The organism is Stenotrophomonas sp. a6 (assembly GCF_030913325.1).
In the GTDB taxonomy this organism is placed as follows: domain Bacteria; phylum Pseudomonadota; class Gammaproteobacteria; order Xanthomonadales; family Xanthomonadaceae; genus Stenotrophomonas; species Stenotrophomonas maltophilia.
Genome location: NZ_CP133161.1, coordinates 1372422 through 1429431, shown reverse-complemented (window position 1 = coordinate 1429431; position 57010 = coordinate 1372422). Strand labels below are relative to the sequence as shown.

Annotated in this window: 48 protein-coding genes and 1 pseudogene (2 of these 49 only partly in view); 21 read left to right on the top strand and 28 right to left on the bottom strand. The window is 67.4% G+C overall.

Annotated elements, in window-relative coordinates; translation table 11 throughout:
- Positions 1-884: the 3' portion of a polyhydroxyalkanoate depolymerase gene (phaZ, locus tag Q9Q79_RS06585; RefSeq protein ID WP_005408728.1), read on the top strand. The gene continues 424 nt to the left of window position 1, outside the view; only the last 884 of its 1308 coding nucleotides appear in the window; its start codon lies beyond the left edge, outside the window; the stop codon is at positions 882-884.
- A 109-nt stretch (positions 885-993) separates the two neighbouring features.
- Here the strand turns inward: phaZ and Q9Q79_RS06580 are convergent, their stop codons facing one another.
- Together Q9Q79_RS06580 and Q9Q79_RS06575 are read right to left on the bottom strand one after the other, a co-directional pair.
- Entirely contained in the window at positions 994-1983 is a 990-nt protein-coding gene (locus tag Q9Q79_RS06580) for a sensor domain-containing protein (protein ID WP_024956309.1), read from the bottom strand.
- Positions 1980-2345 carry a PadR family transcriptional regulator gene (locus tag Q9Q79_RS06575; RefSeq protein ID WP_111197962.1) on the bottom strand — a complete coding sequence of 122 codons (366 nt, stop codon included), beginning with the start codon at positions 2343-2345 and terminating at the stop codon, positions 1980-1982. Before Q9Q79_RS06575 ends, Q9Q79_RS06580 begins: the two co-directional genes overlap by 4 nt.
- A 136-nt stretch (positions 2346-2481) precedes the next feature.
- Between Q9Q79_RS06575 and Q9Q79_RS06570 the strand changes: the two genes are divergently transcribed.
- A complete protein-coding gene (locus Q9Q79_RS06570; RefSeq protein ID WP_099481223.1) occupies positions 2482-3384 on the top strand; it encodes a peptidylprolyl isomerase in 903 nt (300 codons plus the stop codon).
- Between the two features lie 576 nt (positions 3385-3960).
- Here Q9Q79_RS06570 and Q9Q79_RS06565 read toward each other — a convergent pair.
- Positions 3961-4833 carry a DMT family transporter gene (locus Q9Q79_RS06565; RefSeq protein WP_049454681.1) on the bottom strand — a complete coding sequence of 291 codons (873 nt, stop codon included), beginning with the start codon at positions 4831-4833 and terminating at the stop codon, positions 3961-3963.
- Positions 4834-4948: 115 nt separating this feature from the next.
- On the opposite strand from Q9Q79_RS06565, the gene Q9Q79_RS06560 reads away from it, so the two are divergent.
- Complete coding sequence (locus tag Q9Q79_RS06560; protein ID WP_005408722.1) at positions 4949-5893, top strand: LysR substrate-binding domain-containing protein; 945 nt, start codon at positions 4949-4951, stop codon at positions 5891-5893.
- Positions 5894-5961: 68 nt separating this feature from the next.
- The gene (locus Q9Q79_RS06555) at positions 5962-6255 is read left to right on the top strand and encodes a hypothetical protein (RefSeq protein WP_005408721.1); all 294 of its coding nucleotides are present in this window, start codon (positions 5962-5964) and stop codon (positions 6253-6255) included.
- 31 nt (positions 6256-6286) lie between these two features.
- Here Q9Q79_RS06555 and Q9Q79_RS06550 read toward each other — a convergent pair whose 3' ends face one another.
- Positions 6287-7075 (bottom strand): DUF4349 domain-containing protein, encoded by a 789-nt coding sequence (locus tag Q9Q79_RS06550; RefSeq protein WP_076739137.1) that lies wholly within the window; start codon positions 7073-7075, stop codon positions 6287-6289.
- Between the two features lie 23 nt (positions 7076-7098).
- Entirely contained in the window at positions 7099-7455 is a 357-nt protein-coding gene (locus tag Q9Q79_RS06545) for a GFA family protein (RefSeq protein ID WP_049418436.1), read from the bottom strand.
- Between the two features lie 112 nt (positions 7456-7567).
- Between Q9Q79_RS06545 and Q9Q79_RS06540 the strand changes: the two genes are divergently transcribed.
- Positions 7568-9376, top strand: a complete 1809-nt coding sequence (locus tag Q9Q79_RS06540) for a DUF885 domain-containing protein (RefSeq protein ID WP_201863808.1) — start codon at positions 7568-7570, stop codon at positions 9374-9376.
- Between the two features lie 146 nt (positions 9377-9522).
- Positions 9523-10518, top strand: a complete 996-nt coding sequence (locus tag Q9Q79_RS06535) for a polysaccharide lyase (protein WP_201863810.1) — start codon at positions 9523-9525, stop codon at positions 10516-10518.
- A 9-nt stretch (positions 10519-10527) separates the two neighbouring features.
- Here the strand turns inward: Q9Q79_RS06535 and agp are convergent, their stop codons facing one another.
- The 3 genes from agp to Q9Q79_RS06520 form a co-directional block, all read right to left on the bottom strand.
- Entirely contained in the window at positions 10528-11760 is a 1233-nt protein-coding gene (agp, locus tag Q9Q79_RS06530) for a bifunctional glucose-1-phosphatase/inositol phosphatase (RefSeq protein ID WP_201863812.1), read from the bottom strand.
- Between the two features lie 67 nt (positions 11761-11827).
- Positions 11828-13660, bottom strand: coding sequence for a multidrug efflux ABC transporter SmrA (gene smrA, locus Q9Q79_RS06525; RefSeq protein WP_012479597.1), 1833 nt, complete (start codon positions 13658-13660; stop codon positions 11828-11830).
- A 199-nt stretch (positions 13661-13859) separates the two neighbouring features.
- The gene (locus tag Q9Q79_RS06520; RefSeq protein ID WP_065183064.1) at positions 13860-15419 is read right to left on the bottom strand and encodes a serine hydrolase; all 1560 of its coding nucleotides are present in this window, start codon (positions 15417-15419) and stop codon (positions 13860-13862) included.
- Between the two features lie 110 nt (positions 15420-15529).
- Between Q9Q79_RS06520 and Q9Q79_RS06515 the strand changes: the two genes are divergently transcribed.
- Genes Q9Q79_RS06515 through Q9Q79_RS06505 form a run of 3 tightly spaced genes read left to right on the top strand, consistent with a single transcriptional unit; the run spans position 15530 to position 17770 of the window.
- Entirely contained in the window at positions 15530-15973 is a 444-nt protein-coding gene (locus Q9Q79_RS06515; protein ID WP_005408713.1) for a VOC family protein, read from the top strand.
- On the top strand, positions 15970-16788 hold the full coding sequence (locus Q9Q79_RS06510) for a DUF72 domain-containing protein (RefSeq protein WP_049454693.1): 819 nt from the start codon (positions 15970-15972) through the stop codon (positions 16786-16788). The genes Q9Q79_RS06515 and Q9Q79_RS06510 overlap by 4 nt, the downstream gene beginning before the upstream one ends.
- Positions 16789-16822: 34 nt before the next feature.
- The gene (locus Q9Q79_RS06505; protein WP_012479593.1) at positions 16823-17770 is read left to right on the top strand and encodes a DMT family transporter; all 948 of its coding nucleotides are present in this window, start codon (positions 16823-16825) and stop codon (positions 17768-17770) included.
- A 45-nt stretch (positions 17771-17815) separates the two neighbouring features.
- On the opposite strand, the gene Q9Q79_RS06500 is transcribed toward Q9Q79_RS06505, so the two are convergent.
- From Q9Q79_RS06500 to Q9Q79_RS06475, 6 genes are all read right to left on the bottom strand, one after another.
- A complete protein-coding gene (locus Q9Q79_RS06500; RefSeq protein ID WP_201863814.1) occupies positions 17816-18976 on the bottom strand; it encodes an AAA family ATPase in 1161 nt (386 codons plus the stop codon).
- Between the two features lie 163 nt (positions 18977-19139).
- A complete protein-coding gene (locus Q9Q79_RS06495) occupies positions 19140-20210 on the bottom strand; it encodes a sensor domain-containing diguanylate cyclase (RefSeq protein ID WP_012479591.1) in 1071 nt (356 codons plus the stop codon).
- 144 nt (positions 20211-20354) lie between these two features.
- Positions 20355-21077 carry a pseudouridine synthase gene (locus Q9Q79_RS06490; RefSeq protein WP_005408708.1) on the bottom strand — a complete coding sequence of 241 codons (723 nt, stop codon included), beginning with the start codon at positions 21075-21077 and terminating at the stop codon, positions 20355-20357.
- 34 nt (positions 21078-21111) lie between these two features.
- Positions 21112-22776, bottom strand: a complete 1665-nt coding sequence (locus Q9Q79_RS06485) for a diguanylate cyclase (RefSeq protein WP_201863816.1) — start codon at positions 22774-22776, stop codon at positions 21112-21114.
- Between the two features lie 109 nt (positions 22777-22885).
- Positions 22886-25309 carry an EAL domain-containing protein gene (locus Q9Q79_RS06480; RefSeq protein WP_005412713.1) on the bottom strand — a complete coding sequence of 808 codons (2424 nt, stop codon included), beginning with the start codon at positions 25307-25309 and terminating at the stop codon, positions 22886-22888.
- Between the two features lie 217 nt (positions 25310-25526).
- Positions 25527-27473: a DEAD/DEAH box helicase gene (locus Q9Q79_RS06475; protein WP_099527832.1), complete on the bottom strand. Its 1947-nt coding sequence runs from the start codon at positions 27471-27473 to the stop codon at positions 25527-25529.
- Positions 27474-27740: 267 nt separating this feature from the next.
- Between Q9Q79_RS06475 and Q9Q79_RS06470 the strand changes: the two genes are divergently transcribed.
- A complete protein-coding gene (locus tag Q9Q79_RS06470; protein WP_012479588.1) occupies positions 27741-27962 on the top strand; it encodes an RNA-binding S4 domain-containing protein in 222 nt (73 codons plus the stop codon).
- Positions 27963-27973: 11 nt separating this feature from the next.
- Here Q9Q79_RS06470 and ubiM read toward each other — a convergent pair whose 3' ends face one another.
- From ubiM to Q9Q79_RS06450, 4 genes are all read right to left on the bottom strand, one after another.
- Positions 27974-29152 (bottom strand): 5-demethoxyubiquinol-8 5-hydroxylase UbiM, encoded by a 1179-nt coding sequence (gene ubiM, locus Q9Q79_RS06465; protein ID WP_201863818.1) that lies wholly within the window; start codon positions 29150-29152, stop codon positions 27974-27976.
- A 79-nt stretch (positions 29153-29231) separates the two neighbouring features.
- Positions 29232-29621, bottom strand: coding sequence for an MAPEG family protein (locus tag Q9Q79_RS06460; RefSeq protein ID WP_076739145.1), 390 nt, complete (start codon positions 29619-29621; stop codon positions 29232-29234).
- Between the two features lie 11 nt (positions 29622-29632).
- The gene (locus Q9Q79_RS06455; protein WP_005408699.1) at positions 29633-30178 is read right to left on the bottom strand and encodes a DUF4019 domain-containing protein; all 546 of its coding nucleotides are present in this window, start codon (positions 30176-30178) and stop codon (positions 29633-29635) included.
- Between the two features lie 58 nt (positions 30179-30236).
- Entirely contained in the window at positions 30237-31400 is a 1164-nt protein-coding gene (locus Q9Q79_RS06450) for a hypothetical protein (RefSeq protein ID WP_049454703.1), read from the bottom strand.
- A gap of 452 nt (positions 31401-31852) precedes the next feature.
- On the opposite strand from Q9Q79_RS06450, the pseudogene Q9Q79_RS06445 reads away from it, so the two are divergent.
- The 3 genes and pseudogenes from Q9Q79_RS06445 to Q9Q79_RS06435 all read left to right on the top strand — a co-directional run bounded on the left by Q9Q79_RS06445 (position 31853) and on the right by Q9Q79_RS06435 (position 35538).
- Positions 31853-33380 (top strand): annotated as a pseudogene (locus Q9Q79_RS06445) (AlkA N-terminal domain-containing protein).
- Positions 33377-33868 (top strand): methylated-DNA--[protein]-cysteine S-methyltransferase, encoded by a 492-nt coding sequence (locus Q9Q79_RS06440; RefSeq protein WP_005408696.1) that lies wholly within the window; start codon positions 33377-33379, stop codon positions 33866-33868. Before Q9Q79_RS06445 ends, Q9Q79_RS06440 begins: the two are co-directional and overlap by 4 nt.
- A gap of 419 nt (positions 33869-34287) precedes the next feature.
- Entirely contained in the window at positions 34288-35538 is a 1251-nt protein-coding gene (locus tag Q9Q79_RS06435; RefSeq protein ID WP_201863820.1) for an ectonucleotide pyrophosphatase/phosphodiesterase, read from the top strand.
- Between the two features lie 103 nt (positions 35539-35641).
- Here the strand turns inward: Q9Q79_RS06435 and Q9Q79_RS06430 are convergent, their stop codons facing one another.
- Both Q9Q79_RS06430 and Q9Q79_RS06425 read right to left on the bottom strand, forming a co-directional pair.
- Positions 35642-35821, bottom strand: coding sequence for a 30S ribosomal protein THX (locus Q9Q79_RS06430; protein ID WP_004150462.1), 180 nt, complete (start codon positions 35819-35821; stop codon positions 35642-35644).
- A gap of 110 nt (positions 35822-35931) precedes the next feature.
- A complete protein-coding gene (locus Q9Q79_RS06425) occupies positions 35932-36345 on the bottom strand; it encodes a MerC domain-containing protein (RefSeq protein ID WP_008264835.1) in 414 nt (137 codons plus the stop codon).
- A 135-nt stretch (positions 36346-36480) separates the two neighbouring features.
- Between Q9Q79_RS06425 and Q9Q79_RS06420 the strand changes: the two genes are divergently transcribed.
- From Q9Q79_RS06420 to Q9Q79_RS06405, 4 genes are all read left to right on the top strand, one after another.
- On the top strand, positions 36481-38688 hold the full coding sequence (locus tag Q9Q79_RS06420) for a TonB-dependent receptor (RefSeq protein ID WP_201863822.1): 2208 nt from the start codon (positions 36481-36483) through the stop codon (positions 38686-38688).
- 200 nt (positions 38689-38888) lie between these two features.
- Positions 38889-39455: a TetR/AcrR family transcriptional regulator gene (locus Q9Q79_RS06415; RefSeq protein WP_019659167.1), complete on the top strand. Its 567-nt coding sequence runs from the start codon at positions 38889-38891 to the stop codon at positions 39453-39455.
- Entirely contained in the window at positions 39455-41128 is a 1674-nt protein-coding gene (locus tag Q9Q79_RS06410) for an MFS transporter (protein WP_201863824.1), read from the top strand. Before Q9Q79_RS06415 ends, Q9Q79_RS06410 begins: the two co-directional genes overlap by 1 nt.
- Positions 41129-41138: 10 nt before the next feature.
- A complete protein-coding gene (locus Q9Q79_RS06405; protein WP_201863825.1) occupies positions 41139-42293 on the top strand; it encodes an HlyD family secretion protein in 1155 nt (384 codons plus the stop codon).
- Positions 42294-42353: 60 nt separating this feature from the next.
- On the opposite strand, the gene Q9Q79_RS06400 is transcribed toward Q9Q79_RS06405, so the two are convergent.
- The 7 genes from Q9Q79_RS06400 to creB all read right to left on the bottom strand — a co-directional run bounded on the left by Q9Q79_RS06400 (position 42354) and on the right by creB (position 50195).
- Positions 42354-42845, bottom strand: coding sequence for a Fur family transcriptional regulator (locus tag Q9Q79_RS06400; RefSeq protein WP_004150412.1), 492 nt, complete (start codon positions 42843-42845; stop codon positions 42354-42356).
- 34 nt (positions 42846-42879) lie between these two features.
- Positions 42880-44283: a glutamate--tRNA ligase gene (gltX, locus tag Q9Q79_RS06395; RefSeq protein ID WP_065183071.1), complete on the bottom strand. Its 1404-nt coding sequence runs from the start codon at positions 44281-44283 to the stop codon at positions 42880-42882.
- Positions 44284-44436: 153 nt separating this feature from the next.
- Complete coding sequence (locus Q9Q79_RS06390; RefSeq protein ID WP_049397508.1) at positions 44437-46014, bottom strand: M20/M25/M40 family metallo-hydrolase; 1578 nt, start codon at positions 46012-46014, stop codon at positions 44437-44439.
- A 169-nt stretch (positions 46015-46183) separates the two neighbouring features.
- A complete protein-coding gene (locus Q9Q79_RS06385) occupies positions 46184-46594 on the bottom strand; it encodes a hypothetical protein (protein WP_012479575.1) in 411 nt (136 codons plus the stop codon).
- 10 nt (positions 46595-46604) lie between these two features.
- Positions 46605-47924 carry a cell envelope integrity protein CreD gene (creD, locus tag Q9Q79_RS06380; protein WP_059036003.1) on the bottom strand — a complete coding sequence of 440 codons (1320 nt, stop codon included), beginning with the start codon at positions 47922-47924 and terminating at the stop codon, positions 46605-46607.
- A gap of 81 nt (positions 47925-48005) precedes the next feature.
- Complete coding sequence (gene creC / locus Q9Q79_RS06375; protein WP_005408685.1) at positions 48006-49466, bottom strand: two-component system sensor histidine kinase CreC; 1461 nt, start codon at positions 49464-49466, stop codon at positions 48006-48008.
- 3 nt (positions 49467-49469) lie between these two features.
- Positions 49470-50195: a two-component system response regulator CreB gene (gene creB / locus Q9Q79_RS06370; RefSeq protein ID WP_080047689.1), complete on the bottom strand. Its 726-nt coding sequence runs from the start codon at positions 50193-50195 to the stop codon at positions 49470-49472.
- Between the two features lie 35 nt (positions 50196-50230).
- On the opposite strand from creB, the gene rlmJ reads away from it, so the two are divergent.
- From rlmJ to Q9Q79_RS06350, 4 genes are all read left to right on the top strand, one after another.
- Positions 50231-51088 carry a 23S rRNA (adenine(2030)-N(6))-methyltransferase RlmJ gene (gene rlmJ, locus Q9Q79_RS06365; RefSeq protein WP_005408683.1) on the top strand — a complete coding sequence of 286 codons (858 nt, stop codon included), beginning with the start codon at positions 50231-50233 and terminating at the stop codon, positions 51086-51088.
- Between the two features lie 95 nt (positions 51089-51183).
- Positions 51184-51729, top strand: coding sequence for a GNAT family N-acetyltransferase (locus Q9Q79_RS06360; RefSeq protein ID WP_004150340.1), 546 nt, complete (start codon positions 51184-51186; stop codon positions 51727-51729).
- Positions 51730-51878: 149 nt separating this feature from the next.
- Positions 51879-55343 (top strand): transcription-repair coupling factor, encoded by a 3465-nt coding sequence (gene mfd, locus Q9Q79_RS06355; RefSeq protein WP_005412695.1) that lies wholly within the window; start codon positions 51879-51881, stop codon positions 55341-55343.
- 44 nt (positions 55344-55387) lie between these two features.
- Positions 55388-56005 carry an HD domain-containing phosphohydrolase gene (locus Q9Q79_RS06350; protein ID WP_005412694.1) on the top strand — a complete coding sequence of 206 codons (618 nt, stop codon included), beginning with the start codon at positions 55388-55390 and terminating at the stop codon, positions 56003-56005.
- 619 nt (positions 56006-56624) lie between these two features.
- On the opposite strand, the gene Q9Q79_RS06345 is transcribed toward Q9Q79_RS06350, so the two are convergent.
- Positions 56625-57010: the 3' end of a M13 family metallopeptidase gene (locus Q9Q79_RS06345; protein ID WP_076739580.1), read on the bottom strand. The gene runs 1708 nt beyond the window's last position; the window shows 386 of its 2094 coding nt (coding positions 1709-2094); its start codon lies beyond the right edge, outside the window; the stop codon is at positions 56625-56627.

Sequence of the window (57010 nt, the reverse complement as noted above, 5' to 3'; positions counted from 1 at the left end):
ACTGGGTGGATGCGCGCATGGTGCCGGCCAGCGAAGGCGAATTCGGCCTGGACGACTACATCGCCTACATCCAGGAATTCATCCGCCACCTCGGCGTGGAGCGCCTGCACGTGGTGAGCGTGTGCCAGCCGACCGTACCGGTGCTGGCCGCGGTTTCGCTGATGGCCAGCCGTGGCGAACCGACGCCGCGCACGCTGGTGATGATGGGTGGCCCGATCGATGCGCGATGCAGCCCGACCGCAGTGAACAACCTGGCCACGCAGAACCCGCTGTCGTGGTTCGAGAACAACGTCATCCACACCGTGCCGGCCAGCTATCCCGGCGCCGGTCGCCGCGTGTACCCGGGCTTCCTGCAGCACGCCGGCTTCCTGTCGATGAACCCGAGCCGCCACTTCAGTTCGCACTGGGATTTCTATACCGACCTGGTCAAGGGCGACCTGGAAGACGCCGACGCGCACCGTCGTTTCTACGACGAGTACAACGCGGTGCTGGACATGCCGGCCAGGTACTACCTGGATACGATCCGCGTGGTGTTCCAGGACTTCCTGCTGCCGCGTGGTGAGTGGGTGGTCAACGGCGAGAAGGTCGATCCGTCGGCGATCCGCGATACCGCGCTGCTGAGCATCGAGGGCGAGCTGGACGATATCGCCGGCCTCGGCCAGACCGAAGCCGCACAGGCGCTGTGCACCGGCATCACTGCGGACCGCCGTGAGCATTTCATCGTCGAAGGTGCCGGCCACTACGGCATCTTCAGCGGCCGTCGCTGGCGCGAAGTGGTGTACCCGAAGGTGCGCGACTTCTTCGCCGCGCATGCCGAAGCACCGGCGGCGAAGGCCACGAAGAAGAAGAGCAACGTCACCCCGTTGCGGCGAAAGGCGGGCTGATTCCCGGCAGGGGTCGGATCCCTTTCCAACGGAAAGGGCTCTGACCCCAGCATGATGGGATCCGGGGTCAGAGCCCTGTTCTGCGAACAGGGATCCGACCCCTGGCCTGTTACAACCGCACCAGCAGGTTCTTGGCGATCAGCCCGTGCAGCTTGCCGATGCCGCGTGCCAGATGCATCGTCAGCAGCAGCAGCAGCGCGCCCGCCGCAGCAACCGTGATCGCCACCAGCGGCGATGCAGCCATCGGCAGTACGTTCACGCCATCGACGTACACGCCCGGAATGTCGCCACTGAAGATCGCCGCGACCGGCGCCCAGATCAGGCTCAGCGACAGCGACAGCAGCGTCACCGCGAGGGTGAAGTAGATGACGCCCAGCGGCAGCATCAGCACGAAGTACAGCAGGGTCAGCCAGGTGCGGCCATCGGTGAACATGTCGCCGATGCGCTGCAGCCAGGTGCGGCTGCGATCGGTGTAACGCGGACGGCGCGGCATGCGCTCGCCCAGCAGCGCTTCCACCAGCCGCCCTTCCAGCAGCGCCAGCCCGCGCACCGAGCCGAAGAACAGCACGGTCAGCGGAATGCCCACGATCAGGATCAGCAGGCCCAGCGACAGCGACAGGCCGGTCACCACCCAGGTGAAGAAGAAGATGCCGGTGGCCAGCGACAGCAGCATGTAGAACAGCGCACCGTAGGTGTGCGGATCGGTCACCACACCGAAGAAGCGCGCCAGCAGCGAGCGCTGCACCGGCGCCGGCGGCGGTGCGGCCGGCTCGACGCCACTGGCTTCGGCCGCTGCGCGCAGCACCGGTGCGGTATCCGCACGCGGCGTGCGCAGCGCGCGGTTCACCGTCACTTCGGTCTCGCGGTAGATCTCGGCCACTTCGTCCGGGGCGCCATAGCTGCCAGCGACGTCGGCGATCACCTCGGCCTCGCTGCGGCCGGGCTGCGCGGACAGTTCCGAGCGCAGGTATTCCTCGGCGTCGTACAGGGCGTCCTGCACCATCGCCGGGTCGGCGCCTTCCAGCGCCGCGCGCAGCTGCGCCAGGTACTGCGGGATGGTCGTGGGCAGGGCTCGGCCTGCCAGGCTCGGGTCGTTCATTGCGGTACCCCCTCCAACACGGAATCGACGGAATCGCGGGTGGCCTGCCAGGCCTGGCGCCACTGCGCCAGCACCTCGCGGCCACGTTCATTGATGCGGTAGTAGCGCCGCGGCGGACCGCTGCTGGACGGCTCCACGTGGCTTTCCAGCAGACCGGCAGCCTCCAGGTTGCGCAGCACCGGGTACAGAGCGCTCTGCTTGCCGCTCAGCACGCCCTCGCCCACCCGCTCCAGCTCCTTGGCAATGAGGTAGCCGTACAGCGGCTCCCCGGCCCGGGCCAGCACCGCCAGCAGGGCCAGCGACACCGTTCCGGCGCTGAGCTCCTTCTGGAACTTCTTCAGCTGGACATCGTCATCGGACATGACCGGCCCTCCACTACGTTGAAGTCCACAGTAGTGCGAAGTTCGGTATAGCGAATGTGTCGTTAGTCATCGTGCCGGTTGGCGTGGCCGGGCCGCTCGCGCAGAATCGAAGCCTCGTTCATGTTCCGGGGATCCCATGCCGCACCTTCGTCGCCTTGCCCTGACCGCCCTCGCCCTGTCCTGCCTGCTGCCCGCCATGGCCAGTTCGGCCACGCCCTACCGCAGCCCGCAGCAGATCCTCGACGCATCGGCGGCCAGCGACTGGCGCACCCCGGACCCGGCCAACCTGCTGTACATGGACCTGCCGGCGGGGCGGGTGATCATCGAGCTGGCGCCGCAGTTCGCCCCGCGCCATGTCGCCAACATCCAGACCTTCGCCCATGAGCACTTCTGGGACGGCACCAGCATCTACCGCTCGCAGGACAATTTCGTGGTGCAGTTCGGCGATGCCGACGCCGATGACGCAGCCAAGGCCAGGCCGTTCGGCAGTGCCGCACGCAAGCTGCCGGCCGAGTTCGAGCGCGCCAGCGCCGGCCTGAAGGTCAGCGTGCTGCCGGATCGCGATGGGTGGGCCGCGCAGACCGGTTTCGTCGACGGCTTCCCGGTCGGCCATGACCCGCAGGCCGGCAAGGCCTGGCTGGCGCACTGCTACGGCATGCTCGGCGCCGGCCGCAGCAACGAGGAAGACAGCAGCATCGGTGCCGAACTGTACGTGGTGACCGGCCAGTCGCCGCGTCAGCTGGACCGCAACATCACCCTCGTCGGCCGCGTACTGAAGGGCATGGAACTGCTCAGCGCGACGCCGCGCGGACCGGCACCGATGGGCTTCTACACCGACCCGAAGCTGCGTACGCCAATCGTGTCGATCCGCCGCGCCAGCGACGTACCGGCGGCAGAGCGCACGCCGATCCAGGTACTGCGTACCGACTCGAAGACCTTTGCCGATACGGTGGAGGCACGGCGTAATCGCGTGGATGATTTCTACAAGCGCCCGGCGGGGCATATCGATCTCTGCAATATTCCGGTGCCGGTGCGCTGATGGTTTCCTGCGCGTGACGCGTGCTGAAGGTGCTTCACTGTTCATGGGCGTCACTTTTCTTTTCGCGCGAAAAGAAAAGTAACCAAAAGAAACGCGCCGCCAGGTCGCGAGCCGCCGTGCTTCGCACGTCGGTCCCCTGCGCTTCTCGGTGAATCAGGGGACGGTGCCGAACTCGCTGCGCTCAGACATCGGCACCTCTTCGCCCCTGATTCCCCTGCGATGCTCGGCTCACTCAAGGCGGACCCAAGGTCAAGAGCCACAGCTGCACGACGATGCATGGTAGTGCCGGGCCGGGCCCGGCGAGCGAAGCGACCGCTTCTGCCTTTGATCTTGGATCCGCCTTGAGCGAGCCGAGCACCGCAGGTCCGGCGAGGGCGAAGAGGCGCGGGTGTCTGAGCGCAGCGAGTTCCCGCGCCGTCCCTCGACGGGCCGAGGAGCGCAGGGCACCGGTGCGCAGCACCGGCTCGCGGCCGGCGGAACGTTTCTTTTGGTTACTTTTCTTTGCGTACAAAGAAAAGTAACGCCCATGAACAGTGAAGCACCTTCAGCACGCGCAACGCGCAAAACGCCAATTCCTCAGCCCTTCTGGCTCACCGCCACGCTACCCAGAATCAACACACCCGCAATCAACATCTGCACCGTCACCGCCTCCCCCAGGAACAACCACGCAAACGCCGCGCCGAACAGCGGAATCAGGTAGGTCACCGTCGACGCCCGTGACGGGCCGATACGGCCGATCAGGCGGTAGAACATCAGGAACGCCAGCCCGGTGCAGGCTACGCCCAAGGCGATCGCCGCGCCCCAGGCCTTCAGCGGAATCGCCGCCTGCGGCCAGTGGCTCACCGCCATCGGCAGCATCCACAGCGAGGCACACGACAGCGTTGCCGCCGCCGCTGCCGCCGACGGCAGGCCGGTCATGTGCCGCTTCACCAGGTTCACGCCCAGGCCGTACAGCAGCGAAGCCGCCGCACCGGCCAGCACCGCGGTGCCGATACTCAGGCCGGAAACCTTGGCGGTGGCCAGCACCACCACGCCAGCGAAGCCAACCAGCAAGGCACCGGCGCGGCGCATGCCGATCTTCTCGCCGAAGAACAGGAAGGCGATCAGCGCGGCGAACAGCACGGTCATCGCATTGCAGATCGCGCCGATCGCCGCCGGCGCCTGTTCCGCTGCATAGGCGAACAGCACGAACGGCAACGCCGAGTTGATCAGGCCGATCGGCGCCAGCCACAGCCAGCGCCGCGGCGGGAACTGCGCGCGGGCGCGCCACAGGAACGGCAGCAGCACCAGCGCACCCAGCACCAGCCGCACTTCGACCAGCGCGAACGGGCCGAACGACGGCACCGCCACCCGCATGAACAGGAACGAGCAGCCCCAGATGGCGCCCAGCAGGGTCAATTCCAGCGGCGTGCGCCAATCGCGCTCGGCCGCCTGTGGGACCGCATTCATGCCTTGCCTCCGTACATCGTCAATTCCTCGCCAAGGCGGACAGGATCAGGCGCAGACGCCCGCCGCACAAGCGCGTAGTATCGCTGCCAGCCACAAATATGGCTTGAGGCTCGACATGCTGCTACGCCCTTCCCTGCTACCCGCACTGGCCGTGTTCGCGGTCGCCGCGCGCCACCAGAACTTCGCCCAGGCCGCGCAGGAGCTGCACCTGACCGCCAGCGCGGTCAGCCACCACGTCCGCCGCCTGGAAGAAGTGCTGGAAGTACGGCTGTTCCTGCGCCACGCCCGCGGCGTGCGCCTGACCGCCGAGGGCCGGCAACTGGCCGACGCCGCCAGCGCCGCCTTCACCGATGTCGCGGCCGTCGCCCATCACCTGCAGCCGGATGCCGACAGCGTGCCGCTGCGGATCACCACGCTGCGCTCGCTGTCCTACTGCTGGCTGCTGCCACGGCTGCCGCGCTTCACCCAGGCCTACCCGCACATCCGCATCGAACTGCATACCGGCAGCGGGCTGGATCGCTATGACGACAACGGCCCGGAAGTGGGCATCCGCTACGGCCTGGGCCAATGGCCCGGCCTGCGTGCGCAGCACCTGATGGATGACTACCTGTTCCCGGTCGCCTCACCGGCACTGGCCGGGGTCGAAACGCTGGTCGATCCGGCGCGCATCGCCGACCTGCCGCTGCTCACCGACCTGTCGCCGCAGGGCTGGCGCGACTGGTTCCGCCACGCCGGCGTGCGCACGCCGTCGCCGCTGCCACCCATGCACACCTTCGCCGACAGCACCGATGCGATGCGTGCAGCGGTGTATGGCATGGGCGCGGTGCTGGCGCGCACCCACATCGCCCAGCCCTATCTGCAGCGCTACGAGGTGGTGCGCCTGCCCGGCCCGGCGCTGAAGGCGCGCTATGCGTATCACGTAGTGCATGCCGAAGGACAACCGCCCAGCCCGGCCGCACGCCTGTTCATCGACTGGCTGCTGGAGCAGGCGCAGGACGAACGCACACCGATTCCCGCATTGCCGGACAGCCTGCTCGGGCGTCCGGCCACACGCGCCTGACTGCACCCTCACCCGTTCTTTGCCCGGCGCTGGCTAGGCTGCAGGCAACTCCACAACGTACCTACGCCATGGCCATGCTGCGACTGCGCATCACCGGAACTGAAGACGACGCCCGTGCCATCAGCGACCTGCTGCTCGGCCTGGAGGGCATCGAGCATGTCGAGGAAACCGACGATCTGATGCCGCACATGGACGACGACGATTCCAGCTCGGCCGGGCTGTCCGACGACATCGGCCCGGGCATCCATGAGCTGGAAGTGGAAGTCGGCAATGAAAGCACCGCGCAGAAGGTGCGCGACGCAGTGCAGGAACTGGCGCTGGAGCTGGATGTGTTCGTCGAGTACGAGACCGACGAGGGCTGATGCCGGCGGGCTGCCGGCATCAGCCTCCACCTCAGAGGTTGGGCGGCAGCTTGCGACGGCGGCGGCGCCACCATGCCCGCACACCCCAGGCCGCGATCAAGGCCAGCACCGCCACCGGCAGCAGCGCGGCGACGGCGCGGATCAGGAACGCAACGCTGGTGCTGAGGATGCTGCCCGACTCGCTCAGCGCCTCGCCGATCTCGCTGCGGCTGCGCTGGCCGGACGTGGTATCGAAATGGATCGTCACCAGCTGGGTATCGATGCGCCGGCGCTGCTGCGCGGCATCCTTGCTGGCCTGCTCGACACCCGCCTCGATCTCGGACAGCCGCGTGGTGATCGCCATCAGGTCCTCGATCTTCAGGTCCTTGCGGTCCTGGTAGGCCAGCAGCCGCGCGTGTTCCTTCTCCAGCCGCGCCTTGGTCAGCGCGGTGTCGGCCACGGCCTGCGCGAGGTCCTCGGCACGCGTGTCGCGCGACTGCAGCGTGCCGCCCTCACCGGCCAACGCGATCAACGGCTCGGTGCCCTTCGGTGCAATCCGCACCTTGACCTCGCCGCTGGGCTGCTCGCCGCTGCGCTGGTCTACCTGCAGCACCGCGCAGTCACCGAACTTCGCGCTCTGGCAGGCCTGTGCCACCTGCTGGATGCGCGGTGCGATCTGCGCCGCTTCCAGTTGCACCTGCACGTCGTGTTCGTAGGCGAGGAATGCGCCTTCCGGTGAAGCGATGGCAGCCTCGGCCGCCGTGGCGCCCGCATCCGCCGCCATGTCGCCCTGCTTGGCGCAGGCGCCCAGCGCCAGCAGCAGCACCGGCATTGCTGCCATGCACGTCCACGCGCGCACCGGCCTCACAGTGCGGCCCCGTCGTAGGAGGTCACCGCCAGCGTGGCCAGATCCACTGCAGGCACGCAGCGCACGTTCACCGCCACCATCGGCATACCGCTGCGCGGATCCACCGCCTCGCTGTAGGGGGCAATGCCGCATTCGCGGCAATGGTGATGGTCGATGTGGGCCTTGTTGAAGCGGTAGGTGGCCACGTCCGCCGGATCGGTGCTCAGCTGGAACGCTTCGCGCGGGGCGAACCACAGCAGGCTGCCACGGCGGCGGCACATCGAGCAGTTGCAGTCGATGACGTCGCTGATCGGCGCCCCGGCCTGTACGGTGAATGCGATCCTGCCGCAATGGCAGCTTCCCTGGTATTCCATGTTCTGCGCTCCTTTGGAGGGTCCTTGTCTGCGCCCATGGTAATCCTATGGCACGGGGACAAAGCAGCCACGCGGCCCTATGCTCAGGGTTTGACCCCGTACAGGAACGCCGATGCGCCCGCATCTTCTTGCCCTCGCCCTGGTCGCCGCGCTGGCCGGTTGCCAGCCGGCCGACGCCCCGACCAACGCTTCCACCCCGGCCACCAGCCAGCAGGCCGGTGACGCGGCGGTCGATGCCGCCTTCGCCGACCTGTCCAAGCGCGCCCTGGACACCTGGATGCAGCTGTCGCCGGTCAGCGCTACCCAGATCGGTGACCACCGCTACGACAGCGAGCTTGACGACCTCAGTGCCGCCGGCCAGCAGAAGACCCTGGCAGCCTACAAGGCGCTGCTGGGCGAGCTGGACAAGATCGAGGTGGCCAAGCTGGGCCGCGAGAACCAGGTAGACGCGGCGATCCTGCGCAACCAGCTGCAGTCGGAAATATGGAACGCCGAAGTGCTGCAGTCCGGCAAGTGGGACCCGCAGCTGTACAACGGCATCGCCGGCAGCGCGATCTACGGCCTGATGGCGCGCGAGTTCGCGCCGCTGCCGGAGCGCCTGAAGTCGGCCACCGCGCGCATGGAAAAGCTGCCGGCGATCTTCGCCCAGGCCCGCGAGAACCTGGATCCGGCGCGCGTGCCGAAGATCCATGCCGAGACGGTGGCCAAGCAGAACAAGGGCATCCTCAGCATCGTCGATACCTTCATCACCCCGCACATCGGTGAACTGCCGCAGGCCGACCAGCAGCGCCTGCAGGCCGCCATCGACGGCCTGAAGAAGGCGGTGGACGAGCAGCAGACCTGGCTGGACAAGACCCTGGTGCCGAATGCCAAGGGCGACTTCCGCATCGGTGCGGAAAAGTACGACCAGAAGCTGAAGTTCGCGCTGAGCTCCTCGCTGTCGCGCCAGGAGATCGGTGAGCGTGCACGCGCTGAACTCAAGCGCGTGCGCGAAGACATGTACGGCATCGCGCAGACCGTGCTGAAGGACAAGCCGGGTGCGCCGGAGATGCCGGCCCAGCCGACCGACGAGCAGCAGCAGAAGGCCATTGAAGCTGCACTGGAGCTGGCCTACGCCGACAAGCCGGCACGCGACAAGGTCGTCGACGATGCCAAGGCCGCACTGGAGCAGTCCACCGCGTTCGTGCGCGAGCACGATCTGATGACGCTGCCCGACGCGCCGGTGGACATCATCCTGATGCCGGAATTCCAGCGTGGCGTGGCCGTGGCCTACTGTGATTCACCGGGTCCGCTGGACAAGAACCTGAAGACCTTCTACGCCGTGTCGCCGATTCCGGACGACTGGAACGACAAGCAGGTCGACTCGTTCCTGCGTGAGTACAACTCGCGCATGATCCACCTGCTGAGCATCCACGAAGGCACCCCGGGCCACTACCTGGAAGGCTGGCATTCGGCCAAGTTCCCCTCCACCCTGCGTGCGGTGCTGCGTTCGGGCCTGTTCGCCGAAGGCTGGGCGGTCTACACCGAGCGCATGATGCAGGAGCAGGGCTACCTCAACAACGACCCGCTGTTCCACCTGGTGCAGCTGAAGTTCTACCTGCGCACGATCTCCAACGCGATCCTCGACCAGGGCGTGCACGTGGACAACTGGGATCGCGAGAAGGCGATGCACCTGATGACCCACGACGCGTTCCAGCAGGAAAGCGAAGCGGCGGGCAAGTGGGTGCGTGCACAGCTGACCTCGGCACAGCTACCGACCTACTTCGTCGGTGCGCAGGAACACTTCGACACCCGCAAGGCGGTGCAGGACAAGCTGGGCGACAAGTTCAACCTGAAGGCGTACCACGACCAGATGCTGTCCTACGGCGCCCCGCCGGTGCGTTTCGCACGCCAGCTGATGCTGGACCAGCCGATCGAGTGATCGGGGTGGTGTAAGTTAGAAACGGAACGGCCCGGGCAAACCCGGGCCGATCTGTTTGTGGGGGATCGCCAGGCCATCTCCGCATCACATGTCGGCAACATGGCCAGGCGCATCGTTCGCCGGATTCCCCCTTCCGCCGGTTTCCAATGTCTCTCCCCTTGCGCCTCGCCCTGCTGCCCACGCTGCTGGCCAGTGCGGGTGCCTTCGCCACCTGCCCCGCGCCGCCGCCCGGCCAGCCGGACATCCGCGCGCTTGGCTACTACACCGACAAGGTCGGCTCGGTGATCGACCCGGCACTGCACCAGCAGAACGAGGATGCCACTGCGCCGCTGGACCGCTATGCCGCCGACGTGGCGCGCATGAGCGATGACTACCTGCGGACCAGTGACCCGGCAACGGCGCAGTGCACGCTGAGCTGGTTGGGTGCTTGGGCCGACGACGGCGCCATGCTCGGGCAGATGATCCGGGTCAATAACGATCAGTCGTTCTACATGCGGCAGTGGATGCTCGATGCGGTAGCCATGGCCTACCTGAAAGTGCATGACCAGGCCAACCCGCAGCAGCGTGCGCGTATCGATCCGTGGCTGCAGAAGCTGGCACGGGCCAATCTGGCGTACTGGGACAATCCGAAACGGCGCCGCAACAACCACTACTACTGGGGCGGGCTGGGCGTGCTGGCCACCGGACTGGCCACCGACGACGACGCCCTGTGGCAGGCCGGCCACGCCGCGTTCCAGAAGGGCATCGATGACATCCAGGACGATGGCAGCCTGCCGCTGGAGATGGCCCGCGAGCAACGGGCCCTGCACTATCACGACTACGCATTGGCGCCACTGGTGATGATGGCCGAGCTGGCGCGGCTGCGCGGCCAGGACTGGTATGCCAGCAAGGACCATGCAATTGACCGCCTTGCCCGCCGCGTCATCGAAGGCAGCAAGGACCCTGCATGGTTCAACCAGCACACCGGCGTTGCCCAGTTGCCCCTGCAGGCCAGCGGCTGGGTCGAGTTCTACCGCCTGCGCTCACCTGACGGCGGCGTGTTCGACGCCGCGCATGCACGCGGCCCGTTCCACTCGCCACGGCTGGGCGGCGACCTTACGCTGATGGCCACGCAGGGCATCGTGCGCACGCCGCTGCGTTAGCAGCGCGCCTCAGCGGGCTTTCGGATGCAGCAGGCGCTGGAACTCGGCGACGGTGCACCCCTGAGCCGCGCACCCCGGCACACGCAGCACGACGCGGCCCGGCGGCTGCGCGTTGGCCAGCGGCAGCGCATCGCGCAGCTGCGCGGTGGTCGGGTAGACGTAGGCCAGGCGGATCCGTTCCACCCCGCTGTGGCGATCACGCCAGCGTTCGAACTGCAGCAGGCCACCGATCGGTGTCTTCTCGTACTGCCCCGGCAGGCTGTAGTCGCTGATTCCCAACGCCGCCAGCACGGAACCGATATTGGAATCGTGACCGACCAGCAGGGTCACCTTCGGCGACGCCGGGTCGTCGAACAACGCATTCACTCTTGTCAGCAGCGGAGCGGCCACATCCCGCGCCACCTCGGGCGTTCCGAACAGGATGTCCTGGTAGCGGTTGCGGATCTGCGCCAGCGCCTGCCATTGCGCCTCGGTGGTCAACCGGCCCCAGCCTTCGCGGGGGATGCCACTGCCCTGGTAGTGCTCCATCAACAAGGCATCGACCAGCCCGCTGGCCAGCGCCAGTGATCCGGACGCGCGAGGCTCCTTGCCCGGTTCCGTACTGAAGGTGGTATCGGCCAGCGCCAGATGGCAGTCGCTGTGCCCCTTGCATGCCGCCGACTGCGGATAGCGGGTGATCTCTTCCACCACGGACAGAGCCGGTGCCAGGTCCGCTGCGGCCAGCGCTCGCTGCATTGATTCCAGCGCGCGCGTGCGGAAGGTCGTGTCACCGTTGTGGATCACCGGATCGAACAACGGATCCATCGAGCCCAGCGGCATGCGCTGTTCGACCGCAACATGGCAGCCCGGGAAAGCACCGGCAACGAAGAACTGCGCGGTGGCCTGGGTGCGCTGCAGGCTGTTGGCGTACGCGTGGAAGTCATCCTCCTGCGGGCAACCCGTCACCGGCAACAGCTGCGCCTGGCGCAGCCACTGGGCGATGTAGCGGCCCATGTAGACCTCCAGCACGCCTCCCTTGGTGGTCAGCTCGCCCGGTGCCACCTCCCAGCGCGGCCAGGTCTCGGGCGTCGCATTGGCCAGCGCGCCGGAGGCCACCACCGGCGCGCGCAGGTTGTGACGGCTGAGCAGGACGACCTGCTTGAGCTGGTCGCCGTCCATGGGTGCCGGCGCAGCCGTGGCAACCGTGGCAACCGTGGCAACCAGGCTGAGTGCCAGCAACAGGGAGCGCAGGGGGCGGATCATGCAGGTCTCCGGAAACACGCTGGGGTCAGAGCCCTTTCCTGCAGAAAGGGATCCGACCCCGAAGCGATCATTGATCGGCAGCAACAAATCCACCGGTCTGCCGCGCCCACAACCGTGCGTACAGGCCACCGGCCGCAATCAGCTCGGCATGGGTGCCGGTCTCCACGATGCGTCCCTGGTCCATCACCACCAACCGGTCCATGCGCGCGATGGTCGACAGCCGGTGCGCGATCGCGATCACCGTCTTGCCGCCCATCAGCTCATCCAGGCTGTCCTGGATCGCCGCTTCCACTTCCGAGTCCAGTGCCGAGGTTGCTTCGTCCAGCACCAGGATCGGGGCGTCCTTCAGCAGCACGCGGGCAATGGCGATGCGTTGGCGCTGGCCGCCGGACAGCTTCACGCCGCGCTCGCCGACATGTGCGTCGTAGCCACGACGCCCCTGCCCGTCCACCAGCGTATCGATGAAGGCTTCGGCACGTGCCTTGGCCACCGCAGCGCGCAGCTGCTCATCGGTCGCGTCTGGACGGCCGTACAGCAGGTTGTCGCGGATCGAGCGGTGCAGCAGCGAGGTGTCCTGGGTGACCACACCGATCTGCTGGCGCAGGCTTTCCTGGGTGACGTAGGCAATGTCCTGGCCGTCGATCAGGATGCGGCCGCTTTCCAGGTCGTACAGGCGCAGCAGCACATTGACCAGGGTCGACTTGCCGGCCCCCGAAGGACCGACCAGGCCGATCTTCTCGCCCGGCTTCACCACCAGGTCCAGGCCTGCGATCACGCCACCCTTCTTGCCGTAGTGGAAGTGGATGTCCTGGAAATGCACGCCGCCACGGGTCACCTGCAACGGCACTGCATCCTCGCGGTCCTGCACGGTCAGCGGCTGGGCGATGGTGGTGATGCCATCCTGCACCGTGCCGATGTCCTCGAAGATGCCGTTGATGGTCCACATGATCCAGCCGGACATGTTGTGGATGCGGATCACCAGGCCGGTCGCCAGCGTGATCGCACCGACGGTGATGTGGCCGCCATTCCAAAGCCACAGCGCCAGCCCACAGGTACCGGCGATCAGGAAACCGTTGACGATGGCGATGGTCAGGTCCATGCCGGTGGTCACCCGGGTCTGCGCGCGGTGCTTGACCGCCAGTTCCTGGATCGACTCGGCCACGTAGGCCTGCTCGCGCCCGCCATGGGCGAACAGCTTCAGCGTGGGAATGTTGGTGTAGCCATCGACGATGCGGCCCATCGCCTTGGAACGCGCTTCGGACGCAATCCAGGCCCGTTCCTTCGCGCGCGGCACGAAGTAGACCATGATCACCGCATAGGCCAGCAGCCACAGGATCAGCGGCACCATCAGCCGCCAGTCGGCCTGCGCGAACAGGTACAGCGCGGTGCCGGTATAGACCACGATGTACCAGAGCGAATCGACCATCTGCACCGCCGACTCGCGCAGCGAGGTACCGGTCTGCATCACCCGGTTGGCGACGCTGCCGGCGAAGTCGTTCTGGAAGAAGCTCAGGCTCTGCCGCACCACATAGTTGTGCATCAACCAGCGCGAGCGGTTGCTCAGGCCGGGCACGATGGCCTGGTTGACCAGCAGGTTGTGCAGGCCGACCAGGATCGGACGCGCGATGACCGTGATGAACAGCATCCAGCCCAGGTCGTTGGCATGGCGCTTGAAGAAGTCGGCACCGGGCTGCTCGGCGACCATGTCGACGATGCGGCCCAGGTAATCGAACATCGCCACTTCCACCAGCGCCAGCAGCAGGCCGGCGATGAGCGTGGCCAGCAGCACCGGCCACACCGGGCGCAGGTAGTGCAGGTAGAACGGCAGCACCTTGCGCGGAGGCATCCGCCCGTCCACGGGTGGGAACACCGGAATCAGGGATTCAAACCAACGGAACATCGCATTCCCTCGCCATCTTTAGCTGGCGGAGTATCCCATGCCGCATGTGTACGCCGGCCGACGATCGCTGCGGCTGCGGTCGTGCCGGCCGCTGGCCGGCACCCTTGCGACGCATCCGGGGATCATGAGGTTGCCGGCCAGCGGCCGGCACTACCCATCGGATTCGTCGAACGTCAGCGCCGGGCCACGCCCGGCGGCGTCATTTCACTGGGGTGAACAGCAGGTCCTGGAAATCGAAACTGAAATCGGTCAGGTCGGAAATCGGCTGCATACGCACCTCGCGCACCTTGCCATCCGGGTCCAGGCTGAAGTTCACGAACGCGTCGGCGTTGAGCGAACGGTCGTCCCAGCGCACGATGAAGGTGTCGTGCTGCCAGTGCTCCAGGCGTCCGCTCAGCTGCGCGGTCTTGGCAAAGCGCAGGCGCAGTCCCTTGCCCTCGGCACTGACCTGCATGTCGCCATACCAGCGGTCGCGGAACGTGCCTGTGTAGCCGGCCAGCGCCAGCGACGGCCTGCTGCCCTTGTCGCGCGCGCTCCGGTGCTTGGCCCACGCCTCGTCGGCCTTGTCCTGTCCCTTGGCCACGGCCTTGGCATAGGCGTCCACCCAGTCATGCTTTTCACCGCCCAGGTAGGCATCGAGCACACTCAGGGTGATCGCATTGAACGCCGCGCCCACTTCCTGATTGGTCAGCACCACCACGCCCAGTTTCTCGCCCGGTACCAGGGTCAGCCGCGAAACCATGCCCGGCCAGCCACCGGTGTGCCAGACCAGCTTCTGCCCGCGGTAGTCGCTCAGGCTCCAGCCTTCGCCATAGCCGGCGAAGTTGGCCCGCGCCGGTGCCAGCTCCGGCACGCTCGGCGCCGGGATCGACTGCGGCGTGATCATCCGCCACATCTGCTGCTGGCTCTTCTCGGTGAACAACGGCGTGCCGTCGGCCAGTTTGCCTTCGGCCAGCTGCACCTGCATCCAGCGCGCCATGTCGTGCGCGCTGGAATAGATGCCGCCGGCGCCGGCATTGTTCGACCAGGTCAGCGGCGCGACGGTGCGCAGGTCCTTGAAATCGTACTTGGCGTGGCCGACCGCGGCCTTGTCGCCTGGCTTCAGGTGATCGGCGTTGTAGCGCGTGCCGGCCATGCCCACCTTGTCGAAGATGCGGGTCTGCAGGAACTGCTGGTAACTCATGCCGGAAACATGCTCGATCACCTGCTGGGCGACCGCGTACAGGATGTTGTCGTACGCATAGCCCTCGCGGAATCCACCCTTCAGCGGCACCTTCCCGAGCCGTTCCACCACTTCGGCATTGCTGTAGGAGGTGGTCGGCCAGAACAGCAGGTCACCGGCACCCAGGCTCAGTCCGCTGCGATGCGACAGCAGGTCGCGGATCGTCATCTGGCCGGTCACGAACGGATCGGACATGCGGAACGACGGCAGGTGGTCGATCACCTTGTCGTCCATCTTCAGCTTGCCGTCCTCGGCCAGCAGGTTCAGCGAGGTGGCGGTGAACGCCTTGGTGTTGGACGCAATGGCAAACAGCGTATCGGCCTGCACCGGTTCCGGCTTGCCCTGCTCGCGCACGCCCCAGCCGCGCTCCAGCACCACCTCGCCATCCTTGACCACCGCCACCGCAATACCGGGCACGTCGAACTGCGCGCGCACGCGCTCGACGGTTGCATCCAGCTCCTGCAGCTGCGCCGGGGTGGCAGCGCTCGCCATGGTCGTGCACGCCAGCAGCACGGCTCCTCCAATCCAGGGTTTCATCCAGCACGATCTCCGAACAGGGGTGGCGGCCATGTGCAGGCCGTCACCGGGGTTTCGCGGGATGGTAACGTTCTGCGTTGCACCCTGCCCTGTGCCATAGGAGGGGTGTCATGGGCGAGAACGGCCAACCGAGCAGCGGCTCCACCATCATTCCGTGCCTGCGCTACCGCGATGCGCAGGCTGCCATCGACTGGCTGCAGCGCGCCTTCGGCTTCCATGCCCAGGCCGTCTACGCCGATGGCGATACGGTGTTCCATGCGCAGCTGACCTTCGGCACCGGCATGATCATGCTGGGCTCGGCCAGCAACCAGAGCGCGTGGAGCGAGCATGCGGCGATGCCTGATGAGGTCGGCGGCCGCCAGACGCAGAGTGCCTGCGTGATCGTCACCGATGCCGACGCGCACTACGCCCGGGCCAAGGCCGCCGGTGCCCGAATCGTCATCGACATCGCCGACCAGGACTACGGCGGCCGTGGCTATGCCTGCGCCGACCCGGAAGGCTACCTGTGGTGGTTCGGCAGCTACGACCCGTGGCGCGCGGACCACGGCCAGTGACCGCCGGAGCGATCCGCTGCGGCATCGGTGGCTGGGTGTTTCCCGAATGGCGCGGCGGCGTTTTCTACCCCGTAGGCCTGCCGCAGCGTGAAGAACTGGCCCACGCCAGCCGTGCCCTGCGTTGCATCGAAATCAACGGCACCTTCTACCGCACGCCCACCGCCGCGCAGTGCGCGCAGTGGGCCGCACAAACGCCGGAAGGCTTCCGGTTTTCGATGAAGGCGCCACGCTACCTGGTGCAGCGCCGCGACCTGTCCAGCACGGTCGAGGCGGCCGCGCCCTTCCTGCAGGCGGCGACCGCGCTCGGTGACCGGCTGGGCCCGCTGCTGTGGCAGTTCGATCCACGGCATCCGGCCGACGCCGAAGCACTGGAACGGCTGATGGCACAGCTGCCGAAGCATCTGGACGGGGTGCCGCTGCAGCATGCGCTGGAGGTCCGCAACGCCGAGGCACATGGCCCGGCACTGGTCGACGCCGCCCGCCGCCACGGCGTGGCGCTGGTGATCGAGGACAGCGACGAGGCGCCATTGCACGGCGATGTCAGTGCCGGCTTCGTCTATGCGCGGATCAAGCGCAGCCAGGCCCGCTTGAACGAGGGCCTGCCGGCGCCCGTGCAGCAGCGCTGGGCCGAACGCGCACGCCGCTGGTCATGCGGTGAACCAGTGGATGACCTGCCCTGCCTGGCCGCGCCAGCTCCGGAAACCCCGCGCGAGGTCTACCTGCTGTGCATCGGCGCGGGCAAGGCACGCAACCCGGCGGCGGCGATGGCCCTGCAGCGGCGGGTTGGCCAGGGCAGCGATCCCGCACGCGGGTAGCGCTGCGACGTTCGCCTTGCCTCACAATAGGCGGATGAGCACACCCGACACCCGCAAAGCGCTGTGGCAGATCCACTTCTGTGTCCTGCTGTGGGGCGTCACCGCCATCCTCGGCAAGCTGATCACCCTGCCCGCATTGCCGCTGGTGTGGTGGCGCATGCTGCTGGTGACGGCGATGCTGGCCCTGCTGCCGCGGGTCTGGCGCGGGCTGCGCACCCTGCCCCTGCGGCTGGTGGCCGGTTACGCCGGTATCGGTGCGCTGGTCGCCCTGCACTGGCTGACCTTCTACGGCGCGGTGAAACTGGCCAATGCCTCGGTGGCCGCCACCTGCATTGCACTGGCCCCGGTGTTCACCTCGATCATCGAACCCTGGGTCGCCAAGCGGCCGTTCCAGCTACGTGAACTGGCGTTCGGCCTGGCGGTGCTGCCGGGTGTTGCGCTGGTGGTCGGTGGCGTGCCCGATGGCATGCGCCTGGGTGTCTTGATCGGCGCGATATCGGCGCTGCTGGTGGCGGTGTTCGGCTCGCTCAACAAGCGCATGGTCAGCCACGCCGATCCGCTCACGGTCACCGCCCTGGAGCTGGGTGCCGGCACCCTCACCCTGACCCTGCTGGCACCGCTGATGCCCTACCTGCTGCCAGCACTGGCCAGCCCGCTGTGGGTGGTCCCGAATCTGCACGACGGCATCCTGCTGCTGGTGCTGGCCGGGTTCTGCACGCTGCTGCCGTTCGCCCTGGCCCTGGTCGCACTGCGCCACCTGAGCGCCTATACGGTGCAGTTGGTGACCAACCTGGAACCGGTCTATGCGGTGGTGCTGGCGGTGGTGCTGCTGCGCGAGCAGCACGAGGTCACGCCGTGGTTCTACCTGGGCGTGGCCATCATTGTCGGCGCGGTGTTCCTGCATCCGCTGCTGAACCGCCGCAAGCCGGTGCAGCACCCGGAAATCCTTGGCACGGCCGAAGCACGCAACATCGCCGATTGAATGCATCCGCGCATGGCGTGGATCTACCGGATCCGGATCGATGACTCAACGCTGCGGCCAATGCCAGGCCGGCGCATCCAACAGGCCCTGCCCGCTCAGCAGCGTGCGGCCCTGTTCCTTGTGCAGATGCAGCGAGTGGCAGCCCGGCGCCTGCTCCAACGCCGCGATCAGCCGGCTGGCGTGTGACACCACCCACACCTGGCTGCGCGCACTGGCGGCGATGATCAGCCGCGCCAGCGCCGGCAGCAGGTCCGGATGCAGGCTGGTCTCCGACTCGTTCAGCACCAGCAGCGGCGGTGGCCGCGGCGTGTGCAGTGCCGCGGCCAGCAGCAGGAATCGCAGGGTACCGTCAGACAATTCGGCCATCGACAACGGCCGCAGCAGCCCGGGCTGGTGGAATCGCAGGGCCAGTCGACCGTCCAGCTCTTCGAAGCCGACCGTGGCGCCGGAGAAGGCATCATCGACACTGCGTGCCAACGCGACCGGATCTCCGATCTCGAGAATGGTCACCCAGGCCGCCGCCAGATCCCGCCCGTCGTGATGCAGCACCGGCGTGCGCGTTGCCATCGCCGGTTGTCGCGCCGGGGCATCGGCGTCGCTGCGGAAATGATCGTAGAAGCGCCAGCGACGGATGTACTCACGCAGGGCGATGGTTTCCGGCATGCGCTGCGGATCGCCGACCTGGGTGAACAGGCTGTCGAACAGCGACAACCGGTCATCCACGAGATCCCAGCCGTGCGCATGGCGTTGGCGCACCATTGCCCCACGGCGATCGACCAGCAGGTTGGCGCTGCGCAGGAACGGCCCGGCCCAGATCGCCTCCGCCTTGATCTGCGGATCCAGCGCAAACGCGGAACGGCTGGGTGGCGGGTAGCCCAGGTCGATGGCATAGCCGAACTCGTCGGTGGTGAATCCCAGCTTCAGCCCCACTGACGCCTGCCGGGGCCCGCCCTGCAGCGGGATCTCGCCGGCCGCGACCCGGCGATCGATGGATTCGGGGCCGGCCCACAGCGCCGAACCAAGTCCCCCTTCGCGGGCCAGCACCGCCGCGACGCCGCCCTGGGCGGTTTCCGCCAGCAGGCGCAGCGCGCGGTACAGGCTGGATTTGCCACTGCCGTTGTCACCGGTGACCACGTTCAACGGCTGCAGCGGCAGTACCAGCCCGTGCAGCGAGCGATAGTGAGCGATGGCCAGGGTCTGCAGCATGGCTGGTGTCCGTGGAAACAGGGACGTCATGCTGGCCGGTTCTGATCGCAGGAGCTGCGACGCCAAGTGAAACGGGAAGAGCATCCACGCATGGCGTGGATCTACTGGAGCGGCATCGAATCATCCACGCGTCGCATGCGTTCAGCGCGCGAACCGCCGTGTTTCAGCCCGCCAGCTCCACCCGGTTGCGACCGTTGCCCTTGGCCCGGTACAGCGCCTTGTCGGCGCGCGCCAGCATCTCATCCACGCTTTCACCGGGCTGGTGCTGGGCCACACCAATGCTGATCGTGACCGGGAATCCCAGCGGCAGATCCGCCACGGCCAGGCGCAGGAACTCGCATTGCAGTTCGGCCGTGCGCAGATCAGTGCCCGGCATCACCGCCACGAACTCCTCCCCGCCATAGCGCGCGGCCATGCCACGGCCGGCAAAATGCGAACGCAGCAGCACGCCCAGCTCAGCCAGTACCCGGTCGCCGGTGGCGTGGCCCTGGAAGTCATTGATGTGCTTGAAATGATCGATGTCCAGCAGGGCCACGCAGGCTACTCCCGGTTGCCCATCGATCTCCGCCACCGCCTCTTCCAGTGCCGCTGCCATCGCGCGGCGGTTGGGCAGGCCGGTCAGCGCATCGGTGCGGCTCTGTTCGGCCAGGTCGGCATTCTGCGCCAGCAGCACGTCCTGGTACTCCGACAGCAGGCGCTCGTAGTCATCGCGTTCCAGCATGTGCTTCTGGATGTCGAGCGCGAAACGACGCAGCTCCATCACCAGCATCACCTGCCGTGACAGCGCGGCCAGCGCCTCGGCCTTGTCGCTGGGCAGGTGCTGCGGCTGTGCATCGAACACGCACAGCGTACCCAGCGGCAGGCCATCGGAACTGATCAGCGGCGCACCGGCGTAGAAGCGGATGTGCGGGTCGCCGGTCACCACCGGGTTGTCGTGGAAGCGGATGTCCTGCAACGCATCCTCGACCACCATGATTTGGTGCGGCTGCAGGATGGCGTGGCCACACATCGATTCGCTGCGCAGGTTTTCCGCCGCGTCGATGCCCTGGATCGACTTGAACCATTGCCGTTCGACGTCAATCAGGGTCACCGCTGCCATCGAGGTACCGCAGACCGCCTTGGCGATCGCCACCAGGTCGTCGAATGACTTCTCGCGCTGCGAATCAAGGATCCGGTAGCGGTACAGCGCCTGGAGCCGAAGGGCTTCGTTGGCAGGCTTGTCGGGCTTGATCATGCAGCGTCACGTTCCGGCAGGTCACTGCAAAGTCTAGCTGATGCCGGCGCGTAAACCGCACGACGGGTAGTGCCGGCCGCTGGCCGGCATCCCGCACTCATTCGATGCCTGGAGCAGCCGGCCAGCGGCCGGCACTACCGCGCGTTACCAGTCCAGCTGCTTCGGCAGCAGGCCCTGCAGTTCCTGCTCGGTCAGGTTGCGCCACTGGCCCGGCTTCAGCGCGCCGATCTTGATGTTGTCGATGCGCACGCGGCGCAGCTGGGTCACGCGATAGCCGAATTCGGCGGCCATCAGGCGGATCTGCCGGTTCAGGCCCTGCTGCAGGGTGATACGGAAGCCGAACTTGGCGATGCGCGAGGTCTTGCACGGCAGCGTCATCTGGTCGTGGATGCGCACGCCGCGCGCCATGCCGCGCAGGAACTCATCGGTGACCGGCTTGTTCACCGCCACCAGGTATTCCTTCTGGTGGCCATTTTCGGCGCGCAGGATCTGGTTGACGATGTCGCCGTTGCTGGTCATCAGGATCAACCCCTCGGATTCCTTGTCCAGGCGGCCGATCGGGAAGATGCGCTGTTCGTGGCCGACGAAGTCGACGATGTTGCCCTTGACCGAAGTTTCGGTCGTGCAGGTGACGCCTACCGGCTTGTTCAATGCGATGTAGACGTGGCGGCGGGCGCCGGGCTTGCGTGCCACGCGGGCGCGCAGCGGCTGGCCGTCGACCAGCACCTGGTCTTCCTCGCCCACCACCGCGCCGGTACCGGCCGGATGGCCGTTGACGGTAACGCGGCGCGCGGCGATCAGGCGATCGGCCTCGCGGCGGGAGCAGAAGCCGGTGTCGGCGATATGTTTGTTGAGTCGGGTGGTCATCGGCCCATTATCCGGCATCGCCGCCCGCTGCGCTTCATGCCAGGGCGGGCGGATCGAGCTCCTCGCCGTCGAAGAGCCGGTTGCGGCCCGCCCGCTTTGCCACGTACATGGCATGGTCGGCGCGCCGCAGCAGCCCGGCCAGATCGTCTTCGCCCGGTCGCCACTGCGCCAGGCCGATGCTGGCGGTTACCTCCAGCCCCGGCACCTGCAGGGCCTGGCCAGCCTCGGTGATGCGCTGGCGCAGGCGGTCCAGCCGCGCCGACGCCGCCTCGCGCGGCATGCCGGGCATCAGCAGCAGGAACTCTTCGCCGCCCATCCGCACCACTTCGTCCTGGCTGCGTACCGCCGCGCGCAGGGCACGCGCCACCGCCACCAGCACCTGGTCGCCCACTGCGTGGCCGTGGCGGTCGTTGATGTCCTTGAACAGGTCGATGTCGAGGAAGCCGATCACCAACGGGCCGCGCTCACGGTCCACCCGTTCCAGATGGCGGGCCAGCTGCTGCAGTCCGGCGCGACGGTTGGGCAGCCCGGTCAGGCCATCGGTCTCGGCCAGCTGGCGAAGTTCATCACGCTGCTGGCGCAGCCGGCCCAGCCGCTGGTTCAACGCATACGCGGCCATCATCAACAGCCAGGTCACCGCCAGCTGCAGCGCCTCCACCCGGTATTCCAGCAGCCACGCCGCACCACAGGCATCGGCGATGATCAGTACCAGCATCGGTGCCAGCGCGGCCAGACCCGCCTGTGCCCAACGGTCGCCGCGCCAGCGTGCCCAGACGCCGACCATCAGTGCCAGGCCACATCCGGACAGATAGGACACCTGCAAGCCCTTCGCGACCCAGGCCAGATGCTCCCAGCGCAGCCACGGCACCAGCACGGCCAGCGCCATCAGGGTCCACAACACCGCCAGTTGGGCCGGGCGCGATCGAGGCAGCACGCGGTCGCCTCCGTTCAGCCGCCACAGCGCCGGCAGCACCAGTGCCTGGGTCGCAGCGGTCAGCGCCAGCAGCCACCAGGCGCCGTGCTCGCCCACCGGCAGCCAGGGTTCCGGATAGCCGCTCAGCCCGCCGAGGATGGCCTGCCACAGCACCATCACGGTGGTGCCGGCGATGTAGACCAGGAAACTGCGGTCCCGGGTGGTCAGGAAGGCCATCAACGCCGACAGCGCCAGCGCGATCGCCACCGCGATGCAGGCCGCGCGCACCAGCAGGCGGGCGGTGTCGTTCTGCTGCACCGGGCTGGGCGCGCCCAGCCGCAGGGTCGGTACCCAACGTGCCTTCAGCGGTGTCTGCCAGGAGACCAGGAACGGCTCATGGCTGCCGGCCGGCGGTACCGCTACCAGGCCGATGCCAGCCCGGAAACGTGAATCGCGGGTGCGCGCGTCGTGCATGTTGCCGCAGATCTCGCGGTCGCCATGCTGGACGCGCACTTCACCGGCAAAGACGTTGAACACGTCCAGCGCCTGCGGTTGCCCTGACCAGCCCTGCGGCGGAGCCGGTACCAGCACCTGCTGGCGGGCGCCGGACAGCATCTGCGGCGTGCATGCGCGGTGCGGCGTCGGCTCGTCGGTAGCGCCGCCGACCAGGAGATAATCATGGCCCGACACGGCCTCTGCAGCCTGAAGCGGCCACGGCAACGCCAACCACACCATCAGGACGGCCAGCACCGCTCCTGTTCCATACCGCCACTGCCTGCCGCCCACGCCACGTCCTGTTCCTGCTTACGTCCGCGCCCACTGCGCGCCGCCCCTGGCGCGCATTATCGCAGCCGGGCACGCCACGCATGTGTAGACCAAAGTCGGCGCCCGCGGTTCAGCCAGCCGCCGGCGGCCCCTTCACCGCGACCAGCCGTACCGGGCGCAGATCGACCAGGGTCAGCCGCTCCAGCGGCTGCGGCCGTTCGATGGCATAGCCCTGCAGCCCTTGCACGCCAAGCCGGGTCAGCGCACCGGCAACCTCGGCGGTCTCCACCCACTCGGCCACCACTTCCATCTGCAGCTCGCGCCCGAGCTCGCTGATCGCGCGCACCGTGGCGTGGCTGACCGGGTCGGTATCCATGTCGCGCACGAAGGCGCCGTCGATCTTCAGGATGTCCGCCGGCAACTGGCGCAGGTAGCCGAAGGAAGACAGGCCGGAGCCGAAGTCATCCAGCGCCATCCGGCACCCCCGTGCCTTCACCGCATCGATGAAGGCGCGGGCCTGGCTGAGGTTGCTGATCGCCGCGGTCTCGGTGATCTCGAAGCACAACTTGGAGGCCAGCGCGCGGTTGCGCTCGAGCAGGTCGCAGACGAAGGCGAGGAATCCCGGCTCGGCGATCGACTGCGCGGACACGTTGACGTTGCACAGGCCCAGCTGTCGCACGTGCGCCGGGCACACCTGCAGGTGGCGGAACAGCAGCCCGAGCACGTGCCGGTCCAGCGCCACCGCCATGCCATAGCGCTCCACCGCAGGCATGAACTGGCCGGGCAGATGCAGGCTGCCATCGGTACCACGCATGCGCACCAGCACCTCGTAGTGCAGGTAGGACGGATCGCCCACACGGGCGATGCGCTGTGCATACAGCAGCATGCGATTCTCGGCCATCGCCAGGCTGACGCCCTGCAGGCGCTCGGCCTCCTGCCGGCGCTCCTCCAGCGCCATGCGGTTCTCATTGAAGCAGTGCACGCGGTTGCGCCCGGCCTGCTTGGCGGCATAGCAGGCGCTGTCGGCAGCACTCATCAACCAGTTCACGTCCGGCGCATCTGCACTGACCTCGACCACGCCGATGCTGCAGCTCAGCTGCGGGCTGCCCTCGCTGATCGGGAACGTGGCCTGGCCCAGGTTGCGGATCACCCGCTGCAGCACCCGCTTGGCTTCGTCCTGCCCGGCATGGGCGAGGAACACGGCGAACTCGTCGGCGCCCAGGCGGCCGACCCAGTCACCGTCACGCACGGCCGCCACCAGATAGTCGGCGAAACTGCGCAGCATCTGGTCACCGGCGGCATGGCCGAAGCTGTCGTTGACCAGCTTGAAGTGGTCCAGGTTGATGTAGCACAGCGCATGCGTACCGCCATCACTGCGTACCTGCAGCAGCGCACGCTCCAGCAGCCGCTCGATCTCGCGGCGGTTGATCAGGCCGGTCAGCGGATCGTGGCTGGCGTGATGCTCGATCTCACGTGCCAATGCATGGTTCTGGCTGACATCCTCGATGATCGCAAACACCGACAGGCCGCCTCCCGCGCTGCGCACGCCGGTGCCACTCCAGCGCCCCCACACCAGGCTGCCATCGCGGCGGCAGAAGCGCAGTTCACTCGGCCGCAGCTGCCGGTCCCAGTCGATGCGGCCGACGCCATCGATGACCAGTTCGCCTTCCATCAACAGATCGCCGAGCGACATCTGCAGCAGCACGTCGCGTCGGTAGTCGAGGATGTCGGCCATCGCCTGGTTGGCTTCGATCACCTTGCCGTCGGTGTCGAGCTTGAGCATGCCGACATTGGCCTGGTAGAAGGCCGCACGGAAGCGGCTTTCATGCTCGGTCAGGTCCTTGCCGACGCGGCGCGCGAGGGCCACCGCCATCAGGCTGATCGCCAGCACCGACAACCCGCCGACCACAAGCGTGGCGATCCGTACCATCGTGGCCATGCGCAGCAACGCTTGCGAAAATGCCTGCGCCTGCACCTGCAGCCGCCGGTCCAGATCACGCAGTTGTTGCAGGTACCGATCGCGGTCCGCCGCTGGCAGCACGCCTTGGGCGTGCCCCGACTGCAGCTCGGCAACCAGCCGCTGCACGGCCAACAGATCATCGTCGGTCTGTCGCCACAGCGTGGTTGCTTCCCGGAATGCACCGATGTCGCGTGCATAGCGGAACGAGAACACCAGGCGCGGGATATCGGCGCGCGCGTTGCCACCCTGCAGGAAGCCCTGCCTGGCCTTTTCCTCGTCCGGTACCGCCTGTTCCAGCGCCAGCCGGGCCTGCAAATCGCCCAATGGAATCCGCAGCGCCTGGCGCGCGTCATCCAGGTCCTGGGCATGGCCACGCGCCAGGTAGCGGCTCAGCGCAGCGGTTGCATCCTGCTGCCCTCGTGACCAGTACCCCTGGCCGGCAATCCAGGCCGTCGAGGCTGCCTGCAGTTCCTGGATCAACGCGGACAACGCGACCAACCCGATCGCCATGCCCGTCAACAACGCAAAGCGCAATCCCAGCCCACGGGTCATCGGCACCCGCCGGCTCTGCTGGTCCGTGCCACTTCTACCCATCCCGGATCCCCCCGAATGTGCTGCGGTGACAACCTGCCTTGGAACCGGCCCAGCCTATGACCGGCAATGTGTGGGCCATGCGAAAAAGGGGACGGAGGGGATTAAGTCGTTTTCGGCATAAGCGCATGGCCTGCCATTTACGACTTAATCCCCTCCGTCCCCTTTCCTGTACGCCAGCCCGGGGGCTGGCGTTGTTATGGACGGCTGCGGGTGAGGCTTAGAAGCTGCGCGGGCCGCGCGGCTTGAAGCCGTCACGACGCGGCGGCCGGCTGTCGCGGTCACCGCCGCGGTCGCCACCATGGCCACCCGGGCCACCCGGGCCACCACGACGCGGACCACCCGGGCCGCCCGGGCCACGCTTGTCGAAGCGCGGCTTGAACGGACGCGGGGCCGGGCTGGTGTCTTCACCCGGAGCCAGCGCACGCATCTGCAGCTGCTGGCCGGACACCCACACCTTCTGCAGGTGCGACAGCACGTCCGGCGGCATCTGTGCCGGCAGGTCCAGCAGCGAGAAGTCGTCGTGGATGTCGATGCGGCCGATGAAGCGGCTTTCCAGGCCCGCTTCGTTGGCGATGGCGCCGACGATGTTGGCCGGCTTCACGCCATGCTGGTGGCCCACCGAAATGCGGTAGGTCTCCATACCCTGCTCCGGTGCTCCACGCGGCGGAACCTCACGGCGCGGACGCTGCTCGAAACCACCTTCGGCGTCGTCGCGACGCGGGCCACGCTCGAAGCGCGGACCACGCTCGTTGCGGTCGAAGCGATCGCCACGCTCCGGACGGTCGCCACGGTCGAAACGCTCGCGCGGGGCGCGCTCTTCACGCGGGGCACGCACCGGCGGCTGCAGCAGGAACGGGGTGTCACCCTGCAGCATCTTGGCCAGCGCGGCGGCGATCTCGATGGCCGGCACGTTCTGCTCGTTCTCGAAGCGCTCCAGCAGCTGGCGGTAGAAGTCCAGGCCGCCGGCACCGAGGGTTTCGCTGATGCGCGAGGTGAACTTGTTGATGCGGGTGTCGTTGACCGCTTCCACGCTCGGCAGCTGCATCTCTTCGATCGGCTGGCGGGTGGCGCGCTCGATCTGGCGCAGCATGCCCTTCTCGCGCGGGGTGGCGAACAGGATCGCCTCGCCGCTGCGGCCGGCACGGCCGGTACGGCCGATGCGGTGCACGTAGCTTTCGGTGTCGTACGGAATGTCGTAGTTCAGCACGTGGCTGATGCGCTCCACGTCCAGGCCGCGCGCAGCCACGTCGGTGGCAACCAGGATGTCCAGCTTGCCTTCCTTCAGCATGGCGATGGTGCGCTCACGCTGGGCCTGCTGCATGTCGCCGTTGATGGCGGCAGCGGCCAGGCCACGGGCCTGCAGCTTGCTGGCCAGTTCTTCGGTGCCGGCCTTGGTGCGCGCGAAGATGATCATCGCGTCGAACGGCTCGACTTCCAGGATGCGGGTCAGCGCATCCAGCTTGTGCATGCCGCTCACCCACCAGTAACGCTGGCGGATGTTGGCCGAGGTGGTGGTCTTGGCCGCGATGGTCACTTCCACCGGGTCCTGCAGGTAGGTCTGCGCGATGCGGCGGATCTGCGGCGGCATGGTGGCCGAGAACAGGGCCACCTGGCGCTGCTCCGGCAGCTTCTTCAGCACCGCTTCGACGTCGTCGATGAAGCCCATGCGCAGCATTTCATCGGCTTCGTCCAGCACCAGGGTCTTCAGCTCGGACAGGTCCAGAGTGCTGCGGTCGAGGTGGTCGATCACGCGACCGGGGGTACCGACCACGATATGCACGCCACGGCGCAGCGCCGACAGCTGCTGCCCGTAAGGCTGGCCGCCGTACACCGGCAGCACGCGGAAGCCCGGGATCTTGGACGAGTAGGACTGGAACGCCTCGGCGACCTGGATGGCCAGTTCGCGGGTCGGCGCCAGGATCAGGGCCTGCGGCTTGATCTGCTGCAGGTCGATGTTGGACAGTACCGGCAGCGCGAACGCGGCGGTCTTGCCGGTACCGGTCTGGGCCTGGCCCAGCACGTCGCGGCCTTCCAGCATCGCCGGGATGGTGGCGGCCTGGATCGGCGACGGGGTTTCGTAGCCGATGGCGGTGACCGCCTGCATCACGGGCTCGGACAGGCCGAGCTGCGCGAACTGCAGCGGCGCTTGGGAATCTTGGGACATGGGGAACTCCGAAGGCACTGCCGTCTTCCTGGCAGTGCGATAAAAAAGGGATGGTCCGCGCTTTGGGCGCCCTTCTTATCGCGTGCCCTGGCGCTGCTCGGTCGGAGGAGATTTCACTCGCTCAGAGCGGGATGATACCGCATTGATGCTGAACGAGGCGTACAGCTTTCCGTGCGCGTGCCGTCATGCCCCGTGCTGGCGCACAATACGCGCCCTCTTCCCGGCCCGGCCGCTGGCCTGCGCCCCTCTTCCCAGGAACCCCGCTCCATGCAGATTCTCGAATTCGACCTCGACGGTGACTACGTCGAACTCAAGCAGCTGCTCAAGCTGGCCGACCTGGTCACCAGTGGCGGCGAGGCCAAGATGGTCATCAGTGACGGCCAGGTGCGGGTCGATGGCGAAGTCGAACTGCGCAAGGCCTGCAAGATCCGCGCAGGCCAGGTGGTCGAGTTCGCCGACAGCCAGATCCGGGTGCTGGCCGCCGGCTGATGTGAGGCTGTTCAGGCTACGCGCTGGGTCAGGTGCGAGGCAATCAGCTGCCTGAACGGTGCCACGCCCTGCGCCAGGCGCAGGCCGGCCGCCCGCAGCAGTCGCGCCGGGCGGCGATCGTCGGTGTACAGGCTGGCGATCGCATTGGTGGCCTCGTACAGCGGCCGCGACGCCAGCCGGTGACCCCGTTGGTAGCTGGCCAGCATGCCGGCGGCGGCAATGTCGGCACCGCGACGCTGCTGCGCGACGATGCCCTGCGCCAGCCGCTGTGCGCTGGCCAGGCCCAGGTTGAAGCCATGCGCGGTGACCGGGTGCATGCCGACGGCGGCATCGCCGATCAGCGCCGAACGCTCGCCAACAAAACGGTGCGCGTACACACCTACCAGCGGATACGCCTGCGGCGTGGTCACCGGCTGCATCCGACCCAGCCGATGTTCGAAGCAAGCACTGATGGCCTCGCCGAAGGCCACCTCGTCCATCGCCAGCAGCGCGTCGATCTGCCGCGGCGGCAGCGTGATCACCGCCGAGGCCTGGCCCTCGTTGAGCGGCAGCAGCGCCATCGTGCGGCCGTAGCCGAACCATTCCCAGGCAGTGTGGCGATGGTCGCGCTCGACCTGCATGCGGCACACCAGCATCGACTTGCCGAAGTCGCGCATCTGCGCACCGATGCCGAGCATGCGGCGGGTGGCGGAGAAGCGGCTGTCAGCGGCCGCCAGCAGCCGCGCATGCAGTTGGCTGCCGTCATCGAGTTTGACCACATGGCCCTGTGCATCGGCTTGCACGCCTTGCACCTTGCGCCCGTCGAACAGTTCCACGCCGTCCTGGCCCTGCACCGCATCCCATGCGGCACGGCGGATCAGATGGTTGGGTACCAGCCAGCCCAGCGGCTGGCCGTCGACCTGGCTGCTGGCGAAGGTCAGCGCGAACGGCGAGCCGCCGTTCATCACCTTGGCATCGCGCAGTTCAGCGACTTCGGCCTGCGGCAGGCGCTGCCACAGACCCAGTTGCTCCATGCTCTGCCGCGAGGCATGGGTCAACGCGATCTCCCTGCCATCGAAGGCGGCCTCGGCCAGGGCCTGGCGCGGCTGCACTTCGACCAGCCCGACCTGCAGCCCGCTGCCGGCCAGCGCGCGCGCGAAGCACAGACCTGCCGGTCCGGCGCCGACCACCACCACGTCCATCCTGCGCATGCGCGCCTCCTGCCGTTGATTCAGTCCGCGCCAGCATAGCGCCGCGCACCTGAGCGGCCTTGATCTGGATCAGGCCGACTTACAGAAGTGCGAACACCAGCGCCAGGATCGACAGCAGCGACACCAGCCACACCAGGCTGCGCACGTAGGGCACGCCTGCGGCGTACAGGGGCAGATAGACCACACGCGCCCAGAAGTAGGCCTGCGCCGCCAGTGCAGTGGTGTCGTTGCCGCGATCGGCCACGACCACCGCGATGGCGGCGGCGGCGAAGAACGGGAACGTCTCCAGGAAATTGGCCTGCGCACGCTGCAGGCGCCCGGCCAGCGCGCTGACCGGCTTTGCGTCGCCATCGCGTGCCGAGGCATTCCACTTCATCCCGCGCTCGCGGGTGACCACGGTGGAGGTGGCGAAGATGTAAACGAAGCCGAGCAGGACCGACCAGGCCAGCATCGTCAATTCAGTTGCCATCATTCATCTCCTCAGGGTGCCGACGCACGCAGGCTGTAACCGGCCAGGCGCCACACCTGGTCCTCGTCGAAACGGAACGAGACCAGCTCGCGCACCGGCTGCGCGCTGTTGGCGAAACGGGTCGGGAAACTGACGTTGATGTACAGCCCTTCCGGCACTGCGGCACCTGCGCTGTACTTGACCCGGGTGATGGTGGGCTGGCCACGCCCGGCCAGCGCACCCAGGCGCGTGCGCTCGGTGGTCAACTGGCTGACGAATGCGGCCTTCGGCACCGCACGACGCGCGACGGCGGAGGCGCCATCCCACAGTTCGCCGGCGCGGTTGGCATCGACCAGCTGTGCGGCTTTCAGTGCAGCAGCGCCCATCTCGGCATCCTGTTTCTGCACCTGGGCCTGCTGTGCAGCGGTCAACGCCGGGGCACCGGCGGTGGCTGGCTTCGCAGCCGCTGGCGAGGCCGGGGCCGGGCGTGCCGGAGCCGGTGCCGGCGTGGCCGGCGCAGGTGCCTGCGCCAATGCGGTCAGGGGCAGCAGGGACAGCAGCAGGAGCACGCGCTTCATGGACACCGCCGGTTTTCTGGAGAGAACCGCAGTCTACGCCAGCGCGGTGACTATGCCGTCAGCGTGCCGGGGCGTTGCCCTCCACCGCTGCCGCATCAGCCTGCGCGGCGGGCGCGGCGGTGTTCACTGGCGCCTGTTCGGCCACCGGTGGCGGCTCCGACGGTGCCGGTGGCAGCGTTGCCACATCGATCTCCGACAGTGGGCTTTCTTCCGGGCACACCGCATCCGGGAAACCGAAGCGCTGCTTCAGTGCCTGGCCGCAGCTGTTGATCGATTCCATGTCGGCGCCTTCGCGCTTGCACTGCTGGTCGAAGGCAATCAGGAACGCGTCCTTGCGTTGCACGAAGTCGTCACCACAGGCCCGCATCTGCTTGATCCGTTCCAGATCGTCCTGCACCGCGTTGGTGCCGTCCAGGCCGTACTGGCGCAGCTCATCCTGCGTCAGCAGGCGCAGGCTGCGGTTGGGCACGGTCATCATCAGATCGGCCACACCCACCGCCACGCCGTTGCGCTGCAGGTAGTCCTTCACGTTGTCGTAGACCTCGTGCAGCTCGCGATTGAGTTCCGCGCGCGAGGTGGCCTTCGAGCTGATCCGCATCATGCGGTGGATGCCGACCTTGCCCGACAGCAGGCGGTTGTCACCGGCAGCCAGCACGAACACGCAGGCACTGTGGCAGATCGAGCCCTCGCGCACCCAGATCGTCCAGCCCGATTCACCGATGCTGTCGCCGGCGACAATCGCCGATTCCACCTGGCCTCCGCTGGAATCCAGGTCGAGGATGCGCTTGTGGATCTTCTGTTCGTCAGCGACCACGGCCAGTCGCCACATCATCTCGGCAAAGCCCGGATTGATCTTGCCGGCGTAACGCACGCGCATCAGGCCACGTTCGGCGCACGGCGTCAGCGCCTGGGTGATCTGTTCGCGCTGCAGGCCCTCCAGCTCGACGCCATCGCCCGCCTCACCGGCGTACTCGGTACTGCAGCTGACCCAGGCGCGGCCATTCTCCAACTGCGCCTGCGGCCACGGCCGATCCGCCCGGCTGCGCGGCGGCGCCGGCGGTGGCGGTGCGTCAGCCGCATTGATCGACACCATGTTCTCGCCATCGCTGGCCGGCGCGCGCGCGGCCTTGTCGGCGGCGGTGACATTGCCCGGATTCTCCAGCTGGCTGCAGCCCGCCAGGGCCAGGCACAACAGGGGCAACCAGCGGAGTTTGGCGGACATCGGGCAACCAGTCTTCACGTGAGCAAGAGCCACAGTCTACCCGTCCGGGACGCGCATTCAGCGCGTGGCACTGAACCCCTTCTGACCCTTGGGAAAAGCGTGTCGACCAAGGTCGACACCTACCAACAGCCGCGCAGAACGCCGTCCCGACAGGTCGCAGGAACCTGTCGAAGGCGGGGTGGGTCCGGTTGCAGGGGCGTGAGCGCCATGGATGGCGCGACCGAGCTTACATGGGTGAGGGCGCTTTGCTTGCGAAGCACTGCTTCGCAAGCGCCCGAACGCACAGCCGCCAGCGGCGGCCGGGCCCCGGAGGGGTACTTGCAGCGTCCCCTGCAACCGGACCCACCCCGCCTCCCCACAGGAAACCAGCTTCTGCCGTTGCCGTTGCCGGCCAGCGGCCTGCACTACCGCGGGTGCCGGGCGCAGCCCTGCCAGATCCCCCTTCAGCATCCATGTCCGAATGTGGCGAGTATCGCCGTCGCCAGAGGCCTAGACTGGCGCCATGGACACCGCCCTCGCCCTCGACACCGCCGCCTGCGACCGCGCCCGCCTGGCCCGTGACGCACGCTTCGACGGCGTTTTCTTCACCGCCGTGCGCAGCACCGGCATCTATTGCCGCCCCGTCTGCCCGGCGCCGCCGCCGAAGCCACGCAACATCACCTACTATCCGACCGCTGCCGCGGCCGCTGCTGCCGGCTACAGGCCGTGCCTGCGCTGCCGCCCCGAACTGGCACCGCAGGCCCAGCAGGCACTGGCCGGGCAAACCGTGCAGCGCGCCCTCGCCATCATCCACGGCGGCTTCCTGCAGGAGCAGCCCGTTGCAGACCTCGCGCAGAAGATCGGCCTCAGCGCGCGCCAGCTGCAGCGCCTGTTCGTCGAACATCTCGGCGCAACACCCGGACAGATCCATGCCACCCACCGCCTGCTGCTGGCCAAGCAACTGCTGACCGAAACCACGCTGCCGGTGACCGATGTTGCGCTGGCCGCCGGCTACAACAGTCTGCGCCGCTTCAATACCGCCTTCCTGCAGGGCTGCGGCATGGCACCGACGGCGCTGCGTCGCCAGCACCAGCCGCTGGCCGCCGATGACGGCGGCCTGGTACTGCGGCTCGTGTACCGCCCACCGTTGGACTTCCCGCGAATGCTGGCCTTCCTGCGCAAGCGCAGCCTGCCTGGCATCGAACTGATCGGCGAAGACAGCTACCAGCGCCTGCTCGGCACACCCGAGCGCCCCACCCTGCTGCGCGTCACCGCCGACCCGAAGCGCCCGGAACTGCGTCTGCAGCTGGGCGCGGTCGACCCGCGCCTGATCCCCGACATCGTGCGCCGTGTGCGTCGTGTGTTCGATCTGGACGCCGACCTGCAGCAGGTCCATGCCGCCCTGGGCGAGGAACCGCTGCTGGCACGCGCATCGCCGAACGCCCGGGGCTGCGCGTTCCGGGCGGCTGGGATGGCTTCGAGGTCGGCGTACGCGCCGTGCTCGGCCAGCAGGTCAGCGTCGCCGCCGCCACCACCTTTGCGCGGCGTCTGGTGGATGCGTATGGGGCGCATCTGCCGGGCATGCCGTCCGAGTTCAATCGCCAGTTCCCAGCGCCCGAGGTGCTGGCCGAGGCGCCGCTGGAATCGATCGGCCTGCCGCGCAGCCGCGCCGCCACGGTGCGTGCGCTGGCCGCTGCATGTGCCAGCGGCCAGCTCGACTTCGGACCCGGGCAGGCCCTGGAAGAATTTGTTGCGCGCTGCGTGGCATTGCCCGGCATCGGCCCGTGGACCGCGCAGTACATCGCCCTGCGCGGGCTCGGCCAGCCCGATGCCTTCCCCGCCGGCGACCTGGTGCTGCAGCAGGTGCTCGGCCACGCACAGGGCCAGCGCCTGAGCGAACGTGCAACTGAAGCGCGCTCGCAACCGTGGCGCCCGTGGCGCGCCTACGCCGTGCTGCACCTGTGGCACCTGTCCGGCACGTTCGTTGGAGAACCGACATGACCCTGTTGTTTGATCGCTTCGACAGCCCCATCGGCGTGCTGACCATCGCCGGTGATGAGCGTGGCCTGTCACATGTGCTGTTCCCGGAAAACCGCCATCCGGCACGCGGACGCGATGACTGGCACTACGCACCGGATGCCCTGCCGGAAGCACGCGAACAGCTGCTGCAGTTCCTGCACGGCGAGCGCAACAGCTTCGACCTTGTGCTGGCGCCACGTGGCACGCCGTTCCAGCTGCGCGTATGGCAGGCGCTGGCACTGATTCCGTTCGGCCAGACCTGGAGTTACCTGCAGCTGGCGCAGCACCTTGGCCAGCCCAGTGCGACCCGCGCGGTCGGCGCGGCCAACGGGCGCAATCCGCTGCCGATCATCCTGCCCTGCCATCGCGTGATCGGCAGCAACGGCGCATTGACCGGTTTCGGCGGCGGGCTGGAAACCAAGGCGGCACTGCTGCGGCTGGAACAACGCCAGGCCCCGCTGTTCGCCTGAGAGGGCTGGCCGGGCTGCGCCCGGCACCCGCAGAGGCTAGAGCAACAGCAACAGCGGGCTTCCTGCGGGGAGGCAGGGTGGGTCCAGTTGCAGGGGACGCTGCAAGTACGTCCCTGTAAGCTCGGTCGCGCCATCCATGGCGCTCACGCCCCTGCAACCGGACCCACCCAGCCTTCGACAGGTTCCGGCGATCTGTCCGGACGTCATTGTGCGCAACTGTTGGTAGGTGTCGACCTTGGTCGACACGGTAGATCCACGCCATGCGTGGATGGAATCATCAGGGACATGTCTGGAGAAAGCCCCCTTCTTGTTGAAGGGGGCGCGCCGACAGGCGCGGCGATAAGGAAAAATGCGCGGACACGGGGCGCGATAGCGCGCCGTGTCTTGGGCGCGTCATTGCGCGGGCTTATCATGCGTGGATGACTTCCGTACGCCTGACCTGCGCGCTGGCGCTGCTGCTGCCATTGGCCGCCTGCACCACCGCGCCCGCCCCTTCCGCCTCCGTTCCCGGTTCCGCCGCTGCGGCTTCGCCTCCGAAGCTGCTGCTGATCTCCATCGACGGCCTGCGCGCCGATGCGCTGGACCGTGGGCTCACTCCGAACCTGCAGCGACTGATCGACGGCGGCGTGCGTGCACGCTGGATGACGCCGTCCTATCCGTCGCTGACCTTCCCCAACCACTACACCATCGTCACCGGCCTGCGGCCGGACCACCACGGCATCGTCAACAACAGCATGGACGATGCAACCCTGGGCCGTTTCGAACTGAGCAACCGCGACGCGGTCACCACCAGCGGCTGGTGGGGTGGCGAACCGATCTGGGTCAGTGCCGAGAACGCTGGCGTACGTTCGGCCACCACGGCGTGGCCGGGCAGTGAGTCTGAAATCCGCGGCGTGCGCCCCAGCAAGTGGCGCGTATACGACGGCAAGGAACCGCTGGAGCAGCGGGCCGGCATCGTGCTCGACTGGCTGGCGCGGACCGATGCAGATGCACCGCGCCTCACCACGCTGTACATGGAACACGTGGACAAGGCCGGCCACAACTACGGCCCCGGGTCGAAGCAGTACGCCGACGCCATCGTGCGCGCCGACCAGATCGTCGGCCAGGTGCTCGACGGGCTGCAGCAGCGCGATCTGGCCAAGACCACCAACGTGATCGTCGTGTCCGACCACGGCATGGCCAGCGTCGCCGACGGCAACGTGATCGCCACCGAGTCGATGGCCGACCCGGCCATTGCACGCAATATCAGCCAGGGCCAGTCGGTGGGTTTTGCGCCGGTCGCCGGCCGCGAAGCGGAAGCCGAACGCGCCCTGCTCGGACGCCACGCGCACTACGAATGCTGGAAGAAGGAGAACCTGCCGGCACGCTGGCACTACGGCACGCATCCGCGGGTTCCGGCCATCGTCTGTGCGATGGATGAAGGCTGGGACGCGCTGCATCGCGAGAAGATCGCCAAGCGCTCAAAGCAGGACCGTGGTTCGCATGGCTACGACAACGCACTGCCTTCCATGCGCGCAGTGTTCGTGGCCGGCGGTCCGTCGTTCCGCCAGGGCCTGGTGATCGATGGCTTCGACAACATCGATGTCTATCCGCTGCTGGCCCACCTGCTGCAGGTACCGGCCGCGCCGAACGATGGCAATCCGGAAACGCTGAAGAAGACACTGCGCTGATGCGGTTGTAGAGCCGAACCCACGCTCGGCTCACCGGACAGGCATAAAAAAAAAACGCGGCGCCAGGCGCCGCGTTTTTCATTGAACCGGTCGTTCGACCGGATCAGGCCTTGGCGACGGCCTTCTTCGCCACAGCCTTCTTCGCCGGAGCCTTGGCCACGGTCTTCTTGGCAACCGGAGCGGCGGCGCCTACGGCGACCTTGCTGGCGGTGTGCGAACGGGCGTTGCCATAGCTGGCGTTGTAGCGCTTGCCCTTGGCGGTCTTGCGGTCACCCTTACCCATGTCTTCAACTCCTCAAATGTGAAATCTGGTTACCCCGTACTGACACGGGTTCGGCGGGGCCGCCTTGCTGGGCGCCCCCGCGCACGATCGAAAATCCTATCACGGAGCGCCTAGTGCGCGCAGCTGGCGTCGTGCACGTGACCGTGGTTGAGGCGCAGGTTGACCAGATGGGCCACACCCACCAGCAGGCCACCGATGGTCATCACCACCGCGTGCGGCACCGCATTGTGGTGCAGCGGGTCATACAGCACGCCGGCCCACAATGCGACCAGGCCGGGAATCAGGAAGCCCAGCGCACGCAGCGCACCGTGCCGGCGGTAGCCCCAGACCAGGCTGAACAACCCCAGCAGGGTCACGAACACCACCAGCGCCTGTTCCACGCCGTCGCTCAGCCAGAACGACAGCCCCAATGAAGGCGCTGCGGCCAGCAGCACCGGGATCACCGCGCAGTGCACCGCGCACAGCATCGAACCAGTGGCGCCGAAACGGTCGAGCAGGTGGCGCAGGCGTGAGGACAGGGACATGACTTCCAGCAGGGTCGGCGAATCGTTATGGAATAATATAACATCCCTCTCCGACCCGCACGGTTTCCCTCCCCCTGTCCCATCGACGGGATTCGTGCGCCCCGCTATTGATACATTGTAACAAAGGACCCGTCCATGCCCGCCCATACCCCACGGCTCAAGCCGCATTCCCTGGCCCTGGCCCTCGCCGCCCTGCTGCCGTCCGTCGCCTTTGCAGCCGGCCAGGACACCGCCCATCGTGACCGCCACCTGACCGAGCTGTCGTCGGTGCAGGTCACCGCGTCGCCGCTGCAGGGTGACGCCGAATCTCTGGCACGCCCGGTGGAGGTTCTGGCCGGTGAACGCCTGGACGAGCAGAAGGCCGGCACCCTCGGCGATACCGTGGCCAAGCTGCCCGGCGTGCAGAGCACCTTCTTCGGCCCCGGCGTCGGCCGCCCGATCATCCGTGGCCAGGAAGGCCCGCGCGTGGCCGTGCTGTCCAACGGCATGGGCAACATGGATGCGTCCACGGTCAGCGCCGACCACGCCACCAGCATCGAACCGTTCCTGGCCGACCAGATCGAAGTACTGAAGGGCCCGGCCACGCTGCTGTTCGGCAGCGGCGCCATTGGTGGTGCGGTCAATGTGGTCGACGGGCGCATCGCGCGCGAGCTGCCGGAGCGGCCGCTCAGCGGTCGTGCCGAACTGCGCGGCAATTCGGTGAACAACGAGCGCAGCGGCATGTTCCGCCTCGACGGCGTCAGCGGCAACGTCGTGCTCCATGTGGATGGCCTGGTCCGCAACGGCGACGACTACCGCATTCCCGGTTACGCGGTAATCGACAGCCTTGAAGACCACCACGACGACCACGACCATGACCACGCGGGCGAGGAAGGCGAAGAACCGCGCCGCGGCCGCCTCGACAACAGCTCGATCCGCACCCGCGCCGGTGGCGTCGGCGCAACGTGGCTGGGCGACGGCGGCTACTTCGGCGTATCGGCCAGTACCTACCGCACCAACTACGGCATTCCCAATGGCGCGCACGTGCACGCCGATGGTGACGATCATGGCCATGACCACGGTCACGACCATGGCGACGAAGAGGAAGGCGGCGACGAGCACGACGTGCGCATCGACATGGTGCAGAACCGCTTCGAGACCAAGGCCGGCATCTACAACCCGGTCTCGTTCCTGAAGAACGTCAACGCACGCGTGGCCTACACCGACTACGAACACGTGGAGCTGGAAGCCGGTACGCCGTCGACCCGCTTCACCAACCGCGGCATCGAAGCGCGCCTGGAAGCGGTGCAGCAGCAGATCGGCGGCTGGGACGGCGCCTTCGGCCTGCAGTTCGGCAACAGTGATTTCGGTGCCAAGGGCGAAGAGGCGTTCGTTCCGGATACCGGCACGAAGAACATCGGCCTGTTCGTGCTGCAGGAAAAGCAGTTCGGCCCGTTCAAGCTGGAACTGGGCGGCCGCCACGACCAGGTCAAGCTGGACCCGAGCGGTGACTACCGCCGCCGCACCTTCGGTGCCACCAACCTGTCTGCCGCTGGTATCTGGAAGCTCAACGATGCCGTTGACCTGCGCATCGGCGTGGACAGCTCCGAGCGTGCACCGACCAACGAAGAGCTGTATGCCGCCGGCGCGCACATCGCCACCCGTTCGCTGGAAATCGGCGACGCCAACCTGAAGACCGAGCGCGGCCAGCGCGTGGAACTGGGTATCCACACCCACAGCGAGCGCCTGGACTTCTCCGCGTCGGTCTACCAGACCAGGTTCAAGGACTTCATCTACCTGGCCGACACCGGCATCACCGAGGGCCTGCCGGTGCGCACCTGGACGCAGCAGGACGCGGTGTTCCGCGGTGCCGAGGCCGAAGCGCTGGTGCACCTGTTCGAGGGCGGCGCCGGTGACTGGGATCTGCGCCTGTTCGGCGACTACGTGAAGGCCAAGCTGGATGGCAGCGGCAGCCGCAACCTGGACATCGCCGTGCCGCATGGCGACCACAACCACAACTACACGGTGGAACTGGCCAACACCGGCTATCTGCCGCGTATCGCCCCGGCCCGCGTCGGCGCCGACCTGCGCTGGTCGAAGGACGGCTGGCGCGCCTCGGTCGGTGCGGTGCGCTACAGCCGCCAGAAGGACGTCGCCCAGAACGAAGCCCCGAGCGACGGCTACACCCTGGTCGACGCGCACCTGGCCTACCGCTGGGATCGCAACGCCAGCAACAGCTACGAGGTGTTCCTGGATGGCAGCAACCTGACCAACCGCGAAGTGCGCCCGCATACCTCGCTGCTGCGCGACTACTCGCCGCTGCCAGGCCGTGGTGTCGCATTCGGCATCCGCGCGTTCTTCTGATCGCGCACGGCGGGGTCGGAGCCCTTTTCGAAGGAAAGGGCTCTGACCCCCACGCCATTCCACGGGGGCCTTCGGGCCCCCGTTTTCATTTCGACCCAAGCCATCACACATTCGTCACAAAGATGTGCGTACCACAACAAGCGGACAATCCCGTCACCCAATGTCTCGCCAATCGGACATTTTTGTCCGAAAATAATTCCATGACTGCCCAACGTGCCGATGCCGCCGCCCGCCGTGCCCTCATCCTCGACGCCGCCGATCATGTGTTCGGCCAACACGGTGTCACCGCCCCGCTGGACCTGGTGGTCGAACGCGCCCAGGTAGGCCGCGCCACCCTGTACCGCAACTTCCCCGACCGCACCGCGCTGATCCAGGCGCTGCTGCAGCGCACGGTCGACCGCATCCGGCGCCAGGTCGAGCAGCTCGGCGACCGCGACGACGCCCTGTTCGAGGTGTTCGAGGGCATGGCCCAGCGCATCATTGATTCGCCGGCATTGGCCGATTACTGGCGTGCGGTCGATTCGGACGTGCCGTCCATGCGCGCCGCGCGCGAGACCGTGCGCGACCTGCTGGAGGAACCGATCGCGCGCGCCAAGGCCGCCGGGCTGTGCCGTGCCGACCTGGAAAAGACGGATATTTCACTGATCTCGGGCATGCTGGGTGCGGCCCTGCGCGGCAAGACCCGCGACGAGCGCGCCCAGTTGGCCGGGCGCGCCCTGCAGCTGCTGCGTGGGGGTCTCCAGGGAGCTGCCAGCGAGGCCCGTTGATGGTCCAGCCGTATCTGAAGCCGGTTCCGGATTGGGAGGAGCACGAAAAGCCGACCATGCCCGGTTCGGCATCGATGCCCTGGCACCCGCCGTATCGGCGCGCGGCCTATGCGCTGGTATCACTGCTGGTGGCGATCACCGGCGGCCTCGGCAATGCGCTGGTCACCGCCAACCTGCCGTTCCTGCAGGGCCAGCTGGCACTGACCCCGACCCAGGGCAGCTGGCTGGTGGCGGCCTATGCCATGGTGAATGTCACCGCCAACCTGTTGGCCTTCAAGTTCCGCCAGCAGTACGGCATCCGCCTGTTCGCCGAGATCGGGCTGGGCCTGTACGCGGCGCTGGCGGTGCTGCACCTGTTCGTCGGCAGCTTCGAGACCACGATGCTGACCCGCGCCGCCAGCGGCTTCGCGGGTGCGGCCTGTTCGACACTGGGCACGCTGTACATGCTGCAGGCGCTGCCGCGCCGCTTTACCGGCAACCTGCTGGTGGTCGGCGTCGGCCTTTCGCAGCTGGCGGTGCCGATCGCTTGGATCGTTTCGCCAGGCCTGGTCGATACCGGCCAGTGGCACCAGTTGTATTCCTTCGAAGCCGGCCTGGCGCTGTGCGCGTTTGCGGCAGTGGTGGTGCTGAAGCTGCCGCCCGGCATCCAGGTGAAAGCGTTCGAACCGCTGGACTTCCTCACGTTCGCCCTGCTTGCACCGGCCGTCGCGCTGCTGGTGATCGTGCTGGCGCAGGGCTACACCCGCTGGTGGCTCAACACGCCGTGGCTGGGCTGGGCCCTGGTCGCCTCGATCGTGCTGTCCACCACCGCCTTCGTCATCGAGCACTACCGGCGCAATCCGCTGCTGCAGACACGCTGGCTGGCCAGCCTGCCCGTACTGCATTTCATCGTCGGCGCCTTCCTGATCCGCTTTCTGACCACCGAGCAGTCCTACGGCGTGGTCAACCTGATGCGCACGCTCGGCATGGGCCCTGATCAGTTGCGGCCGCTGTTCGTGGTGATTCTCGCCGGCGTGGTCACCGGTATCGCCGGCACTGCACTGACTTTCGGGCCCAAACGGCTGATCCCGCAGCTGCTGATGGCGATCCTGCTGCTGGGCGCTGCCGCGTTCTTCGACCAGCACCGCACCAGCATGGATCGGCCGCACGACTTCTACGCCAGCCAGTTCCTGGCCTCGGTCGGTGCCGGCATGTTCATGGGCCCGTTGATCATGCTCGGCATTTCCGCCGCGCTGAAACAGGGCGTGGACCACATGATCACCTTCCTGGTGACGCTGTCGATCACGCAGACGCTGGGCGGCCTGGCCGGCTCGGCCGTGCTGGGGACCTTCCAGCTGCATCGCGAGCAGCTGTATTCCAGCGCGCTGACCAGCCAGCTCGACCCGGCCGATCCGGTGGTGGCACAGCGCCTGCGCATCCAACAGCAGCTGTACAGCGCCCAGATCACCGATCCGGTGCTGCGCAGCGCGCAGGGCAGCGCGCAGTTGGCGCAGACGACGCGCCGTGAAGCCAACGTACGCGGCTTCAATGATGTGTTCACACTGAGCGGTTGGTTGGCCATCGGCTTCCTGTGCTGGTTGCTGCTGCTGTCGCTGCGCACCGCCGTGCTCAAGCAATGGCGTAAGCGCCACCCCACTTCCCCCGCTGTGGCCACGCCGGCCGCGCCCCGCTGAGTTCTCGACCATGCCTCCCGTCCCGCCCCGACCCGACGACGCCGACAACGTAACCCCACCGCCGCCGACCGACGCGGCGCCTGCCCCTACGCCGGTAGAACCCGCTGTCGCGCCGAAGTACCTCAAGCCCAGCGCGCGCAGCGTGGTGGTGATGGTGGTGGTGGCCCTGCTGGGCATTGCGCTGATCCTGCGCGCCTGGCACCTGTGGCCGTTCACCAGCAGCGTGATGGTGACCGACAACGCGTATGTACGCGGACAGATCACGGTGATGGCGCCACAGGTCAACGGCTATGTAACCGAGGTGCTGGTGAAGGACTTCCAGCACGTGAAGGAAGGCGAGCCGCTGCTGCGCATCGATGACCGCATCTATGCGCAGCGGGTCGCCCAGGCGCAGGCGACGCTGGACAGCGCACGCGCGGCCCTGGCCAACTCGGACCAGTCGCAGGCGCAGAACCGTGCGCAGATTGCCTCCGCCCGCGCCACGTTGTCGGCCGGGCAGGCGGAGCTGCAACGCTCACGCAACGAGACCAAGCGCTACGAGGAACTGGCTGCGCAGCAGCTGGTGTCGATCAACGATCGCGACAAGTTCCGCACCGCGCAGGCCTCGGCGCAGGCCAGCGTGCAGCAGTCGCAGGCGCAGATCCGCATCGCCGAGGAGACCCTGGTATCGACCCAGGTAGCGCGCAAGAGCCTGGAGGCCCAGGTGGAGAGCGCGCAGGCGCAGCTGGAACTGGCGCGCATCGATCTGGCCAACACGGTGATCCACGCGCCGCGCGACGGCCAGATCAGCGAAGCCAGCGTACGCGTGGGCCAGTACGTCGCCGCCGGTTCGCAGCTGCTGTTCCTGGTACCTGACACGCTGTGGGTGGTGGCCAACTACAAGGAAGGCCAGACCTGGGGGATGGCGATCGGCCAGCCGGCCACGTTCTCGGTGGACGCGTTCCAGGGCCAGGTGCTGCGGGGCCGCGTGCAGGAGATCGCGCCGGCCACCGGGTCGGAATTCAGCGTGCTGCGCCCGGACAATGCCAGCGGCAACTTCACCAAGGTGGTGCAGCGGCTGCCGGTGCGGATTTCGATCAACAGGGATCAGAAGCTGGCCGCGCAGCTGCGCCCCGGCATGTCGGTGATCGTGCGGGTGGATACCCGGTCCAAGCCGATGGACTAGGACGCAGGCCCTGTCGCACCGCTTCCAAAATGCCGGCCAGCGGCCGGCACTACCGTTGCGTTAGCCGGCGCAGCGCGCGCAGAGGCCATGCACTTCCAGGGTCTGCGCCTGCGGCTGGAAACCCAGCTCCTTGGCACGCTTCTCCAGCTGGGTGACGATCTCGCGGTCTTCCAGCTCCACCGCGCTGTGGCAGCTGTTGCAGATCAGGAACGGCACCGAATGCGCGGCGCTGCTGGGATGGTGGCAGGCCACGAAGGCATTCACCGATTCCAGCTTGTGCACGAAGCCATTGGCCATCAGGAAGTCGAGGGCGCGGTACACGGTGGGCGGGGCGTCAGCACCCACGCCCTTGCCGTTGCGCACCCACTCCAGCAGCTCGTAGGCCTTGACCGGCTTGCCGGCCTCGGCGATCAGCTTCAGTACGTTGGCGCGGATCGGGGTCAGGCGCAGCCCGCGTTCGCGCGAGACGCGCTCGACCACCGCCACGAAGTCCGATGCGTCGTGGACGTGGTGGTGCGGGGCGGTACAGGCGGTGGCGGTCTTGGCGGGCATGCGTGTTCTCCGGTTCGGGCCTGGCAAGGATGCCTCAGGCCGTTGCTACCTTGGTGATGGCCACATCAATGCGTTTCAAGGCCTGCTCGCGGCCGGCCAGGTAAACGGTATGGGAAATGTCAGGACTGACCTGGGTGCCGGTGATGGCCACGCGCAGCGGCTGGGCAACCTTGCCCATGCCGATTTCCAGCGCTGCGGCCGCGTCGTGCAGGGCGACGCCCACCGACTCGGCGGTCCATTCCGGCAGGGCGGCCAGCAGCTCGCGGGCCTTGCCCAGCGCCACCTCGGCACCGGCCTTGAAGTGCTTGGCCACCGCTGCTTCGTCGTACTCGGTCAGCGGCTGGTACCAGACCACGGCCTTCTCGGCCATTTCCTTCAGGGTCTGCACGCGTTCACGCAGGGCGATCACCACGTCCTCCGGGGCCGGGCCAGCGGCCACGTCCAGGCCCAGCTTCTGCAGCTGGTAGACCAGGTGCGGCACGATCGCGGCCACGTCCTCGGTCTTCAGGAAATGCTGGTTGACCCAGCCCAGCTTGGCCATGTCCAGGCGCGAGGCCTTGGAATTGCAGTCCTTCACGTCGAACAGGTTGATCAGTTCCTGGCGGCTGAACAGCTCCTGGTCACCGTGCGACCAGCCCAGGCGGGCCAGGTAGCTCAGCAGCGCGTCCGGCAGGTAGCCGGCGTCCTTGTACTGCATCACGTCGGCCGCGCCGGTGCGCTTGGACAGCTTGGCGCCCTGCTCGTCCAGGATCATCGGCATGTGGCCGAACTTCGGCACCGGGGCCCCGATGCCTTCGTACAGGTTGATCTGGCGCGGGGTGTTGTTGATGTGGTCGTCGCCGCGGATGACCTCGGTGATGCCCATGTCCCAGTCGTCCACCACCACCGCGAAGTTGTAGGTGGGGTAGCCGTCCGGGCGGAAGATGACCATGTCATCCAGCTCGCTGTTGGCGATCTCGATACGGCCCTTGATCAGGTCGTCGAACACCACCGTGCCTTCCAGCGGGTTCTTGAAGCGGATGACGCGGTTCGGATCATCCCTGCGCGGCAGGCCCAGGTCACGCGCGGCACCGTTGTAGCGCGGCTTCTCCTGCCTGGCCATGGCGGCCTCGCGCATCGCGTCAAGCTCTTCGCGGGTCTCGTATGCGTAATACGCCTTGCCGTCGGCCACCAGCTGTTCGGCCACTTCCAGGTAACGGGCGACGCGGTCGGTCTGGTAGATCGGGCCTTCGTCATAGTCCAGGCCCAGCCACTCCATCGCCTCCAGGATCGCGTCGATCGCGCCCTGGGTACTGCGTTCACGGTCGGTGTCCTCGATGCGCAGCACGAACTCGCCGCCACGGTGGCGGGCCTCCAGCCAGCAGTACAGCGCAGTGCGGGCACCACCGATGTGCAGGTAGCCGGTGGGACTGGGGGCGAAGCGGGTGCGGCAGGTCATGGACGGCTCGAGGAACGGGAATCCCCCGATTTTACCAGCCCTCCGCCCCCGACGGAAAAAGGGGACGGAGGGGATTAAGTCGCGATTGCCCAGCCTGGGGCGCTGCAACCGGGAAACGGAGGGGAGAAACGACTTAATCCCCTCCGTCCCCTTTTACGGTTCCACCTTGCGCGGGAACGGCTGCTCGCGCATCGCGGCGTTGTAGGCGAACGAGGCGACGATGGCTGCGGCCTGCTTCAGGTCTTCCGGTTCGGCGTGGTCCCAGGTGTCCAGGTGGCTGTGGTGGACGTTGGTGAAGTAGTCCAGCCGGTCCTGGATGAACTGGAAGCCCGGCAGGCCGATGCGGTCGAAGCTGATGTGGTCGGTGCTGCCGGTGTTGCGGGTGGCCACGGTGGTGGCGCCCACGTCATGGAACGGGGCCAGCCAGGCTTCGAAGATCGGCATCGCCGCCAGGTTTTCCTGCGCATAGATGCCGCGGAAGCGGCCCGAGCCGTTGTCCATGTTGAAGTAGACCTGGAACTTGCCGTAATCGCGGGTCTTCTGCAGCGCGCCGGTGGGCTCGCGCAGCGAGGCCGGCAGCGCCTTCTGCGCCGGGTCGGTGGGTTCCGGGAAACGACCGAAGTGCTTGGCCACATAGGCCTGCGAGCCGATCAGGCCCTGTTCCTCGCCGCTCCACAGCGCCACGCGGATGGTGCGCCTGGGCTTGGCGCCGGTGGCCTTGAGGATGCGCATCGCCTCCATCATCACCGCCACGCCAGCCGCGTTGTCGGCCGCACCGGTACCGCTGTGCCAGGAATCCAGGTGCGCGCCGATCATCACCACTTCATCGGGCTTGCTGCTGCCACGGATCTCGGCCAGCGTGTTGTAACCGGGCTGGTCGGCCTCATCGGTGAAGCGTGCTGCCACATCCACGCGCAGGCGCACGGTCTGCTTGGCCTCCAGCGCGCGCACCAGCGGATTGAAGTGCTCGCTGATCATCGCCAGCTCGGGGATGCCCACCGATTCGCCGGCCTTGCGCGAACCGCCACCGGCAACCCGGATGATGCCGTTGTCCCAGCTGCTGATGCTGATCGAGGCCAGCGCGCCCTCTTCCACGAAGAACGCATTGACCTTGGTCGCCAGCTGCTGGCGTTCCTGGTACTCCTTGACCCGCTTGGCACGCTCGGCGGTGGCGTCCTTGTCCTTGGGCAGGGTGAACTCCTGCAGGCCTTCCAGCGAGGTGGCGTCGTGGCGATGCGAATCCGCCTCGGTGCCGCGCTTGTACTCGCGCGCCTCGCCCAGCAGCAGGATCTTGCCGCGCAGCTTGCCGCGGTACTTCTCGATGTCTTCGGGCTTCTTGATCTCGACCTGGACCAGCTCGCCTTCAACCGGCCCCTTGGTACCCGGCGTCCAGGCCTTGGGCAGTGCATGCAGCGGCTGCACGCGGTCGCCCAGCATCTCCACGCTCGCCGAAGTGAACTCCCAGCCGCGCCCGAAGTCGTCGAAGGCCTCGTCGTGGACGTTGTCCAGCTTCCATTCGTTGAACTTGCCGCGGGTCCAGGCGTTGGCGCGCCCCATGGCCGGCGAGTTGGTCAGGCGCGGGCCGATGCGCTCGGTGAGATAGCTGAAGGTGTCCATCACCTGCGAACGGTGGAAGGCCTCCTGGCGGATGCGGCTGACCATGTCCAGGTCCACCGTCTCGCGCTGCTGCGCTCCTGCATTGCCACCCATCGCCAGCGCTGCGGCCAGCATGCCCCACTTCAACACATCGCACCCCTGCCCTTCGGCTCGATCATCAACTCGTCGAGTCTAGCCAGCGGGGGCGCGGGGATACCGTCCCATCGGTCATGGGCGGGAGCGTGCGAACCAAGGTTCGCACCCACAACAGTAGATCCACGCCATGCGTGGATGAACAGCCCAATCACCCGCTCCATCCCAACCACAACTGTGCCCGTTCCGGCAGCAGCAGCAACCAGTGCCGCCGGTCGATGCTGCTGCAGCCGTACACCGCCGCGTGTGCCGGCCAGTCATCCGGAAGGCCACCGATACCGATCTCGGCCAGCGCCTCCGCCCCGGCCTTCCATGGCCGGTAGCGCGGCACCCGGCCAGCCACCGCGCCGCGTCCCTGCCGCGCGCCCTGCAGCCAGCGCAATCCCTGCCCCTGCAATCCTTCGCAGGTCACCGCCGCCAGCTGGAAGCGGACCAGGCCGGGGGCGATCCGCGCCCCCGGCAGGGCCGCCAGCACGCCATGTGCCTGCAGCAGTGCATCCACTTCCAGCAGGGCCGGAATGCCCTGCCGTGCCCGTTGCCGCAATCCCTGGCGCCAGCCCATGGCCTGCTCCTTACTTCAGTTCCGCGCCGAGCGCGTACCAGTCGACCCGGCGGGTCACCCACATCGCCAGCGCCAGGATCACGAACAGCAGCAGCGAACCCATCAACAGCGCGTTGTTCTCCGACACCAGCAGGCCATACAGCGCGCCGTACAGCACGGTCAGCAGCGCAGCGAAGCCAAGGCCGCGCTTCCAGTGGCCCAGCACATTGGCCAGGTACACCGCCTGCAGGCCGATACAGGCCACGGCCGATACCAGGTAGGCCTTCCAGAACGCGATGTGCTCGGACAGGCTGATCAGCAGCAGGAAGAAGATCGCCAGCGCCAGGCCCACCATCAGGTACTGCAACGGGTGGATGCGCAGCGACTTGATCAGCTCGAACAGGATGAAGCCGACGAAGGTGAGCAGCACGAACAGCACGCCGTATTTCGAGGCACGGTCGGCCTGGGTGTAGGTATCGACCGGATCGACCAGCGACACCGTCACCGCCTGCGATTCGACCGCACCATCATTGCGCAGCTGGCGCTGGGCATCGGAGGCCAGCGAGGACACCGCCCAGCGTGCATCGAAGCCCTGCGCATCAACGCGGCGTTCGTTGGGCAGGAACGCGCCGCTGAACGACGGATGCGGCCAGCTCGAACGCAGCGCGATGTGGGTGTCATCGCCCACCGGCACCACCGACAGCATGCGGCTGCCATCCAGGCGCAGCTCCAGTTCAACCGTGCTGGCAGCCAGCGTGCCGCCCTGATCCGCAGCGAAACCGGCCACCGGTGCGTGCAGGCCTCGCCCCACCTCGCTGGCCGCGCCAACGCCCGGCAGCAACCGCAGCTGCTTGCCATCCACGCGCAGGTTCGGCGTACCGACCAGGCCACGCACATCGGATACACCAACCGCGACATACGGCTGGCCGTAACTGCGGCCGGCCTTCACCGGGTAGTCGTCTGCGGCGAAGGTCGCCTTCATCTGGCCGTTCCAGCTGTACACCGGCACCTTGAACAGGCCGACTTCGCGCTGGCTCGGCAGCATCTCGCCGCCCACCTCCAGCGACGCCGGCATCTGCAGCCAGTGCCCCTCGGTGACCTGCACCTCGGTCTTCTTGACGCCCAGCGGATCAACCAGTTCAACCTGCTTGCGTTCCACCCACGGCACCACCCGCACCGGGCCCACCAGCTGCTGTGCACCGGCGCGGCTGTCGGCCACCCGCGAGAACGCCTCGTCGCGGTACGCACTGCGTTCGTTGATGACCCCGCGGATCATCGTCAGCGGCACCAGCAGCAGCAGGATCAGCCCGCCGACAATGGCGAACCTCAGCAGCATCTTCAGGGATTTCATGGTCCATCCTCGTTGGAGAGGGCTGCAGGATGGACCGCTGGGGTGAGCAGGGTTTGTGGCGAATTTGAAGCGAGTGTGAAGTCAGCGGCGCGGGCGCTGGCCCGGCGCACCCGATGGCAGCCACAGGCTGGCCACGGTGCCGCCGCCCTCGCGGACGTCGACACTGGCGCGTCCATCGTGCAGGCGCGCGACTTCCTGCACGAATGGCAGGCCCAGGCCGGAACTGCGCCGCCCGCTGCCGGGCCGCGCCAGCGAATAGAAGCGCTCGAACACCCGTTCGCGCGCATAGTCCGGGATGCCGGCACCGCGATCGGCCACCTGCAGGCGCACGCCCTGCCCGTCCACCTCGGCCTGCAGCGCGATCTCCGCGCCGGACGGGGAGAAGGCAATCGCGTTGTCGATCAGGTTGTGCAGCGCCTGCCGCAGCAGGTAGGCGTCGCCCTGCACCGGCAGGTCGGGCACGTTGCCGATGCGGACCTGCACGCCGGCCGCCTGTGCACGCACCTGCGCGGCCGCGGCCGCATCGGCCAGCAATGCCGGCAATGCAATCGGGTCGCGGGTCTGCAGCCAACCGTGCTGTTCCACTTCGGCCAGCGCCAGCAGCTTGTCGATGGTCTCGGTCAGCCGCTCCTGCTGGTCGACAATGCTGCGCGCGAAATGCACGCGGTCCGCTTCGGGCAGCGGCTCCTGCAGCAGTTCGGCGGCACCGCGGATCGCCGCCAGCGGGCTCTTCATCTCGTGCGTCAGCGACTGCACGTACTGCTCGACGTAGGCCTTGCCTTCGAGCTTGCGGCGCATCGTTTCCAGCGCCTGGCCGAGATCGCCGATCTCGTCGCGACGGCGCCGTGGTGGTGGCACCGGTTCGCCCGCGCTGACCGCGCGTGCATAGCGGCTGAGCTGGCCGAGGCCAGTGGTCAGCCACATCGTCACCAGCACGCCGACCAGCGCCGACAATCCGATGAGCCAGGCACCGCGCTCGATGATGGCGCGCTGGCTGGCAGCGATGAACGGATCAATGCTGCGGTTGGGCTGGGCCAGGCTGAGCACGCCGATCAGGGTGCGGCCATCGGCCGGGTCGTATACCGGCGCCGCCACATGCATCACCGTATCGCCTTCCTCGCCCGGAATCTCGGGGCTGGAACGGGCACCGTACTCGCCACGCAGGGTGCGGTAGACATCATTCCAGCGCGAATTGTCGCGCCCAAGGTCACGGCCCAGCGAGTCGTAGATGACGATGCCCTTGGCATCGGTGATGGTCACCCGGTAATCCAGCGAGCGCTTCGGGAAACGCCAGACCATTGCCTTCAGGTCGCGCTGCCGTGCCTTGGCCAGGTTGCGGGTGAAACTGCCGCTGCGGATGGTGCCGTCCTTGACGTCGGCGGCGGCCATCTCGGCCAGCACGTTGGCCGCATCGACCAGGGTCGATTCCATCGCCTGGCGCACACCCGGCTTCACTTCGTTGACGAACACGCGCATCACAAAGAAGGCCGCGATGCCGGTGATCAGGAAGAAGCCCAGGAACAGCTTCAGCACCAGGCGCATCGGCTAGACCTCCAGCGCGTAGCCAAGGCCACGGTGGGTGCGGATCGGGTCGTCGCTGGCACCGGCCGCGCGCAGCTTGGCACGCAGCGTCTTTACATGGGTATCGACGGTGCGGTCGGCACTGTCGGCGCTGCTGTCCCAGCCACGGTCCATCAGCTGGGCACGGCTGAGGATGGCACCGGGTCGCTGCAGCAGCGCCTCCAGCAGCGCGTACTCGTAGCGGGTCAGATCCAGTGCCTGGCCACGGAAGCGGATGCGCCGGCCTTCGCGGTCGATGGCGAACGCGCCATGTTCCTGCCAGCCTGCATCGGCGCTGGGCGCTGCGATGACCGGCGCCGCACGGCGCAGGCGTGCACGCACCCGCGCCACCAGCTCGCGCGGCGAGAACGGCTTGGTCATGTAGTCGTCGGCGCCCAGCTCCAGGCCGAGCACGCGGTCCACTTCATCATTGCGGGCGGTCAGGAAGATCACCGGCAGCTGCGCCACCGGCCCGGGCTGCGCGCGCAGCCGTCGGCAGACCTCGAAGCCGCCCAGGTCGGGCAGGCCCACGTCCAGCACCACCACGTCGATATCCCCGGCCTGCAGCCGCTGCAGCGCCTCCCCGCCCAACAGGCAGTGGCTGGCGGCATAGCCCTCGCTGCGCAGCGCATAGAGCACGGTTTCGGCGATGGCGGCTTCGTCCTCGACTACCAGGACATGGGCAACGGGAGCTGTCATGGCGCGCAGCATAGCCGCTGCGGCCGCCGCCCCGTACACTGCCGCCCATGAACTATCGCCACGCCTTCCATGCCGGCAACCACGCCGATGTGCTCAAGCACATCGTGCAGCTGGCCCTGATCGACAGCTTCAAGCGCAAGGACAGCCCGTTCTTCGTGCTCGACACCCACGGCGGTGCCGGCCGCTACCTGCTGGCCAGCGAAGAGAGCCGCAAGACCCTGGAGGCCGAATCCGGGATCATGCGGCTGATGGCCCAGCCCAAGCTGCCGGAGGTGGTCGAGCGCTACCTGAAGGCGGTCCAGGCCGACAACCCGGTGGGCGCGCTGACCAACTACCCGGGCTCGCCGCTGCTGAGCGCACAGGCGATGCGCGCGCAGGACCGCATGGCGGTCTGCGAGCTGCAGGAAGCCGAAACGGCCACGCTGAAGGCCCTGTTTGCCCATGACAGCCGCGTCGATGTGCGCGCTGGCGATGGCTATGCCCTGCTGCGCTCGCTGCTGCCGCCGAAGTTCAACGGCAGCAAGATCGGTCGTGGCCTGGTGCTGATCGATCCGCCGTACGAGGCGCAGGACGCCGAATACCAGAACATCCTGGCTGCCCTGGCCGAGACCCTGGCACGCTGGCCGCAGGCCACCTGTGCGGTCTGGTTCCCGATCAAGCAGCGCCGCACCATCCTGCATTTCCTCCGCAAGGCCACTGCCCTGCCGGTCAAGTCGGCGATGACGATCGAGTTCCTGGTGCGCCCGGACGACTCGCCGCTGCGCCTCAACGGCAGCGGCATGCTGCTGCTCAACCCGCCGTGGCAGTTCGACCGGGTGGTCGGCCCGGCCCTGCCGGCGCTGCGCCAGCACCTGGGCGAACCGGGGGCCAGCACCCGCCTGGATTGGCTCAAAGCCCCCGAATAACGGCCTTCACGAGGCTGTACCGCCGTGAGCCTTTCGTTCACGGAATGCAGCCCCGGTGATGCCACAATCGATGGACCACCAAGGAATCACCCGGTATGGCCACTCGCAACCGCATGCCGCCCTGGCATGAGATCTTCAAGGCTCCCAGCGGCCACGAGCTGCTGATCCGCCCCATCCGCCCGGAAGACGGCGCACCGCTGCAAGCGGCGTTCAGCCTGTTCGGGCCGGAAGAAATCCGTGATCGTTTCCTGCAGGCGGTGACCGAGCTGTCACCGGAAACCACCCAGCGCCTGACGCACCCCAATCCCAAGACCGAGATCACCCTGGTCGCAGCCGAGTCCCTGCCCGCTGGCGAAGCGGTGGTCGGCGCGGTCGCCCGGGCCTCGATCATCCCCGGTACCCGTGAAGCCGAGTACGCGATCCTGATCAGCCGCTTCCTCATTGGCCAGGGCCTGGGCCGGCAGCTGATGCGCAAGCTGGTGAAGTGGGGCCGCGGCAAGTACCTCGACCGCCTGTACGGCGACGTTGCCGCCGAGAACGAGCCGATGAAGCAGCTGGCCGCCTCGCTGGGCTTCAAGCCGGTGCCGCACCCGACCGGTGCCGAAGGCCTGGTGCGGATGGTGCTGGAGCTGGACAACTGACGGATGCGCCGGGCCCTGCCCGGCCATGCCTCCCGGTAGTGCCGGCCGCTGGCCGGCATTGTGTTCCCCCAACGGCACGTGAGGCCGTCGGCAAACGGCCGGCACGACCCACCGGGCTTCGATCGGGCTTCTGCTAAAATCCGGGGTCCATGTCGCGTACCTCATACCCCGCCCCGCCGCTGCCGCGCGCCGGCCAGCTCCGCGCCTGGTGGCGCGCCCCCGCCTCGCCGACCGCCCTGGCCTGGTACCTGGCCCAGGCCGCGCGTGCGCATGACGCCCCGCTGCTGGTGATCGCCCGTGACAACCACGGTGCCAACCAGCTCGAAGCCGACCTGCAGACCCTGCTTGGCGGTGACCCGGCCCTGCCGGTGGTCGCCTTCCCGGACTGGGAAACCCTGCCGTACGACCGCTTCAGCCCGCATCCGGACATCATCTCGCAGCGCTTGTCCGCCCTGCACCGCCTGCCGGCGCTGAAGCGCGGCCTGGTGATCGTGCCGGTGCAGACCCTGCTGCAGCAGCTGGCCCCGCGCAGCTATGTGATCGGTGGCAGCTTTGACCTGAAAGTCGGCCAGCGCCTGGACCTGGAAGCCGAGAAGCGTCGCCTGGAAAGCGCCGGCTACCGCAACGTGCCGCAGGTGATGGACCCGGGTGACTTCGCGGTGCGCGGCGGCCTGCTCGACGTGTTCCCGATGGGCGCCGACGAGCCGCTGCGGGTAGAACTACTGGACGAGGACATCGACTCGATCCGTGCCTTCGATCCGGAAAGCCAGCGTTCGCTGGACAAGGTCGAGGCGGTGCACATGCTGCCCGGCCGCGAAGTGCCGATGGACGAGGCCAGCATCGCACGCGTGCTGGCCACGCTGCGCGAGCGTTTCGATGTGGATACCCGGCGCAGTTCGCTGTACCAGGATCTGAAGTCCGGGCTGGCCCCGGCCGGCGTCGAGTACTACCTGCCGCTGTTCTTCGAACGCACCGCAACCCTGTTCGACTACCTGCCCGACGGCAGCCTGCCGGTGGTCTGTACCGGTGCGTATGAAGCGTCCGTCGCGTTCTGGGCGCAGACCGCGGACCGCTATGAGCAGCGCCGCCATGATGTGGAGCGCCCGCTGCTGCCGCCTTCGGCGTTGTACCTGTCGCCGGAGCTGCTGCGCGAGCGCCTGAACGATGCCCCGCGCATCGAGGTGTGGTCGGCTGACCACGCGCGCATCGCCGATGCCCACGCGCTGGGTGACCAGCCGCTGCCGCCGCTGCCGGTGGCCGCGCGCGAGGCCCCCGCTGGCGACGCGCTGAAATCCTTCCTCGGCCACTATCCGGGCCGGGTACTGATCGCCGCCGATTCGCCCGGGCGTCGCGAGGCCCTGCTGGAAGTGCTGCAGGCCGCCGAGCTGAAGCCGCCGGTGGTGGCCGACCTGCCCAGCTTCCTCGCCGACGATGCGCGCTTCGCGATCGCGGTGGCACCGCTGGAAGATGGCTTCGCACTGGACGATCCGCGCATCGCGGTGCTGACCGAGCGCCAGCTGTTCCCCGAGCGCGCCGGCAGCACCCGCCGCACGCGCCGTGCCGGCCGCGAGCCGGAAGCGATCATCCGCGACCTCGGCGAACTGACCGAGGGTGCACCGATCGTGCACGAGGACCATGGCGTCGGCCGCTACCGTGGCCTGATCGCGATGGACGTCGGCGGCATGCCCGGCGAGTTCCTCGAAATCGAATACGCCAAGGGCGACCGCCTGTATGTGCCGGTCGCCCAGCTGCACCTGATCAGCCGCTACTCCGGCGCTTCAGCGGAAACCGCGCCGCTGCATTCGCTCGGTGGCGAGCAGTGGAGCAAGGCCAAGCGCAAGGCCGCCGAAAAGGTTCGCGACGTCGCTGCCGAACTGCTGGAGATCCAGGCCCGTCGCCAGGCGCGTGCCGGCCTGGCACTGCAGGTGGACCGTGCGATGTACGAGCCGTTCGCAGCCGGATTCCCGTTCGAGGAAACCCCCGATCAGCTGGCCGCCATCGACGCCACCCTGCGCGACCTCGCCAGCAGCCAGCCGATGGACCGTGTGGTCTGCGGCGACGTCGGCTTCGGCAAGACCGAGGTGGCGGTGCGTGCGGCATTCGCCGCCGCCAGTGCCGGCAAGCAGGTGGCCGTGCTGGTGCCGACCACGCTGCTGGCCGAACAGCATTACCGCAACTTCCGCGACCGCTTCGCCGATTACCCGCTGAAGGTCGAGGTGCTGTCGCGCTTCAAGAGCACCAAGGAGATCAAGGCCGAGCTGGAAAAGGTCGCCGCCGGCACCATCGACGTCATCGTCGGCACCCATCGCCTGCTGCAGCCCGACGTGAAGTTCAAGGACCTGGGCATGGTCATCGTCGACGAAGAGCAGCGTTTCGGCGTGCGCCAGAAGGAAGCCCTGAAGGCGCTGCGCGCCAACGTGCACCTGCTGACCCTGACCGCCACGCCGATCCCGCGCACCTTGAACATGGCCATGGCCGGCCTGCGTGACCTGTCGATCATCGCCACGCCGCCGCCGAACCGGCTGGCGGTGCAGACCTTCATCACCCAGTGGGACAACGCGCTGCTGCGCGAAGCCTTCCAGCGCGAGCTGGCACGTGGCGGCCAGCTGTACTTCCTGCACAACGACGTGGAAAGCATCGGCCGCATGCAGCGCGAGCTGTCCGAGCTGGTGCCGGAAGCGCGCATCGGCATCGCCCACGGGCAGATGCCCGAGCGCGAGCTGGAAAAGGTGATGCTGGACTTCCAGAAGCAGCGCTTCAACGTGCTGCTGTCGACCACGATCATCGAATCGGGCATCGACATCCCCAACGCCAACACCATCATCATCAACCGCGCCGACCGCTTCGGCCTGGCCCAGCTGCACCAGCTGCGTGGGCGCGTGGGCCGTTCGCACCACCGTGCCTACGCCTACCTGATCACCCCCGACCGCCGCGCGATCACCCCCGACGCTGAGAAGCGCCTGGAAGCGATCGCCTCGATGGACGAGTTGGGCGCCGGCTTCACCCTGGCCACGCACGATCTGGAGATCCGCGGTGCCGGCGAACTGCTCGGCGAGGACCAGAGCGGGCAGATGGCCGAGGTCGGCTTCAGCCTGTACACCGAGCTTCTGGAGCGCGCGGTACGCAGCATCAAGCAGGGCAAGCTGCCCGACCTGGATGCCGGCGAGGAAGTGCGTGGTGCCGAGGTCGAGCTGCATGTGCCGGCATTGATCCCGGAAGACTACCTGCCGGACGTGCATACCCGCCTGACCCTGTACAAGCGTATTTCCAGCGCGCGCGACAGCGATGCGCTGCGCGAACTGCAGGTGGAGATGATCGATCGCTTCGGCCTGCTGCCGGATGCGGCCAAGCACCTGTTCGCCATCGCCGAGCTGAAGCTGAAAGCCAACGCGCTGGGCATCCGCAAGCTGGACCTGGGTGAGAACGGTGGCCGCATCGTGTTTGAGTCCAAGCCGAACATCGATCCGATGGCGGTGATCCAGCTGATCCAGAAACAGCCAAACCTCTATGCCATGGAAGGGCCCGACAAGCTTCGCATCAAGCATCCGCTGCCGTTGCCGGAGGACCGCTTCAACGCGGCCCGCGCCCTTCTGACCACCCTCGCCCCGGGTTGATCGCCCCCGAACACCCCGCACCGGTCCCCACCCGGTGCGGGCGGATGACCATGTTTCCTGACGCCGTACCCGCCCCCGACCTGCTGCATGCACAGGCCTGCCTGATCGATGCCCTCTCGATGTCGCTGCAGATGCGCGACGCTTACACCCGCCACCATTGCGACCGCGTTGGCCTGCTCGCGCAGCGCCTGGCCACGCACTGCGATCTGGATGACGAGGCCAGTGCGCAGATCGGCCTGGCCGCACGCTTCCATGACATCGGCAAGATCGGCATTCCCGATGAGGTGCTGCTGGCCCCGCGCCGGCATACCGACGAGGAGCGCGCGATCATGCGCGAGCATCCGGTGCGCGGTGAACACATCTTCCTGGCCACTGGCCGCAGCGACGCGGCACCGGTTGCGCGGCTGATCCGCGCCCATCACGAGGCGTTCGATGGCAGTGGCTATCCCGATGGGCTGCGCGGCGAGAGCATTCCGTTGGGCTCACGCATCGTCACCGTTGCGGATGCCTATGACGCGATGACCAGCGTGCGTCCCTACCGTGCCGCGATGGAACACGAGACGGCACTGCGCATCATCGACGAGCAATCCGGTGGTCTGATCGACCCTTACGTTCTGCAACGCTTCCATCGCCTGCTGGCGCAGGAACCTGAGCTGGCCTGAGATCTCCCCGCACGTGAAACGACCCGGCGGTAGAGTCGACTGTTAGTCGACTGCTCCTCGGATCGAAAAAATCCCGCGCTGCGCGCGATAGTCGACCAACGGTCGACTCTACCAAGCGGACTCCGTCGAACCGGTTGGTCGACTCCCGGCACGTCAAACGACCCGCCGGTAGAGTCGACTGTTAGTCGACTGCTCTTCGTCCAGATCGAGAAAATCCTGCGCTGCGCGCGATAGTCGACCAACGGTCGACTCTACCAAGCGGATTCCGTCGAACCGGTTGGTCGACTCCCGGCACGTGAAACGACCCGCCGGTAGAGTCGACTGTTAGTCGACTGCCCTTCGTCCAGATCGAGAAAATCCCGCGCTACGCGCGATAGTCGACCAACGGTCGACTCTACCAAGCGGATTCCGTCGAACCGGTTGGTCGACTCCCGGCACGTGAAACGACCCGGCGGTAGAGTCGACTGTTAGTCGACTGCTCTTCGTCCAGATCGAGAAATCCCGCGCTGCGCGCGATAGTCGACTAACAGTCGACTCTACCGATCCGGTGTCATCGTGCCGGCAAACAAAAGGCCCGGCGTTCGCCGGGCCTTTCGCATCACGCATCACGGGTGATCGGTTACCAGATCACCACGCGCTTGTCGTCGGCACGCACCATCGCGTCGCCGGCCTTGCACTGGAACGCCGCAGCGAAGGACGGCATGTTCGACGGTGCACCGTTGGCTCGGAAGTTGGCCGGCGCATGCGGGTCGGTGTTCAGGCGTACGCGCAGCTCACCGTCGGTGAAGTTGCGGCGCCACACGGTGGCCCAGTTCATGAAGAAGCGCTGGTCCTGGCTGTGGCCATCCACTTCCACATTCGCCTTCGGGTCTTCCTTCAGCGCCATCTGCAGTGCGTCGTAGGCCACGGTCAGGCCACCCAGATCGCCGATGTTCTCGCCCAGGGTCAGCTTGCCCTTCACGAACACGCCCGGCACCGACTCGTAGCCATCGAACTGTGCAACCA

What these genes read in the sequence shown, in the direction of transcription:
- Q9Q79_RS06580 (WP_024956309.1), bottom strand. Translation starts at nt 1,983, where the DNA reads ATGAACGACCCGAGCCTGGCAGGCCGAGCCCTGCCCACGACCATCCCG.
- Q9Q79_RS06575 (WP_111197962.1), bottom strand. Translation starts at nt 2,345, where the DNA reads ATGTCCGATGACGATGTCCAGCTGAAGAAGTTCCAGAAGGAGCTCAGC.
- Q9Q79_RS06570 (WP_099481223.1), top strand. Translation starts at nt 2,482, where the DNA reads ATGCCGCACCTTCGTCGCCTTGCCCTGACCGCCCTCGCCCTGTCCTGC.
- Q9Q79_RS06565 (WP_049454681.1), bottom strand. Translation starts at nt 4,833, where the DNA reads ATGAATGCGGTCCCACAGGCGGCCGAGCGCGATTGGCGCACGCCGCTG.
- Q9Q79_RS06560 (WP_005408722.1), top strand. Translation starts at nt 4,949, where the DNA reads ATGCTGCTACGCCCTTCCCTGCTACCCGCACTGGCCGTGTTCGCGGTC.
- Q9Q79_RS06555 (WP_005408721.1), top strand. Translation starts at nt 5,962, where the DNA reads ATGGCCATGCTGCGACTGCGCATCACCGGAACTGAAGACGACGCCCGT.
- Q9Q79_RS06550 (WP_076739137.1), bottom strand. Translation starts at nt 7,075, where the DNA reads ATGGCAGCAATGCCGGTGCTGCTGCTGGCGCTGGGCGCCTGCGCCAAG.
- Q9Q79_RS06545 (WP_049418436.1), bottom strand. Translation starts at nt 7,455, where the DNA reads ATGGAATACCAGGGAAGCTGCCATTGCGGCAGGATCGCATTCACCGTA.
- Q9Q79_RS06540 (WP_201863808.1), top strand. Translation starts at nt 7,568, where the DNA reads ATGCGCCCGCATCTTCTTGCCCTCGCCCTGGTCGCCGCGCTGGCCGGT.
- Q9Q79_RS06535 (WP_201863810.1), top strand. Translation starts at nt 9,523, where the DNA reads ATGTCTCTCCCCTTGCGCCTCGCCCTGCTGCCCACGCTGCTGGCCAGT.
- agp (WP_201863812.1), bottom strand. Translation starts at nt 11,760, where the DNA reads ATGATCCGCCCCCTGCGCTCCCTGTTGCTGGCACTCAGCCTGGTTGCC.
- smrA (WP_012479597.1), bottom strand. Translation starts at nt 13,660, where the DNA reads ATGTTCCGTTGGTTTGAATCCCTGATTCCGGTGTTCCCACCCGTGGAC.
- Q9Q79_RS06520 (WP_065183064.1), bottom strand. Translation starts at nt 15,419, where the DNA reads ATGAAACCCTGGATTGGAGGAGCCGTGCTGCTGGCGTGCACGACCATG.
- Q9Q79_RS06515 (WP_005408713.1), top strand. Translation starts at nt 15,530, where the DNA reads ATGGGCGAGAACGGCCAACCGAGCAGCGGCTCCACCATCATTCCGTGC.
- Q9Q79_RS06505 (WP_012479593.1), top strand. Translation starts at nt 16,823, where the DNA reads ATGAGCACACCCGACACCCGCAAAGCGCTGTGGCAGATCCACTTCTGT.
- Q9Q79_RS06500 (WP_201863814.1), bottom strand. Translation starts at nt 18,976, where the DNA reads ATGCTGCAGACCCTGGCCATCGCTCACTATCGCTCGCTGCACGGGCTG.
- Q9Q79_RS06495 (WP_012479591.1), bottom strand. Translation starts at nt 20,210, where the DNA reads ATGATCAAGCCCGACAAGCCTGCCAACGAAGCCCTTCGGCTCCAGGCG.
- Q9Q79_RS06490 (WP_005408708.1), bottom strand. Translation starts at nt 21,077, where the DNA reads ATGACCACCCGACTCAACAAACATATCGCCGACACCGGCTTCTGCTCC.
- Q9Q79_RS06480 (WP_005412713.1), bottom strand. Translation starts at nt 25,309, where the DNA reads ATGGGTAGAAGTGGCACGGACCAGCAGAGCCGGCGGGTGCCGATGACC.
- Q9Q79_RS06475 (WP_099527832.1), bottom strand. Translation starts at nt 27,473, where the DNA reads ATGTCCCAAGATTCCCAAGCGCCGCTGCAGTTCGCGCAGCTCGGCCTG.
- Q9Q79_RS06470 (WP_012479588.1), top strand. Translation starts at nt 27,741, where the DNA reads ATGCAGATTCTCGAATTCGACCTCGACGGTGACTACGTCGAACTCAAG.
- ubiM (WP_201863818.1), bottom strand. Translation starts at nt 29,152, where the DNA reads ATGCGCAGGATGGACGTGGTGGTGGTCGGCGCCGGACCGGCAGGTCTG.
- Q9Q79_RS06460 (WP_076739145.1), bottom strand. Translation starts at nt 29,621, where the DNA reads ATGGCAACTGAATTGACGATGCTGGCCTGGTCGGTCCTGCTCGGCTTC.
- Q9Q79_RS06455 (WP_005408699.1), bottom strand. Translation starts at nt 30,178, where the DNA reads ATGAAGCGCGTGCTCCTGCTGCTGTCCCTGCTGCCCCTGACCGCATTG.
- Q9Q79_RS06450 (WP_049454703.1), bottom strand. Translation starts at nt 31,400, where the DNA reads ATGTCCGCCAAACTCCGCTGGTTGCCCCTGTTGTGCCTGGCCCTGGCG.
- Q9Q79_RS06440 (WP_005408696.1), top strand. Translation starts at nt 33,377, where the DNA reads ATGACCCTGTTGTTTGATCGCTTCGACAGCCCCATCGGCGTGCTGACC.
- Q9Q79_RS06435 (WP_201863820.1), top strand. Translation starts at nt 34,288, where the DNA reads ATGACTTCCGTACGCCTGACCTGCGCGCTGGCGCTGCTGCTGCCATTG.
- Q9Q79_RS06430 (WP_004150462.1), bottom strand. Translation starts at nt 35,821, where the DNA reads ATGGGTAAGGGTGACCGCAAGACCGCCAAGGGCAAGCGCTACAACGCC.
- Q9Q79_RS06425 (WP_008264835.1), bottom strand. Translation starts at nt 36,345, where the DNA reads ATGTCCCTGTCCTCACGCCTGCGCCACCTGCTCGACCGTTTCGGCGCC.
- Q9Q79_RS06420 (WP_201863822.1), top strand. Translation starts at nt 36,481, where the DNA reads ATGCCCGCCCATACCCCACGGCTCAAGCCGCATTCCCTGGCCCTGGCC.
- Q9Q79_RS06415 (WP_019659167.1), top strand. Translation starts at nt 38,889, where the DNA reads ATGACTGCCCAACGTGCCGATGCCGCCGCCCGCCGTGCCCTCATCCTC.
- Q9Q79_RS06410 (WP_201863824.1), top strand. Translation starts at nt 39,455, where the DNA reads ATGGTCCAGCCGTATCTGAAGCCGGTTCCGGATTGGGAGGAGCACGAA.
- Q9Q79_RS06405 (WP_201863825.1), top strand. Translation starts at nt 41,139, where the DNA reads ATGCCTCCCGTCCCGCCCCGACCCGACGACGCCGACAACGTAACCCCA.
- Q9Q79_RS06400 (WP_004150412.1), bottom strand. Translation starts at nt 42,845, where the DNA reads ATGCCCGCCAAGACCGCCACCGCCTGTACCGCCCCGCACCACCACGTC.
- gltX (WP_065183071.1), bottom strand. Translation starts at nt 44,283, where the DNA reads ATGACCTGCCGCACCCGCTTCGCCCCCAGTCCCACCGGCTACCTGCAC.
- Q9Q79_RS06390 (WP_049397508.1), bottom strand. Translation starts at nt 46,014, where the DNA reads ATGCTGGCCGCAGCGCTGGCGATGGGTGGCAATGCAGGAGCGCAGCAG.
- Q9Q79_RS06385 (WP_012479575.1), bottom strand. Translation starts at nt 46,594, where the DNA reads ATGGGCTGGCGCCAGGGATTGCGGCAACGGGCACGGCAGGGCATTCCG.
- creD (WP_059036003.1), bottom strand. Translation starts at nt 47,924, where the DNA reads ATGAAATCCCTGAAGATGCTGCTGAGGTTCGCCATTGTCGGCGGGCTG.
- creC (WP_005408685.1), bottom strand. Translation starts at nt 49,466, where the DNA reads ATGCGCCTGGTGCTGAAGCTGTTCCTGGGCTTCTTCCTGATCACCGGC.
- creB (WP_080047689.1), bottom strand. Translation starts at nt 50,195, where the DNA reads ATGCTGCGCGCCATGACAGCTCCCGTTGCCCATGTCCTGGTAGTCGAG.
- rlmJ (WP_005408683.1), top strand. Translation starts at nt 50,231, where the DNA reads ATGAACTATCGCCACGCCTTCCATGCCGGCAACCACGCCGATGTGCTC.
- Q9Q79_RS06360 (WP_004150340.1), top strand. Translation starts at nt 51,184, where the DNA reads ATGGCCACTCGCAACCGCATGCCGCCCTGGCATGAGATCTTCAAGGCT.
- mfd (WP_005412695.1), top strand. Translation starts at nt 51,879, where the DNA reads ATGTCGCGTACCTCATACCCCGCCCCGCCGCTGCCGCGCGCCGGCCAG.
- Q9Q79_RS06350 (WP_005412694.1), top strand. Translation starts at nt 55,388, where the DNA reads ATGACCATGTTTCCTGACGCCGTACCCGCCCCCGACCTGCTGCATGCA.